Annotated in this window: 53 protein-coding genes and 2 riboswitches (1 of these 55 only partly in view); of the genes, 29 read left to right on the top strand and 24 right to left on the bottom strand. The window is 73.1% G+C overall.

The genetic code is table 11. From position 1 onward, the window contains the following. From QRT05_RS00265 to QRT05_RS00255, 3 genes are all read right to left on the bottom strand, one after another. A protein-coding gene (locus QRT05_RS00265) for a dolichyl-phosphate-mannose--protein mannosyltransferase (protein WP_289444132.1) crosses the window boundary here: on the bottom strand, window positions 1–315 show its 5' portion. Its footprint begins 831 nt before the window's first position; only the first 315 of its 1,146 coding nucleotides appear in the window; the start codon lies at window positions 313–315; the stop codon falls past the left edge of the window. A 143-nt stretch (window positions 316–458) separates the two neighbouring features. Continuing rightward, window positions 459–1,850 (bottom strand): DUF1996 domain-containing protein, encoded by a 1,392-nt coding sequence (locus tag QRT05_RS00260; protein WP_289444131.1) that lies wholly within the window; start codon window positions 1,848–1,850, stop codon window positions 459–461. Between the two features lie 348 nt (window positions 1,851–2,198). Further along, the gene (locus QRT05_RS00255; RefSeq protein ID WP_289444130.1) at window positions 2,199–4,874 is read right to left on the bottom strand and encodes a discoidin domain-containing protein; all 2,676 of its coding nucleotides are present in this window, start codon (window positions 4,872–4,874) and stop codon (window positions 2,199–2,201) included. A gap of 396 nt (window positions 4,875–5,270) precedes the next feature. Here QRT05_RS00255 and QRT05_RS00250 point away from each other — a divergent pair, with 396 nt between their 5' ends. The 3 genes from QRT05_RS00250 to QRT05_RS00240 all read left to right on the top strand — a co-directional run bounded on the left by QRT05_RS00250 (window position 5,271) and on the right by QRT05_RS00240 (window position 8,952). Continuing rightward, window positions 5,271–6,434 carry a LacI family DNA-binding transcriptional regulator gene (locus tag QRT05_RS00250; RefSeq protein ID WP_289444129.1) on the top strand — a complete coding sequence of 388 codons (1,164 nt, stop codon included), beginning with the start codon at window positions 5,271–5,273 and terminating at the stop codon, window positions 6,432–6,434. A gap of 85 nt (window positions 6,435–6,519) precedes the next feature. Next, the gene (locus QRT05_RS00245) at window positions 6,520–7,479 is read left to right on the top strand and encodes a GGDEF domain-containing protein (protein ID WP_289444128.1); all 960 of its coding nucleotides are present in this window, start codon (window positions 6,520–6,522) and stop codon (window positions 7,477–7,479) included. Between the two features lie 51 nt (window positions 7,480–7,530). Beyond that, window positions 7,531–8,952 carry a serine hydrolase domain-containing protein gene (locus QRT05_RS00240; RefSeq protein WP_289444127.1) on the top strand — a complete coding sequence of 474 codons (1,422 nt, stop codon included), beginning with the start codon at window positions 7,531–7,533 and terminating at the stop codon, window positions 8,950–8,952. 29 nt (window positions 8,953–8,981) lie between these two features. On the opposite strand, the gene QRT05_RS00235 is transcribed toward QRT05_RS00240, so the two are convergent. After that, window positions 8,982–9,446, bottom strand: coding sequence for a tRNA (cytidine(34)-2'-O)-methyltransferase (locus QRT05_RS00235; RefSeq protein ID WP_289444126.1), 465 nt, complete (start codon window positions 9,444–9,446; stop codon window positions 8,982–8,984). A 139-nt stretch (window positions 9,447–9,585) separates the two neighbouring features. On the opposite strand from QRT05_RS00235, the gene QRT05_RS00230 reads away from it, so the two are divergent. Then, window positions 9,586–10,620, top strand: coding sequence for an aldo/keto reductase (locus QRT05_RS00230; RefSeq protein WP_289444125.1), 1,035 nt, complete (start codon window positions 9,586–9,588; stop codon window positions 10,618–10,620). Between the two features lie 3 nt (window positions 10,621–10,623). Here the strand turns inward: QRT05_RS00230 and QRT05_RS00225 are convergent, their stop codons facing one another. Together QRT05_RS00225 and recQ are read right to left on the bottom strand one after the other, a co-directional pair. Next, a complete protein-coding gene (locus QRT05_RS00225; RefSeq protein WP_289444124.1) occupies window positions 10,624–13,836 on the bottom strand; it encodes a DEAD/DEAH box helicase in 3,213 nt (1,070 codons plus the stop codon). Window positions 13,837–13,844: 8 nt separating this feature from the next. Further along, the gene (gene recQ, locus QRT05_RS00220) at window positions 13,845–15,656 is read right to left on the bottom strand and encodes a DNA helicase RecQ (RefSeq protein WP_289446076.1); all 1,812 of its coding nucleotides are present in this window, start codon (window positions 15,654–15,656) and stop codon (window positions 13,845–13,847) included. Window positions 15,657–16,026: 370 nt separating this feature from the next. Here recQ and QRT05_RS00215 point away from each other — a divergent pair, with 370 nt between their 5' ends. The 4 genes from QRT05_RS00215 to QRT05_RS00200 are packed head-to-tail and all read left to right on the top strand — an operon-like array spanning window position 16,027 to window position 18,675. Then, window positions 16,027–16,800: an SDR family NAD(P)-dependent oxidoreductase gene (locus QRT05_RS00215; RefSeq protein WP_289444123.1), complete on the top strand. Its 774-nt coding sequence runs from the start codon at window positions 16,027–16,029 to the stop codon at window positions 16,798–16,800. A gap of 10 nt (window positions 16,801–16,810) precedes the next feature. Continuing rightward, complete coding sequence (pyrE, locus tag QRT05_RS00210) at window positions 16,811–17,374, top strand: orotate phosphoribosyltransferase (RefSeq protein ID WP_407650249.1); 564 nt, start codon at window positions 16,811–16,813, stop codon at window positions 17,372–17,374. 14 nt (window positions 17,375–17,388) lie between these two features. Next, window positions 17,389–18,072, top strand: a complete 684-nt coding sequence (locus tag QRT05_RS00205; protein WP_289444122.1) for a DUF3137 domain-containing protein — start codon at window positions 17,389–17,391, stop codon at window positions 18,070–18,072. Window positions 18,073–18,108: 36 nt separating this feature from the next. Beyond that, window positions 18,109–18,675, top strand: a complete 567-nt coding sequence (locus QRT05_RS00200) for a LemA family protein (RefSeq protein ID WP_289444121.1) — start codon at window positions 18,109–18,111, stop codon at window positions 18,673–18,675. Here the strand turns inward: QRT05_RS00200 and QRT05_RS00195 are convergent. The 6 genes from QRT05_RS00195 to QRT05_RS00170 are packed head-to-tail and all read right to left on the bottom strand — an operon-like array spanning window position 18,665 to window position 24,166. Beyond that, on the bottom strand, window positions 18,665–19,453 hold the full coding sequence (locus QRT05_RS00195; RefSeq protein WP_289444120.1) for an ABC transporter ATP-binding protein: 789 nt from the start codon (window positions 19,451–19,453) through the stop codon (window positions 18,665–18,667). The two genes, QRT05_RS00200 and QRT05_RS00195, sit on opposite strands and share 11 nt — an antisense overlap. Next, window positions 19,450–20,487 (bottom strand): FecCD family ABC transporter permease, encoded by a 1,038-nt coding sequence (locus QRT05_RS00190; RefSeq protein WP_289444119.1) that lies wholly within the window; start codon window positions 20,485–20,487, stop codon window positions 19,450–19,452. Before QRT05_RS00190 ends, QRT05_RS00195 begins: the two co-directional genes overlap by 4 nt. Beyond that, window positions 20,484–21,533 (bottom strand): FecCD family ABC transporter permease, encoded by a 1,050-nt coding sequence (locus tag QRT05_RS00185; protein WP_289444118.1) that lies wholly within the window; start codon window positions 21,531–21,533, stop codon window positions 20,484–20,486. Before QRT05_RS00185 ends, QRT05_RS00190 begins: the two co-directional genes overlap by 4 nt. A gap of 4 nt (window positions 21,534–21,537) precedes the next feature. Further along, entirely contained in the window at window positions 21,538–22,608 is a 1,071-nt protein-coding gene (locus tag QRT05_RS00180; protein WP_289444116.1) for an ABC transporter substrate-binding protein, read from the bottom strand. A gap of 41 nt (window positions 22,609–22,649) precedes the next feature. Next, complete coding sequence (locus QRT05_RS00175; RefSeq protein ID WP_289444115.1) at window positions 22,650–23,423, bottom strand: HAD-IIA family hydrolase; 774 nt, start codon at window positions 23,421–23,423, stop codon at window positions 22,650–22,652. Continuing rightward, entirely contained in the window at window positions 23,420–24,166 is a 747-nt protein-coding gene (locus QRT05_RS00170) for a VTT domain-containing protein (RefSeq protein WP_289444113.1), read from the bottom strand. The genes QRT05_RS00175 and QRT05_RS00170 overlap by 4 nt, the downstream gene beginning before the upstream one ends. Window positions 24,167–24,241: 75 nt before the next feature. Between QRT05_RS00170 and QRT05_RS00165 the strand changes: the two genes are divergently transcribed. Continuing rightward, window positions 24,242–24,874 (top strand): TrmH family RNA methyltransferase, encoded by a 633-nt coding sequence (locus QRT05_RS00165; RefSeq protein WP_289444112.1) that lies wholly within the window; start codon window positions 24,242–24,244, stop codon window positions 24,872–24,874. A 97-nt stretch (window positions 24,875–24,971) separates the two neighbouring features. Next, window positions 24,972–25,991: a class II fructose-bisphosphate aldolase gene (fbaA, locus tag QRT05_RS00160; protein ID WP_289444111.1), complete on the top strand. Its 1,020-nt coding sequence runs from the start codon at window positions 24,972–24,974 to the stop codon at window positions 25,989–25,991. Window positions 25,992–26,100: 109 nt separating this feature from the next. Here fbaA and QRT05_RS00155 read toward each other — a convergent pair whose 3' ends face one another. Then, entirely contained in the window at window positions 26,101–26,526 is a 426-nt protein-coding gene (locus QRT05_RS00155; protein ID WP_289444110.1) for an STAS domain-containing protein, read from the bottom strand. A gap of 148 nt (window positions 26,527–26,674) precedes the next feature. Between QRT05_RS00155 and QRT05_RS00150 the strand changes: the two genes are divergently transcribed. Further along, the gene (locus tag QRT05_RS00150; RefSeq protein ID WP_289444109.1) at window positions 26,675–28,795 is read left to right on the top strand and encodes an ATP-binding SpoIIE family protein phosphatase; all 2,121 of its coding nucleotides are present in this window, start codon (window positions 26,675–26,677) and stop codon (window positions 28,793–28,795) included. A gap of 22 nt (window positions 28,796–28,817) precedes the next feature. On the opposite strand, the gene QRT05_RS00145 is transcribed toward QRT05_RS00150, so the two are convergent. Beyond that, window positions 28,818–29,186 (bottom strand): STAS domain-containing protein, encoded by a 369-nt coding sequence (locus QRT05_RS00145; RefSeq protein WP_289444108.1) that lies wholly within the window; start codon window positions 29,184–29,186, stop codon window positions 28,818–28,820. A 120-nt stretch (window positions 29,187–29,306) separates the two neighbouring features. Between QRT05_RS00145 and QRT05_RS00140 the strand changes: the two genes are divergently transcribed. From QRT05_RS00140 to purD, 3 genes are all read left to right on the top strand, one after another. Then, window positions 29,307–29,735 (top strand): DUF3151 domain-containing protein, encoded by a 429-nt coding sequence (locus QRT05_RS00140; RefSeq protein ID WP_289444107.1) that lies wholly within the window; start codon window positions 29,307–29,309, stop codon window positions 29,733–29,735. A 170-nt stretch (window positions 29,736–29,905) separates the two neighbouring features. Continuing rightward, the gene (locus QRT05_RS00135) at window positions 29,906–31,192 is read left to right on the top strand and encodes an adenylosuccinate synthase (protein ID WP_289444106.1); all 1,287 of its coding nucleotides are present in this window, start codon (window positions 29,906–29,908) and stop codon (window positions 31,190–31,192) included. 425 nt (window positions 31,193–31,617) lie between these two features. Next, on the top strand, window positions 31,618–32,895 hold the full coding sequence (purD, locus tag QRT05_RS00130) for a phosphoribosylamine--glycine ligase (RefSeq protein WP_289444105.1): 1,278 nt from the start codon (window positions 31,618–31,620) through the stop codon (window positions 32,893–32,895). 12 nt (window positions 32,896–32,907) lie between these two features. Here purD and QRT05_RS00125 read toward each other — a convergent pair whose 3' ends face one another. Next, complete coding sequence (locus QRT05_RS00125) at window positions 32,908–33,246, bottom strand: YnfA family protein (protein ID WP_289444104.1); 339 nt, start codon at window positions 33,244–33,246, stop codon at window positions 32,908–32,910. Between the two features lie 61 nt (window positions 33,247–33,307). Further along, on the bottom strand, window positions 33,308–33,805 hold the full coding sequence (locus QRT05_RS00120) for an AAA family ATPase (protein WP_289444103.1): 498 nt from the start codon (window positions 33,803–33,805) through the stop codon (window positions 33,308–33,310). A gap of 61 nt (window positions 33,806–33,866) precedes the next feature. Between QRT05_RS00120 and QRT05_RS00115 the strand changes: the two genes are divergently transcribed. From QRT05_RS00115 to QRT05_RS00075, 9 genes are all read left to right on the top strand, one after another. Further along, window positions 33,867–34,274 carry a hypothetical protein gene (locus tag QRT05_RS00115; RefSeq protein WP_289444101.1) on the top strand — a complete coding sequence of 136 codons (408 nt, stop codon included), beginning with the start codon at window positions 33,867–33,869 and terminating at the stop codon, window positions 34,272–34,274. 27 nt (window positions 34,275–34,301) lie between these two features. Beyond that, window positions 34,302–35,225, top strand: a complete 924-nt coding sequence (locus tag QRT05_RS00110; protein ID WP_289444100.1) for a phosphoribosylaminoimidazolesuccinocarboxamide synthase — start codon at window positions 34,302–34,304, stop codon at window positions 35,223–35,225. Window positions 35,226–35,229: 4 nt separating this feature from the next. Next, complete coding sequence (locus QRT05_RS00105) at window positions 35,230–35,592, top strand: hypothetical protein (RefSeq protein WP_289444099.1); 363 nt, start codon at window positions 35,230–35,232, stop codon at window positions 35,590–35,592. A gap of 116 nt (window positions 35,593–35,708) precedes the next feature. Continuing rightward, complete coding sequence (gene purS / locus QRT05_RS00100) at window positions 35,709–35,975, top strand: phosphoribosylformylglycinamidine synthase subunit PurS (protein ID WP_289444097.1); 267 nt, start codon at window positions 35,709–35,711, stop codon at window positions 35,973–35,975. Then, window positions 35,972–36,667, top strand: a complete 696-nt coding sequence (purQ, locus tag QRT05_RS00095) for a phosphoribosylformylglycinamidine synthase subunit PurQ (RefSeq protein WP_289444096.1) — start codon at window positions 35,972–35,974, stop codon at window positions 36,665–36,667. Before purS ends, purQ begins: the two co-directional genes overlap by 4 nt. Next, on the top strand, window positions 36,667–37,656 hold the full coding sequence (locus QRT05_RS00090) for a GNAT family N-acetyltransferase (protein WP_289444095.1): 990 nt from the start codon (window positions 36,667–36,669) through the stop codon (window positions 37,654–37,656). The genes purQ and QRT05_RS00090 overlap by 1 nt, the downstream gene beginning before the upstream one ends. A gap of 76 nt (window positions 37,657–37,732) precedes the next feature. Beyond that, on the top strand, window positions 37,733–38,560 hold the full coding sequence (locus QRT05_RS00085; protein ID WP_289444093.1) for a PhzF family phenazine biosynthesis protein: 828 nt from the start codon (window positions 37,733–37,735) through the stop codon (window positions 38,558–38,560). A 45-nt stretch (window positions 38,561–38,605) separates the two neighbouring features. After that, window positions 38,606–39,331, top strand: coding sequence for a DUF72 domain-containing protein (locus QRT05_RS00080; RefSeq protein WP_289444092.1), 726 nt, complete (start codon window positions 38,606–38,608; stop codon window positions 39,329–39,331). A gap of 78 nt (window positions 39,332–39,409) precedes the next feature. Continuing rightward, window positions 39,410–39,889, top strand: coding sequence for a pyridoxamine 5'-phosphate oxidase family protein (locus QRT05_RS00075; protein WP_289444091.1), 480 nt, complete (start codon window positions 39,410–39,412; stop codon window positions 39,887–39,889). Window positions 39,890–39,938: 49 nt separating this feature from the next. On the opposite strand, the gene QRT05_RS00070 is transcribed toward QRT05_RS00075, so the two are convergent. Together QRT05_RS00070 and QRT05_RS00065 are read right to left on the bottom strand one after the other, a co-directional pair. Then, the gene (locus QRT05_RS00070) at window positions 39,939–41,189 is read right to left on the bottom strand and encodes an O-succinylhomoserine sulfhydrylase (RefSeq protein ID WP_289444090.1); all 1,251 of its coding nucleotides are present in this window, start codon (window positions 41,187–41,189) and stop codon (window positions 39,939–39,941) included. Beyond that, window positions 41,186–41,599 (bottom strand): rhodanese-like domain-containing protein, encoded by a 414-nt coding sequence (locus QRT05_RS00065; RefSeq protein WP_289444089.1) that lies wholly within the window; start codon window positions 41,597–41,599, stop codon window positions 41,186–41,188. The genes QRT05_RS00070 and QRT05_RS00065 overlap by 4 nt, the downstream gene beginning before the upstream one ends. Window positions 41,600–41,605: 6 nt before the next feature. After that, window positions 41,606–41,712: riboswitch (SAM riboswitch) on the bottom strand. Between the two features lie 119 nt (window positions 41,713–41,831). After that, window positions 41,832–41,945: riboswitch (SAM riboswitch) on the top strand. Window positions 41,946–41,982: 37 nt separating this feature from the next. Between QRT05_RS00065 and QRT05_RS00060 the strand changes: the two genes are divergently transcribed. Beyond that, window positions 41,983–43,380: an aminotransferase class V-fold PLP-dependent enzyme gene (locus QRT05_RS00060; protein WP_289444088.1), complete on the top strand. Its 1,398-nt coding sequence runs from the start codon at window positions 41,983–41,985 to the stop codon at window positions 43,378–43,380. Between the two features lie 134 nt (window positions 43,381–43,514). Then, on the top strand, window positions 43,515–44,174 hold the full coding sequence (locus QRT05_RS00055) for a fasciclin domain-containing protein (protein WP_289444087.1): 660 nt from the start codon (window positions 43,515–43,517) through the stop codon (window positions 44,172–44,174). A 24-nt stretch (window positions 44,175–44,198) separates the two neighbouring features. Here QRT05_RS00055 and QRT05_RS00050 read toward each other — a convergent pair whose 3' ends face one another. Then, complete coding sequence (locus tag QRT05_RS00050) at window positions 44,199–44,795, bottom strand: pentapeptide repeat-containing protein (protein WP_289444086.1); 597 nt, start codon at window positions 44,793–44,795, stop codon at window positions 44,199–44,201. Between the two features lie 38 nt (window positions 44,796–44,833). Here QRT05_RS00050 and QRT05_RS00045 point away from each other — a divergent pair, with 38 nt between their 5' ends. After that, complete coding sequence (locus QRT05_RS00045) at window positions 44,834–45,403, top strand: GNAT family N-acetyltransferase (protein WP_289444085.1); 570 nt, start codon at window positions 44,834–44,836, stop codon at window positions 45,401–45,403. 53 nt (window positions 45,404–45,456) lie between these two features. Here the strand turns inward: QRT05_RS00045 and QRT05_RS00040 are convergent, their stop codons facing one another. Genes QRT05_RS00040 through QRT05_RS00030 form a run of 3 tightly spaced genes read right to left on the bottom strand, consistent with a single transcriptional unit; the run spans window position 45,457 to window position 49,023 of the window. After that, window positions 45,457–46,356: a MaoC/PaaZ C-terminal domain-containing protein gene (locus QRT05_RS00040; protein ID WP_289444084.1), complete on the bottom strand. Its 900-nt coding sequence runs from the start codon at window positions 46,354–46,356 to the stop codon at window positions 45,457–45,459. Further along, a complete protein-coding gene (locus QRT05_RS00035; protein WP_289444083.1) occupies window positions 46,353–47,696 on the bottom strand; it encodes a 3-oxoacyl-ACP reductase in 1,344 nt (447 codons plus the stop codon). Before QRT05_RS00035 ends, QRT05_RS00040 begins: the two co-directional genes overlap by 4 nt. A 1-nt stretch (window position 47,697) precedes the next feature. After that, window positions 47,698–49,023, bottom strand: coding sequence for an acetyl-CoA C-acetyltransferase (locus QRT05_RS00030; protein ID WP_289444082.1), 1,326 nt, complete (start codon window positions 49,021–49,023; stop codon window positions 47,698–47,700). Between the two features lie 95 nt (window positions 49,024–49,118). Between QRT05_RS00030 and QRT05_RS00025 the strand changes: the two genes are divergently transcribed. Next, on the top strand, window positions 49,119–50,072 hold the full coding sequence (locus QRT05_RS00025) for a TetR/AcrR family transcriptional regulator (RefSeq protein WP_326522621.1): 954 nt from the start codon (window positions 49,119–49,121) through the stop codon (window positions 50,070–50,072). Then, complete coding sequence (locus QRT05_RS00020; protein ID WP_289444081.1) at window positions 50,069–52,138, top strand: acyl-CoA dehydrogenase family protein; 2,070 nt, start codon at window positions 50,069–50,071, stop codon at window positions 52,136–52,138. The genes QRT05_RS00025 and QRT05_RS00020 overlap by 4 nt, the downstream gene beginning before the upstream one ends. A gap of 103 nt (window positions 52,139–52,241) precedes the next feature. On the opposite strand, the gene QRT05_RS00015 is transcribed toward QRT05_RS00020, so the two are convergent. Both QRT05_RS00015 and QRT05_RS00010 read right to left on the bottom strand, forming a co-directional pair. After that, window positions 52,242–52,499 (bottom strand): LapA family protein, encoded by a 258-nt coding sequence (locus tag QRT05_RS00015; protein WP_289444080.1) that lies wholly within the window; start codon window positions 52,497–52,499, stop codon window positions 52,242–52,244. Between the two features lie 92 nt (window positions 52,500–52,591). Continuing rightward, complete coding sequence (locus QRT05_RS00010) at window positions 52,592–53,371, bottom strand: DUF2599 domain-containing protein (RefSeq protein ID WP_289444079.1); 780 nt, start codon at window positions 53,369–53,371, stop codon at window positions 52,592–52,594. Window positions 53,372–53,650: 279 nt separating this feature from the next. Here QRT05_RS00010 and purL point away from each other — a divergent pair, with 279 nt between their 5' ends. Further along, window positions 53,651–56,017: a phosphoribosylformylglycinamidine synthase subunit PurL gene (purL, locus tag QRT05_RS00005; RefSeq protein ID WP_289444078.1), complete on the top strand. Its 2,367-nt coding sequence runs from the start codon at window positions 53,651–53,653 to the stop codon at window positions 56,015–56,017. Window positions 56,018–56,184 lie beyond the last annotated feature (167 nt).

Here is a 56,184-nt window from a genome sequence, read left to right as displayed (position 1 = left end):
GTCCGGGTGGACCGACCACGTCACGAAGCTGGCCGCCGATCGCACCATGAACGAGTCGAAGAGCCGCGCCCGGATGGTGTCGGCGAGCCAGTTGTCGTCGGGCGGGACGCGCTGGGGCGCGAAGAGGCCGGCGCCCCACCGCGGAGCTGGAACGCCGGCGTGGAACAGGTCGAGCGAGGCGTAGGCCATGCCACCGCACCGCCCGGCCGTCGAGATCGCCTTGCCGCTGGGCAGGGTGAGCAGCACGTCGACGAAGGCGTTCGGGAAGCTGAACCCGTGCACCGCCGGGTCGAACGCCGTGCGCCTCTCGCCCATCGGTCCCTCCGTCGGCCGCCGTGCCCGCGCGCACGGGCTCCCGGTCGATCGTCAGGAGCCATGGTCCGCCGCCCGAGATACCCACCGCAACGACGGCCCCGGTCCACGAGGGACCGGGGCCGCCACGCGTCAGCTCGTCGGGGTCAGGGGATGAGGGCGAAGTTGCTGTCCAGCACGCCGCCGGCCCACGGCTTGTAGAGGTCGAAACCCCGCGGGTTGCACTGCAGGCCGCCGTTGATGCAGTGCTCGGTGAGCGCCTTGAGCGTCGGTGCGTCCCAGCCGTTGAAGAAGTCGTAGTGGAACGAGTACCCGCGGCCGCTCGCGAACGCGACGTTGGAGAGGTTGCCGTCCACGGGCCACGACAGCTTGAACTCGATCATCGGGACGGGCACCGGGTGGTCGGGCGGGCACTCGCCGTTGACCGGGTACGCCATGTGGCTCTTGTGGTTGGCCGAGTCGAGGTTGACGCCGTCCCAGCAGCTGGGCGCCTGGTAGCGGATGTTGAGCTTCGAGCCGGCGGGGCACGTCATCGTTGCGACGTCCCAGTTGCGCACGCTCTCGCCGCACTCGAAGCCCTCGACGGTGCCGGGGGCGTTCTTGAACTCGTCCAGCGTCGCGGTCATGCTGCCGACGACGAAGCGCAGGCCGGCCGGGAACGGGCGCACCTGCTTGTAGTCGATGATCCCGGCCTTGTAGTAGATCGTCTGCTCGTCGGAAGAGACCACCTGGCCGCCGTTGCGCAGCAGCGTCGGGAACCAGTACGCCGAGCGGTCCTGCGGCACGGTGCACGACGTGGTGCCCGTGTTCTGGATCGACGCCGCGGTCGAGGCCGCGTTGGTGGTGCTGTTGCCCATGAACGTGTGGCTGTGCGACGCGCCCGCCTGCCCGGGGAAGACGATCGGGTCGTCGGGGAGCACATGGTGAGGCGTGCAGTTCGCCTGGAACTCGTGGTGGGTGACGGTCGTGTCGGCGCCCGGGGGCGCCGGAGGGAGCGGCTTGGGCGAGTACGGCGGCAGGGAGGTGCCCCCCGTGCCGAAGACCTGGAACTCCCACAGCGAGTAGCCGTAGCCGGTTCCGCGTGCCGTGAGGTTGAGCCGCACGTAGCGGCCGCTGCCGGCTGCGCTCACGGTCTGGTTGCCGCCGGTCCCGTTCGTGACCGTGGCTGCCGTCGTCCAGGTGGTGCCGTTGTCGGACAGCTGGATGGTGAACGCCTTGCCGTAGGCCGCCTCCCAGCGCAGCTGCACGTTGTCGATCGTGGCCGTCGAGCCCAGGTCCACCTGGAGCCACTGCGCGTCGGAGAACGTGCTGCTCCAGCGCGTGGCGGTGTTGCCGTCGACGGCCTTGGCGCCGACCATGTCGGCGTTCTCGGCCGACGAGGCGCTCGCGGCCTTGCCCTGCGAGATGTTCACCGGCGCCGCGCTCGCGGTCGTCGCGACGGCCGCGACGACGCCCGAGGCCACGAGGGCCGCGGCCACGCCGGCCGCGAGCCACGCTCGGGTGCGGGCTGGTCGCCGCACGGAGGTTCGGGTGCTCATGGGGAGGACTCCTTCAGTAGCGCGATGGCGGCGAGGACGCCGCGGGTGCGTGTGCTGCTCGCCGGGGAGGAGCGAGCGGGTGCACGCAGGGGCGACATGCGCCGTCCGTGCGTGCTGGGCTGAGGAGCGACCGTCGTCGGGCCGGGACCGGGAAGACCGACGCCGTCGTCGGCCTTCGAGGTGTGGCGGAGCCCCGACCGATCCCCTGGTGGGCGGGGCAGTGCCGTCGTCGTCGTGCGTGGGCTGCCGGTGGTGCAGGACCCGCGCCGTGCGGCGGCGGGTCGGTCCGGGCGGGGCCGCAGCCCACAGCCCCGCCCGGACCGGTCAGTCACGCAGTGGGCCGAGGCCTCACGCGTAGATCCCGAGCTCGTACAGCGAGTAGCCGTACGCAGTGCCACGGGTCACGCCCTGGATGCGCACGTAGCGTGCGTTCCCGTTGACGCCCACCGTGTCGACGTTCCCGTCACCGTTGGTCACCGTGGAGATGGTCGACCACGTGGTGCCGTCGTCGGACTGCTGGATGGTGTAGCCCTTGGCGAACGCCGACTCCCAGACGAGCTGGACGTTCGAGAAGGCCCTCTTCGAGCCGAGGTCCACCTGGATCCACTCGTTGTCCGACCAGCTCGAGGCCCACCGGGTGGTGAAGTCGCCGTCCACGGCCTGGCCCGGCGTGAAGTTCCCGTTGTACGGGTCGAACGACGACGCGGTGGCCGGGCGGCCCTTCGCGATGTTCGTCCCTGCGACGGCCGGCGGAGTGACGCGGAACGAGACCGTCTGGACGCCGACGTTGCCCTTGCCGTCCTCGGCGAAGATGTACGCCTTCCACACGCCCAGCATCTGCGGCGCGGTGAAGGTGTACGTGGTGCCGTTCTTGGTGAACGGCACCTCGAGCAGGCCGCCCGCGTTGTTGATCGGCTGGCTGTTGAGGAACACGTGGTAGGTGATCGCGTCGCCCTGCGGGTCGCTGACCGCGGCGTTCATCGTCACGGTGGAGCCGGCGACGATGTTCGTGGAACCGGGGATCGACATCGACTGGAAGGTCGGGGGGGTGTTGACGCCCGCCTGCCCGGCCGATCCGCCGTACATCTTGGCGATCGAGTAGTACGAGAGCCGCTTGTTGCCGCCCGGCAGCACGTTGAACCAGATGCCGCCGAAGTCGCCCTCGGTGCCGTAGTGGAACATCGTGGCGCCCAGGGCGACACCGCGGTGGTCGGCCAAGCAGTTCCACGACTTCACGTAGCCGTTGGCGTTGTCCTGGTCCGTGCCCTGGTTGGCGATGCCGTTCACGTCGGGCTTGGCCTCCCACGAGCCCTCGGGGCCGCCCTCGGTGAGGATGTAAGGCTTGGTGTACCCGCCGGCCTGCCAGGTCGCCTTGGTGGCGCACACGGCGCCGTAGCTGTTGAGGCCGTAGAGGTCGAGCGCCGGGGCGTTGGCCTTGAGGTACGGCCAGGCGCCCGTCCACGCGTCCGTCGAGGTCACGGGGTGGTTCGCGTCGATCTTCTTGATCTCGACGGCGACGTCGTTGACGAACTTGGCGTACGCGTTGCGGTTCTGCTCGACGCCGCCGCCCGTGGTGCCGCACGAGCCGAGGCCCAGCAGGGACTCGTTGCCGACGTCCCACATCAGCACACCCGGGTTGTCCTTGTACGCGCGGACCTGCGTGAGGATGTCGTTCATCGAGTTCGACTTGTACGTCGCGTCGTTGACGTAGTCCGGGCAGCCGCCCGAGCCGGGGCCGCCACCGGGGGCGAGCCAGAAGCCGGCGATGACGCGCATGCCGTTGGCCGCGGCTCCGTCGAAGAGCGCCTTGGAGCCCGCGTCCGTGCCCCACGTGCGGATCGTGTTGACGCCCATCGCCTTGAGGTTGGCGACGTGGTTCGGGAAGTCGGCGACCGACGGGCCCCAGGTCATGCCCTTGGTGACCCACTGCTTGCCGTTGACCTGCAGCGCCCAGTTGCCCTGCGACCCCGCGACCTTGACCTTGCCGTCGGCCGGGCCGTCGGGCACGTTCGGGTTGTAGACGTCACCTGTCGGGGTGGTCGGGTCGGTGGGGGTCGTCGGGTCGGTCGGCGTGGTGCCCGAGGTCGAGACCTTCAGCTCCCACAGCGAGAAGCCGTAGCCCGTGCCGCGGGTCTGCAGGTTGAGGCGCAGGTAGCGGCCCTTGCCCGATGCCGCGACGACCTGGTTGGCGCCACCGGTGCCGTTGGTCACGGTGGCGATCGTCGCGAAGCCCGAGGTCGCGCTGTCGGAGACCTGCACCTGGAAGGCCTTGCCGTAGGCACCCTCCCAGTTCAGGGCGACGTTGCAGACCTGCGTGCTCGAGCCCAGGTCGACCTGGAGCCACTGGTTGTCGGCGAAGGTGCTGGCCCAGCGCGTGTCTGTCTTGCCGTCGACAGCGAACTTCGCGGCGAGCCCGTCGCCCTCCTGGGTGGAGGCGGTGGCCGGCTTGCCCAGCGCGACGTTGTCGCTGTTGCACGTGCCGGGCGTGGTGGGGTCGGTGGGCGTCGTCGTGCCGGGGGTGCCGAACACCTGCAGCTCCCACAGCGAGTAGCCGTAGCCGGTGCCGCGGGCGACGCCCTGCAGGCGAACGAAGCGCCCCGCGCCGCTGGCGGCCACCGACTCGTTGCCGCCCGTGCCGTTCGTCTTGGTGGCGATCGTCGTCCACGTGGTGCCGTCGTCGGACGTCTGGATCGTGTAGCTCTTGCCGTACGCCGACTCCCAGCGCAGGTCGACGCGCTCGATCGTCGCCTTCGCTCCGAGGTCGACCTGGATCCACTGGTTGTCGGTCGCGGCGCTGGCCCAGCGCGTGCCGTTGTCGCCGTCAACGGCGAGCTTCGCGCCCAGGTAGTCGGCGTTCTCGGTGGTCGACGCGGTGGCTGCCTTCCCCTGTGAGAGCAGCACGGGAGCCGCGCTGGCGCCTGCTGCAGGCAGGACGAGGCCCGCGATCGTGAGCGCGCCCATGGCGGCGAGCGCGGCGAGGCGCCTGCCGCGGGCGCTGCCCGGGCGGTGGTGGGTGGTCGTCATTGACACAGGTGTCTCCTCGGGGGCGATGCTCGTCCGCTGGTGCGTCTGCCGGCTCGGCCCGACGTCTGTGTCGGTCCGGCGGCGTGCGAGTGCTGTCGAGCGGGTGCCGGTCGGTGCGGGTGGTGCCTGACTGGTGCTGGTTCCTCGGTGCTGAGTCGTGCTGCCTGACCAAGCCATCTGGGAGAGCGCTCTACCGGCGATGCAGGGTGTGGCGCCGGTCCAGACGGGGGTGTGGGCGGGTTGGGTGCCCGCTCCGGGAAGTTATACCCGGATTTCACCCGCTCTGCGCGCCTACGTCAAGCGGCGCACCGCGTCCGGACGGGCCGTGACGCCCGAACTTCACTCTCCCGGGCGCAAAAGAGGGAGAGCGCTTTCCCCCGCTGGTAGCATCCATGCATGGGAGACGACCGGTCCGGCGCCGTGCCGCCCGCGGACGACCTGCCGCACGGTGGCGCCGCGACGCTCGAAGCGCCGCGACCCCACGGCGACGTCGCGGCGCGGCCCGTCGGCTCGGGCGAGACACCCGAGCGAACGGGCGGCGCCCCCACGCTGGAGGACGTCGCCCGCGTGGCAGGGGTCTCTCGAGCGACCGTCTCGCGCGTGGTCAACGGCAAGCGCCGCGTGGCGCAGGACATCCAGGACGTGGTGCGGCAGGCGATCGCGACCGTCGGCTACGTGCCCAACCTGGCAGCGCGCTCGCTCGTCACGCGTCGGACGGGCGCAGTGGTCGTCGTCGTCTCGGGCGCCGAGGAGGCAGCGGCCGACGGCTCCTCCAGCGTCGACTTCGCCGACCCGTTCTTCGGCCGCGTGGTGGGCGGCATGCTCCGTGCGCTGCGCCCGCGGGACGTCGATCCCATCCTCATGCTCGCGGAGACGGACGCGGACCGGAACCGCGTGATCTCCGCGCTCTCCAACGGCAACGCCGACGGCGCGCTCCTGGTCTCCACGCACGCGGAGGATCCGCTGCCCGCGCTGCTGGTCGAGGCCGGCATGCCCGCGGTCCAGTTCGCCCGGCCCGCGCACCCCCTGCCGATGAGCTATGTCGACGTCGCCAACCGGGACGGCGCCAGGCTCGCCGCGGCGCACCTCGTGGAGCGGGGCCGGCGCAGGATCGTGGCGATCTCGGGACCGTTGGACGTCCCGGCGGCACGCGACCGGCTGTCGGGGTTCGAGGACGAGCTCGCCCGGCACGGCCACGCATGGGTGCCGTCCGCGGCGGGAAACTTCACGTTCGCGAGCGGGGTCGTGGCCATGGACCGGCTGCTGGACCAGGAGCCCGCGGTCGACGGCGTGTTCGCCTCCAACGACCTCATGGCGCTCGGCGCGATCGAGGCCCTGCACGCGCGAGGCCGGCACGTCCCGCACGACGTCTCGGTGGTCGGATTCGACGACAGCTCGCTGGGGGCGCACTCCCGCCCCGGCCTGACCAGCGTCCGGCAACCCATCGAGGAGATGGCGGCAGAGATGGCCCGCATCCTGCTCGACACGCTGGCGGACCCCGAACGGCGCGTGACGTCGGTGATCTTCGAGCCCACCCTGGTGGTGCGCGGCACCAGCTGACGGCTCGGCGAACCTCGTCCGAACACTGGGTGAATCGCGGCAGGTCAGGGCCAGGAGGCCCGTGACCTGCGGCAATGATCGTGGGATGTCTGCCGAGATCACCCTGCTCGCCGACCGCCTCTCGCGGGCCGTCGGCGACTACCGCTCCACCGCCCGCGCCACCGTGGACGAGCTGGCGCACCCCGTCGACGTCGTGGACGCGGACCTTCCCGTGGCGCGGCTGGAGCTCGTGTTCCGGTCGGCGCACGTCGCCTCGGTGGCCGTCCGGGACCCCGGTGACCCGGCTCGGGTGGGGCTGGTGACCCGGGCGCGGTTCACCGCCGCGATGACCGGGCGGCTGGGCTTCGGCCGGGCGGTCCTCGCGCGACGCGCGACCACCGAGCTGACCGACTTCTCCCCGATGGTGGTGCCCCCCACGGCTCAGGTCTCGGAGGTGGCCGTCCGCGCGATGGAGCGGTACGACGAGCGTCGGTACGACGACGTCCTCGTCGCCGGTGAGGTCTGGAAGGTCGCGTCGACGGCGGACCTCGTCCGCTCGCTCTCGACGCAGCTCGCGGTGCGGTCGCTGCACGACCCGCTCACCGGGCTCGCGCACCGGGCGATGTTCGTCCACCAGCTCGCGCGGCGGTGCGCCGAGGCGGTGGGCAGCGCCCGGCGCGTCGTCGTCGTGCAGGTCGACCTGCGGCAGCTGGCGCAGGTCAACGTCGCGTACGGGCACGCGGTCGGCGACGTCGTGCTCGCGTCGGTGGGCACCCGGCTGCGGGCTGCGGCCCCGGCCGGGAGCGACGTCGCGCGGCTCGACGGCGACGAGTTCGCCGTGGCGGTCACGCTCCCGGGTGCGGTCGACGAGCGGCACGCGGAGGCGTTGGCCGAGTCGCTGCGGGAGCACGTGGTGGCTGCGCTGGCCGAACCGGCAGGGGGCATCGACGGTCGCGCCTGGCCGCAGCTGCACGCCGTGGCGGTGTGCTCGGGCGCCGGGGGCGGGGACGCGGAGCGTCTCCTCGCGCTGGCCGACGGGCGGATGCGGACCCTCAAGGCCCGCTGACCGGACGTCGCAGACGCGCCGGGTGTGGGTGGCTCGTGCCAGCATGACGCCGTGCCCGGAACTCGCCGCCTGCCCCGCTCCCGACCCGAGACGCAGGGCGTCGCACCGTCCGCGCTGCTCGCGCTGCTCGACGCGCTGGTCGAGCCCGGCGAGCTGCACTCGCTCATGGTGGTCCGGAACGGCCACGTGGTGGCCGAGGGCTGGGCCGCGCCGTACTCCGCCGACCGGCCGCACCTGCTCTACTCGCTGAGCAAGAGCTTCACGTCGACGGCGGTCGGGTTCGCGCAGGCGGAGGGCCTGCTGGACGTGGACGACCTGGTGCTCGACCACTTCGCCGACGTCGCACCCGCCGACCCCGGTCCCCATCTGCGGAGCATGCGGCTGCGCCACCTGCTCACCATGACCACGGGCCATCACGAGGACACCAGCGACGCGACGTTCACGTCCCGGCACTGGTCGCAGACGTTCCTCGGCCTGCCCGTGCAGCACGAGCCCGGCACGCACTTCGTCTACAACACGGCCGCGACGTACATGCTCGCCGAGGCGGTGCAGCGCGCGGCCGGCATGCGCGTCCTGGACTACCTCACTCCTCGGTTGCTCGAGCCCCTGGGCATCGAGGGCGCGACCTGGGAGCAGTCCCCCGACGGCGTGGACGTCGGCGGATTCGGCATGTCGGTGACCACCGAGGACATCGCGGTGTTCGGGCAGCTGTACCTGCAGGACGGGCGCTGGGGCGGTGTGCAGCTGCTGCCCGAGGGCTGGGCCGCCGAGGCGACGCGCCGCCAGGTGCCCAACGGCGACGACCCCGACGGCGACTGGGCTCAGGGGTACGGCTACCAGTTCTGGCGCGGGCGGCACGACTCCTACCGCGGCGACGGCGCCTTCGGGCAGTACTGCGTGGTCCTGCCGGCCCTCGACGTCGTCGTGGCGATCACCAGCGCGTCGGCCGAGATGCACGTCGAGCTCGCGCGGGTGTGGGAGCACCTGCTCCCCGGGGTCGCCGACGGCGCGCTCGAGGAGGACGACGCCTCCCTGCGCGCGCTGACGGAGCGGCTCGCGGCCCTGCGGCTGCCGGTGCCGGTGGGTGCCGAGCGGGGTGCGCCGATCCTGGGCCGGCAGCTCGTGTTCGAGCCGAACGACCTCGGGATCAGGACGGCCACGCTGGACGGCGGGGCCGACGGCGACGAGCTGGTCGTCGAGCACGAGCGCGGTCGGTGGCGCATCGCTGTGGGGCACGGCGACCTGCGCTCCAGCTGGGTGCAGCTCGGCAAGCACGTCGACGAGGAGGTGCTGGCCGCCGGCGCGTGGGTCTCGCCCTCGGTGTACGAGCTCACCGCGCGGCTGATCGGTGGTCCCCACGCGGTCACGCTCCGCGCGGAGGTCGACGGTGCCTCCGTGACGGTCACGGGCGAGGTGAACGTGCGCTTCGGCGACACGGCGGTGGGGCCGCTCGTGGCGTCCGTGACTGCCTGACCGTCAGACGCCGCCGTCTGGCGCCACCGTCAGACGCCGCCCGGGAAGCCGAGCTGCCGCCATGCCTCGTGCGTCGCGATCGCGGCGGCGTTCGACAGGTTCATCGAGCGGCGACCGGGCAGCATCGGGATGCGGAGCTGGTCGGTGAGCCACGGGTCGGACAGCACCTCGGGCGGCAGGCCGGTCGGCTCGGGGCCGAACAGCAGCACGTCACCGTCCCGGTAGTCGACGTCGGTGTACCGCGTGGTCGCCTGGGTGGTGAACGCGAACACGCGCGCCGGTCCGAGCGCGACCTTGGCGGCCGCCAGGTCGGCGTGCACCTGCACGTGCGCCAGGTCGTGGTAGTCGAGCCCGGCCCGCCGCAGCTTGGCCTCCGACAGGTCGAACCCCAGGGGTTCGACCAGGTGCAGCGCCGAACCCGTCGTGGCCGACATGCGGATCGCGCTGCCGGTGTTGCCGGGGATGCGGGGCTCGAAGAACACGACGTGCAGCACGGTGCCATCATGCCCGAGCACGAGCGGTACGCCGGTCCCGAGGGGTGGCCCGTGCGCGCCGGGGCGGCGGGGCGTGGCTAGCGTGGTCGCCGCACCGACGCGCGTGCCGCCTGCGCCGCCCCATCGAACTGGAGGACCCATGTCGCTCTACCGTGCCGCGGACGACCGTTACGAGCGGATGCCCTACCGGCCGGTCGGGCGCAGCGGGCTGCGCCTGCCAGGGCTCTCGCTCGGCCTCTGGCACAACTTCGGCGGCACGACGCCGCTCGAGAACCAGCGAGCGGTCGTGCGTCGGGCGTTCGACCTCGGCATCACGCACTTCGATCTCGCGAACAACTACGGGCCGCCCGCCGGGTCCGCCGAGGAGAACTTCGGACGGCTGCTCGCCGGCGACCTCAAGCCGTACCGCCACGAGCTCGTGATCTCCTCGAAGGCCGGCTACGACATGTGGCCCGGACCGTACGGCGACGGCGGCTCGCGCAAGTACCTGCTCGCGTCGCTGGACCAGTCGCTCGGGCGCCTGGGGCTCGACTACGTCGACGTCTTCTACTCCCACCGGTTCGACCCGTCGACGCCGCTCGAGGAGACCATGGGTGCGCTGCACACCGCCGTCGCCAGCGGTCGCGCGCTGTACGCGGGGGTCTCGAACTACAGCCCGTCGCAGACCCGCGAGGCCGCCTCGATCCTGAGGTCGATGGGCACGCCGCTGACGATCCACCAGCCCAACTACTCGATGTTCAGCCGGCACATCGAGCACGTCCGCGACGGCGAGAGCGAGTCGCTGCTCGACGCGGTGGGCGACCTCGGGATCGGCACCATCGTGTTCTCCCCGCTCCAGCAGGGTCTGCTCTCCGACCGGTACCTGTCCGGCGACGTCCCCGCCGACTCGCGCGCGGCCGTGGGTCATTTCCTCAAGCCGTCCGCGCTCACCTCGGACTACCTGACGCGGGCCCGGGCCCTGGACGACATCGCGCGCGGCCGGGGTCAGTCGCTCGCGCAGCTGGCACTGTCCTGGGTGCTGCGCGACGAGCGGGTGACGTCGGCACTCATCGGCGCGTCGTCCGTGGCGCAGCTCGAGGCCAACGTGGGCGCACTGTCCGCCCCGGCGCTCACCGACGAGGAGATCGCCGCGATCGAGCCGTTCGCCGTCGACGGGACGCACCAGCGCTCGTGACGGTCAGGCCGGGACGTCCAGCAGCTGTCGGACGTCGTCGGCCGTCAGCCGCGTCCGGGACAGCTCGCCGCCGCCCATGATCGCGTCGAACAGGCGCGACTTGCTCGCCTTGAGCGCCATCACCTTCTCCTCGATGGTTCCCGACGCGACCAGCCGGTAGACCATGACGGAGCGCTTCTGCCCGATCCGGTGCGCGCGGTCCACGGCCTGCGCCTCGACGGCGGGGTTCCACCACGGGTCGAGGACGATGACGTAGTCGGCCTCCGTGAGCGTGAGCCCGACGCCGCCCGCCTTGAGGCTGATGAGGAAAACGGGCGCCGTCCCGGTGCGGAAGCCGTCGATGACGGCGGCGCGGCGCGTGGTGGTGCCGTCGAGGTAGGCGTACGGCACGGACCTGCCGTCGAGCCGGGTGCGCACCCGGTCGAGCACGCCGGTGAACTGGCTGAACACGAGCACCCGGTGGCCGTCCGCGACGATCTCGTCGAGCATCGACTCGAGCACGTCGAGCTTGCTGGCCGGAACCCTCGTGTGGTCGGGGTCGACCAGCGAAGGGTCCAGCGCGAGGCGGCGCAGCAGTGTCAACGAGCGGAAGATCTCGAACCGGTTGCCCTCCATCTCGGCGAGCAGCCCCAGCACCTTCTGCCGCTCGCGCTGCAGGTGCCGGTCGTAGACCACACGGTGCGCGGGAGCCAGGTCCACGTGCACCACCTGCTCGATGCGTGGCGGCAGGTCGTCGGCGACCGCCTCCTTGGTGCGGCGCAGCACCAGGGGCCGGATGCGGCGACGCAGCTGGTCCAGGCGTGCGGCGTCGTGGTTGCGCTCGATGGGGTAGCGGTACTGCTCGACGAACCGCTGGAGCGGCGGCAGCAGCCCGGGTGCCACGATGCCGAGGATCGCCCACAGCTCCATCACGGTGTTCTCGAGCGGGGTGCCCGTGATCGCGAGCTTCATGGGCACCTCCAGCGTGCGCGCGCAGGCGTAGGCGCGCGACTGATGGTTCTTGACGGTCTGCGCCTCGTCGAGCACCAGGACGGACCAGTCGAGTGCGGCGTAGTCGTCGTACTCGATCCGGAACAGCGCGTAGGACGTGACCACGACGTCCACGTCCCGGGCCAGGTCCGCGAGCGCGACACCCCGCTTGCCCGCGGTCCGCTCCACCGTGGCCACCCGCAGGTCCGGCACGAACTTGGCGGCCTCCGACGCCCACGCACCGACCACGGACGTCGGTGCGACCACCAGCAGGGGCGGGCTCTCGCGATCGCCGCCCCGTGAGTCCAGGCGGTGCACGTGCGCCGCGAACGCGAGCACCTGCAGCGTCTTGCCGAGCCCCATGTCATCGGCGAGGATGCCGCCCAGGCCGGAGTCGTGCAGGTGCACGAGCCACGCGTACCCGGCGCGCTGGTAGGGCCGCAGGAGGGCATGCACCGCCGCGGGAGGCTCGACGTCCTGGGCCGGGGACTCGAGCAGGCGCACCTCCGAGACGGCGCGTCGCCACTCGTCGGCCTGCTGCACGACCACGCCGAGCGCCTCGAGCTCGTCCCAGGCGTTGGCCCGCAGCCGCCCGACGCCCAGGCCTCGGCGGTCGTCCAGCTCCCGCGCCTCCTCGATGAGCGCCCGGAGGGCCTCGAGGGCGGGGGTGTCGATGCGCAGCCACAACCCGTCGGGCAGGAGCAGCCGCGCCTTCCCCGCGGCGAGAGCGGTGACGAGCGTCGCGAGCATGACCTCGCGCCCCTCGACCTCCACCGTCACGGCGAGGTCGAACCAGTCGGTGCGACCGTTGGACGGGCCGGGCGTGACGGTCACCTGCGGATCCGCCTGCGCCTCGCGATAGTCCGGCAGGTCGCCGTCGACGCGGACCTCGACGCCGTCGAGCGCGCGCAACGCGGGCAGCACGTCGGTCACCAGGTCCACCGTCTGCCAGCCCGCGAGCGTGCGGTCGAGCAGCTGGCCGGCGTTGTCGACCAGCAGACCGGCGACTGCCCCGGCGCTCGCCGCGAGCCGGCTCTCGTCGGCGGTCGACCGGTAGGCGTCGGTCGCCACGCGCGCCTCACGCACGGCGCGCTGCTCGACGACCTCGCCCTCGTGGCTCCGGTACTCCCAGGTCCAGCGGGACGTGACGGCGTGCTCCGGGCCAGGGGTGAGCGTCAGCACGAGCGCCGCGGTGGGCGGCGGGGGCGGCACCACGGAGCCGTCGCGCGACGTGATGTCGAGGTGGGCGGTCAGCCGCGGGTAGTAGCGACGCAGGAACCGTGGAGCGTCGTCGGGCGGCACCCGCAGCGCGTGCCCCGGCCCGACGAGCCCGGCCGCGCCGGAGGACAGCGGCGCGTCGAAGCGGGCGACGTGGAGCGGTGCGCCGCGCGGCGTCTCGCCCTCCCACCAGAACAGGGCGACGGCCTCGGGCGCGCCGAGCAGGGTCCAGGTGGTCAGCGGCTCGTCGCCGACCAGCACGAGCGGGTGGACGTCGATGCCGCCGTCCGTGCGTGCGCGCAGGTCGAGCGCCGCGCGGGCCGACTCGTCGTGCAGGGCCACCTCGAGGTCGGTGCCCGCCACGAGCACGGGCACCCCGGCGCGTCCCAGGTCGGCGAGGGCCGCGAACGTCCCGGGTCCGGACGCGTCGTCGAGCCACACCCACGCCGACGCGGGCGCGTAGTAGCCGCTCGTGCTCCCGGTCAGGCGGTGCACCGCGCTGAGTGCCGCGAGCTGGCGGCGGTCGTACTGGGCCGAGTAGCCCCGCGTCACGGTGTCCCACGACACCGACCGGGTCCACCGCCCGGCGGCGGTGCGGGCCGCGGGCCGGGCGCGCAGGCGGACCGGCTTCTCGCCGAAGTCGTCGAGGACCACCTCGAGCTGGAGCCCGAGGTCCGGGCGGGCCGTCTCGGGCGCGGCGGCGCTGAGCGCCCCCTCGATCTGCAGCTCCCACGCGGGCCGACGGGGCTGCGCGGGGTCGGCCGGTTCCGCGTCGGCAAGCAGCAGGGCGGCGACGTGCTTGCAGTACTCGCCCACGGGACACGTGCAGGACGTGTCGATGACGCTGCCCGAGGCCGCGAGCTCGACGAACGTGCGGTACGGGGCGCGGCCGGACCCGCTCACGACTCCCGTCAGCATCCGGCGGTCGGGGCTCCACGTCGAGGACAGCACCTTGCCGCGGCGGGCGTACTCGAGGCCGCGCGCGTACGCGCCGCCGCCGACCACCTGGCGGATCTGGGCGTCGTCCATCGGTCGCATCACCCCGCGAGCGCGGCGAGGACGCCCGGGCCGTACTTCTCCAGCTTGGCGGCGCCGATGCCGCTGATGGTGCCGAGCTCGGCCAGCGAGGTGGGCTGCTGCAGCGCGATCTCGCGCAGCGTCGCGTCGTGGAACACCACGTAGGCCGGCACGCCCTGCTCTCGTGCGGCACCGGCACGCCACGCGCGCAGCCCCTCGAACACCGACGCGGTGGGGGCGTCGAGGTCCGCCGCGGCGGCCCGCGGCGCCCCGGAGCGCGTGCGCGCGCGCTTCTCGGGCTTCTCGGGCTCGCGGCGCAGCGGCACCGTCCGCTCCCCGCGCAGCACGGCGGCCGACTCGGGCGTGAGCCGCAACGTCCCGTACCCGTCCGAGTCCACGCCGAGCAGCTCGGCCGCCAGCAGCTGACGCACGACCCCGCGCCAGTCGGCGTCGGAGAGGTCCGCCCCGATGCCGAACGTGGACACGTCCGCGTGGCCCAGCTGGATGATGCGCGGCGTGACCTTGCCGCGAAGGATGTCGACCAGGTGGCCCGCGCCGTACCGCTGGCCTCGCTGCTCGAGGCGCACCACGGTGGAGAGCAGCTTCTGCGCCGCGAGCGTCCCGTCCCACGAGTCCGGCGGCGACAGGCACGTGTCGCAGTTGCCGCACGGCTCGCTGGCCTGACCGAAGTAGCTGAGCAGCTGCACGCGGCGGCACGTGACGGTCTCGCAGAGCGCCAGCATCGCGTCCAGGTGCTGGGTGAGCCTGCGCTTGTGCGCCGCGTCGCCCTCGGAGGTGTCGATCATGCGGCGCTGCTGCACCACGTCGGGCAGCCCGTAGGCGAGCCACGCCGTGGAGGGCAGCCCGTCGCGCCCGGCGCGGCCCGTCTCCTGGTAGTACCCCTCGACGGACTTGGGCAGGTCCAGGTGCGCGACGAACCGCACGTCCGGCTTGTCGATCCCCATGCCGAACGCGATGGTCGCCACCATCACCACGCCGTCCTCGCGCAGGAACCGCGACTGGTTGCGCGCGCGCACCGCCCTGTCGAGTCCCGCGTGGTACGGCAGTGCCGTGATGCCCTGAGCCGCGAGGTGCTCCGCGGTCTGCTCGACGGAGCTGCGGGACAGGCAGTACACGATGCCGGCGTCGCCCGGGTGCTCCTCGCGGATCAGCGCGAGCAGCTGCGCGCGCGGGTTGTCCTTGGGCGCGATGCGGTACTGGATGTTGGGCCGGTCGAAGCTCGCGACGAAGTGCCGCGCCTGCTCCAGCTGCAGCCGCGAGGCGATCTCGGCGTGGGTCGCGTCGGTGGCGGTCGCCGTCAGCGCGATGCGCGGCACGTCGGGCCAGCGCTCGTGCAGCATCGAGAGCTGGAGGTAGTCGGGCCGGAAGTCGTGCCCCCACTGCGACACGCAGTGAGCCTCGTCGATGGCGAACAGCGCGACCCGGCCGCGGTCGAGCAGCTCGACGGTCTCACGCACGCGCAGGCGCTCGGGGGCCAGGTAGAGGAGGTCCAGCTCGCCCGCCAGGTACGCGTCCTCGACCGCGCGTCGCTGCGCCGGGTCCTGCGTCGAGTTGAGGAAGCCGGCACGCACGCCGAGCGCCGACAGGGCGTCCACCTGGTCCTGCATGAGGGCGATGAGGGGCGAGACGACCACGCCCGTGCCCGGCCGCACGAGCGCGGGCACCTGGTAGCACAGCGACTTGCCTCCGCCGGTGGGCATGAGCACGAGCGCGTCGCCGCCGCCGACGACGGTCGCGATGATGTCGGCCTGCTCGCCGCGGAACGCGTCGTAGCCCCAGACGCGCTGCAGCACCTCCAGCGGGTCCGGCATCAACCCGTCGGCGGGGCCCTGGGTGGCGCCGCCGACGCGCACGGAGGCCGGTGCCGAGGAGGGCGGTTGCCCGGCCGTGGGTGCGGGCGTCGCAGGGCTGCGGCGGCCCGGGGCCTCGGAGGTGGGTCGCGAGGACGGCGTCGACTCCGGCGGGACCTCGTCGTAGCCGGGGTCGAAGGGCGGCTCCTCGAGATGCCACGCGAAGCCCTCGTCGGGCGGAAGGTCGTCGGGGAGCTGCACGTGCCCAACCCTACGAGCCGGTGCCCACACCCGCGGACGCCCTGTGGACCACAGGGATCGGGTGGCCGAGCGCGAGAGCACGCGGCGTCGGCGTGGGCCGGAGTCGGGGGTCCCGCATAGGGTGGCCAGCATGGGTATCGCACTCGTCACCGGTGCCAGCGCGGGGCTCGGCCTCGAGTTCGCCTGGCAGCTCGCCACCGCCAAGCACGACCTGGTGCTCGTCGCCCGCGACGAGGAGCGCCTGACGCGCCTCGCCGCCCAGCTCGAGGCCGCCGCGGGCGTCCGCGCCGAGGTGCTGGTCGCGGACCTCGCCGACCGCGTCGACGTGGAGCGCGTCGCGATCCGGCTCGCGGACGAGGAGCGCCCCGTCGGCCTGCTGGTCAACAACGCCGGCCTGGGCCTGAACCAGCACTTCGTCGGAGGGGACCTCAGCCGGGAGGAGGCCGCGCTGGACGTCATGGTCCGCGCTGTGCTGGTGCTCTCGCACGCCGCGGCCGACGCGATGACGGCCCGCGGCCGCGGTGCCATCCTCAACGTCGCCTCGGTGGCCGCGCTGCTGGCCTCCGGCACGTACTCGGCCCACAAGGCGTGGGTGCGCAGCTTCACGGAGGGCCTCGCGGTCGAGCTCAAGGGCACGGGCGTCACGGCCACCGCGCTGTGCCCGGGCTTCGTGCGCACCGAGTTCCACGAGCGTGGTGCCATCGACGTGAGCAGCTACCCCGAGCTCGCGTGGCTCAACGCGGAGAGCGTGGTCGCGACGGCGCTGGCCGACGTGCGGCGCGGCGCCGTCATCTCCACGCCGAGCGCGCGCTACCGCGCCGTCTCGGCCGTGGCGCGCATCGCCCCCAGGTCGGCCGTCCGAGCCGTGGGCCGGTACCGGAAGGCGATCGAGTCTCCCGAGTAGCCTGGCCCCCGTGACCGAGACTCCCCGCCAGCAGCTGCTCGCCCTCATCCAGGAACTCGCCGTCGTGCACGGCAAGGTGACGCTCTCGTCGGGCCGGGAGGCCGACTACTACGTCGACCTGCGCCGCGCCACGCTGCACCACCGCGCGGCCCCGCTCATCGGGCACCTGCTGCTCGACCGGCTGGAGGAGGTCGGGCTCGGCACCGCGGAGATCGACGCCGTGGGCGGGCTCACGCTCGGTGCGGACCCCGTGGCCACCTCGCTGCTGCACGCGGCCGCGAGCCGCGGGCAGGACCTCGACGCGTTCGTCGTCCGCAAGGAGGCGAAGGCGCACGGCATGCAGCGGCGGATCGAGGGCCCGGACATCGCGGGCCGCAAGGTCGTCATCCTCGAGGACACCTCGACCACGGGCGGCTCGCCGATCGCCGCGCTCGAGGCGGCCCGCGAGGCGGGCGCCGAGGTGCTCGGCGTCGCCGTGATCGTCGACCGGAACACGGGCGCGCAGGAGAAGATCGAGGCCTACGGCGTCCCGTACCACTACCTGTTCAGCCTGTCCGACCTCGGCCTGGCCTGAGCGGGGCAGGGCCCGTGGTCTGGCTCGTCCTCGCGCTCGCGCTGCTCGTCGCTGCCGGCGCCTGGTACACCCAGCGCAAGCGCCTGGAGGCCATCGCCGCCTGGGCACGCGCCAGCGGGTGGTCGTTCGTGGGTCGTGACGACTCGCTCGCCTACCGCTGGGCCGGCGAGCCGTTCGGCACCGGGGACGAGCGCGAGGCCGTCGAGGTCATGACCGGCACCTACGCGGGCGCGGACGCCGTGTCGTTCACCTACCGCTCCACCCGGATCAGGCGCGGCAGCGACGGCAAGACCGAGCGCTCGACCACGACCCACCACGTGGTGGCCCTGACGCTGCCGGCGGCGCTGTCGACGGTCGAGGTCACGCCCGAGGGGATCGGCGCGCGCCTCGCGAAGATGGTGGGCGCGCAGGACGTGCAGTTCGAGTCCGAGGAGTTCAACCGCGCCTACCGGGTGGAGGGCACCGACCCGCAGGTGGTGCACGCCGTGATCCACCCCCGCCTCATGGAGCGTCTGCTCGAGCCCGGCACGCGGGGGACCGCCTGGCGGATCGAGGGCAGCACCATCGTGTCGTGGCACCCCGGCGCGACGGCGGTGGACCGCATCGCGGGGACGCTGGCCCTGCTCGCCGCCGTCCGCGACGCCGTCCCGCGCCACGTCTGGCTCGACCACGGGTACGATCCGGCCGCGGCACACTGACGTCCGCGCTGCCACCGTGCACACCTAGGAGCCCCCATGACCCCCGGGACCACCGCCCTGATCGTCCTCGTCGTCCTCGTCGTCCTCGCGATCCTCGTGGTCGTGCAGTACAACGGCCTGGTCCGCGTGCGGAACCTCGTGCAGGAGTCGTGGCGCCAGGTCGACGTCGAGCTCACGCGCCGCCACGAGCTGATCCCGAACCTCGTGGAGACCGTCAAGGGCTACGCGGGCCACGAGAAGGCCGTGTTCGAGGAGGTCGCGCGCGCACGCTCCGCGGCCGTCGGCGCGGGGGCGTCGCCCGAGCAGCAGGCCGCGCAGGAGAACGAGCTCACGCACGCGCTGGGGCGGCTGTTCGCCGTCGCCGAGGGCTACCCCGTGCTCCGTGCGAGCGAGAACTTCCAGCAGCTGCAGCTCGAGCTGTCGACGACCGAGGACCGCATCGCGGCGGCTCGCCGGTTCTACAACGCCAACGTGCGCGACCTGAACACCCGGGTGGAGTCGTTCCCCAGCAACCTGCTCGCAGGCGCGTTCGGGTTCGCGCGTGCGGAGTACTTCGAGGTGGAGGACCCGGCCGTCCGCCAGGCGCCGACCGTCACCTTCTGACGAGGGGGATCACCAGGGGAGTGTGCGCCTCCGGGTCTTCGATCACCCGGCACGGCACCGAGAACACGTCCTGGACGACCTCGGGCGTGATCACGTCCGTGGGTGCTCCCGCGGCGACCACGCGGCCGTCCTTCATCGCGATGATGTGCGACGCGTACCGCGCCGCCTGGTTGAGGTCGTGCAGCACCGCGACCAGCGTCCGGCCGTCCTCGAGGTTGATGCGACGGAACAGCTCGAGCACCTCGATCTGGTGCGCGATGTCGAGGAACGTCGTGGGCTCGTCGAGCAGCAGCGTGGCGGTCTCCTGCGCGAGGGCCATGGCCACCCACACCCGCTGGCGCTGCCCGCCGGACAGCTCGTCGACGAGGCGGCCCGACAGGTCCAGCACGTCGGTCGCGGACATCGCCCGCAGCACCGCGGCCTCGTCGTCGGGCGACCACCGGTCGAAGACGCGCTGGTGCGGGAACCTGCCGCGCGCCACGAGGTCGGCCACGCGGATGCCGTCGGGGGCCAAGGACGTCTGCGGGAGCAGCCCCAGCTCGCGGGCGAGCTCCTTGGCCCCGCGCTCGGCGATGTCGCGCCCGTCCAGGAGCACCGTGCCGGCTCGGGGGGCGAGCAACCGGGACAGCGCGCGCAGCAGCGTCGACTTGCCGCACGCGTTGGGACCGATGATCGCGGTGAACGACCCCGCCGGGACGTGCACCGACAGGTCCGTGCTGATGACGCGCTTGTCGTACGCGAGCGTCAGGCCGGCGGCCTCGAGGGCGTGTGCAGTCATGAGCGTCGGTACTCCCGGATCAGCAGCCAGATGAAGTAGAGGCCACCGAGCGTCACGGTGACCAGGCCCGTCGCGACGGCCAGGTGCTGCGCGACGACGTCCGCGCTCACGAGCAGGGCGGCGCCGGTCAGGGCGGAGACCACGGGCGAGGGGCCCGCGGTTCGCGCGAGCCGGTGCGCGATCTGCGGCGCGACGAGCGCGACGAAGGCGATGGGTCCGGCGGCCGCGCTGACGAGCGACGCGAACGCCACGCCCAGGATGGTGGCCCCGAGGCGCACCCGCTCGGCGTGGACGCCCTGCGAGCGGGCGGCGTCGTCACCGAGCTCGAGCTGCGCCAGGGGACGGGCCAGGAGCGCGGCGAGGGGGAGCAGGGCGACGAGCGCGATCGAGAACGGCACCAGCTGCGAGTACCCGAGCGACGCCAGGGACCCCGCCCCCCAGGCGGCCACGATCATGGCGGTCTGCGGGTCCTCGCGCATCATGACGTAGGCGTTGAACGAGGACAGCATGGCGGCCACCGCGATGCCCACGATGATCAGACGGAATCCCTGGGCGCCGCGTCGGTAGGCGAGCACGTAGACGAGCGCCGCGGTGAGCAGGCCGCCCACGAGCGACCCGAGCGCGATGTCCGTGTACGCGGTGCTGCCGATGACCAGCGTGACGATGACGGCACCGGCGTACGAGCCGGCATCGAGCCCGATCACGTCCGGGCTGCCGAGAGGGTTGCGCGTGAGCGACTGGAAGATCGAGCCCGCGAGCGCCAGCGCGATGCCGCACCCGATCGCGAACAGCAGGCGCGGCAGCCTCCACTCCACCACGAGCGTGTGCGCGCGCCGGTCACCGTTCCCCGTCAGGGCGCCCACCACCTCGCCGAGGCTGAGCTGGTACGTGCCGTACGCCAGGCTGACGACCGCGAGCACGCACACGATGGCCAGGAGCACCAGGCCGACGGCCACGGCGCGGCGGTCCACGCGCAGCGAGGTGCGGGGTCGCGGGCGCCAGACCGCGACGGGGCGGCCGAGGTCGACGCTCACAGCCCGCTCGCCGTCCGTCGTCGCGCGAGCGCGATGAGCACGGGCCCGCCCACGAACGCCGTCACGAGGCCCACGCGCAGCTCGCCGCTCGGCAGGATGACGCGGCCGATGATGTCGGAGACGAGCAGCAGGATGGCGGCGCCGACCGCCGAGTAGGGGATGATCCAGCGCTGGTCCGGTCCCGTGAACCAGCGGGCGGCGTGCGGGACCATGAGGCCGACGAACGCGATCGGGCCGGCGAGCGCGGTGGCGCCGCCCGCGAGCAGCGTCACCGCGACGATCGTCAGGGTGCGCGTGGGGCCCGTCCGCGCACCGAGCGAGCGGCCCAGGTCGTCGCCGAGGGCGAGCGCGTTGAGCGGCCTCGCGACGAGCAGGGCGATGAGCAGCCCGACGCCGATGAACGGCGCGATCGACCCGAGGAGCGACAGCGACCGCCCGCCGATGCTGCCCACGCTCCACGAGAGCATCCCGGCGAACAGGTTGGGGTCCCGCAGCGTGATCATCTGGCTGATCCCACCGAGCACGGCGGCGAGGGCCACGCCCGCCAGGGTGAGCTTCTCGGGCGTCGCCTGCCCGGGCCCGGCTGACCCGACCAGGTACACGAGCACGGTGACCACGGCGGCGCCCACGAACGCGAACCAGACGTATCCCGCCGGCGAGGTCAGGCCGAAGAACGCCACCGCCGTCGTGATGGCGATGCCCGCGCCGGCGTTGACGCCGAGGATCCCGGGGTCGGCGAGCGGGTTGCGGGTGTACGCCTGGATGAGTGCGCCGCACACGCCGAGGGCGGCACCCGCCACGACTCCCACGAGCGTGCGGGGGATGCGCAGGTCCCAGATCACGCTGTGGTCGTGCGTGCCCTCGCCCCCGAGCAGCGCGCGCAGCACGTCGCCCGCGGGGATCGACTTCGCGCCGATCATCACGCTGAGCACGCAGACCGCCGCCAGCACCGCGACGGCCGCGACCAGGCCCAGCGAACGCACGAACGCGCCGCGGGCCACCCCGCGGGTGGCCGCGGCGCGATCGGTGCCGGCGTTGGTGGTCACCTGCTCACGGGTGCAGGTGCGAGCTGAGCTCGGGCAGCAACGAGTCCAGCTGCCACGGGATGCTCAGCACCGACGGCTGCGAGCTCGCCCAGGCCTGCGCCTGGTCCTCCATGAAGTAGTAGGAGCCCTTGGCGATGGGCGCCCACTGCTTGACCAGCGGGTTGTCCACGGTCTTGGCGACGTCGGCCGGCGTGTTGGCCCACGCGAGGTGGAACTGCGACTCGACCGTGTCGAGCTTCTCGAGGCTGACGCTGCCGTAGAACGCCGAGCCCTCCTTGCTGAGCGCGACCACCTGCGGGGAGGAGACGAAGCCGAGCTGCTCCATGAGCTGCACGCGGGGGTCCTGCGGGAAGTACAGGTCCAGCGCGGTGGCGCCGTCGGCCAGGGTCCAGCCGTACGTGAACGTCACGCCCTTGAACTCGGGGTGCGCGGCGGCGGCCGTGGCGATCTGCTTCTCGGTGTCGGCGACCAGCTTCGCCGCCTCGGCCGACTGGCCCATGGCCGCGCCGATCGTGGTGGTCAGCTCCTTCCAGTCCGACGTCCACGGTGCGTCCTTGTAGGCGATCGTGGGCGCGATCTCGGAGAGCTTCGCGTACTCGTTCTCGGTGATCCCGGAGTGCACGGCGAGGATCAGGTCGGGGTCGAGGGCCAGGACCTGCTCGGCGTCGACCTCGTCGTTCTCGGCATACGTGACGATCTCGGGCAGTTCGCCGCCGATCTCCTTCACCCGGTCGGCGAACCACGGCAGGTACTTGTCGACGGTGCCCCACGTGAAGTCGGTCGACCCGACCGGCGCGGTGCCCAGCGCGGCGACGACGTCCTGCGACGCCCACCCGATCGTGACGATGCGCTCGGGCTTCTTGGTGATGGTCGCCGAGCCGAGCTTGTCGGTCAGCGTCACGGGGAACGCGGAGTCGGCGCTGGCCGAGGGCGTGCTCGCGGGGGTGTCGTCGTCGGCGGACGAGGAGCAGCCGGCCAGTGCCAGCGCGGTGACCGCGAGGACGGTGGCCAGCAGGGTGCGCAGCTTGCGGGGGTGTGACACGGGGGTCCTCACGTCGAGCTTCGGGAACTCCATGAGGTTAGGGCAGGGTTACCTAACAGTCCAAATGGCTTCGGTCACACACGCTCGACGAGATCAGCCACCGAGTCGAGCACCTCGCTGGGCCGGAACGGATACCGCTCGACGTCCTGTGCGCGGGTGGACCCGGACAGCACCAGGAAGGTGCGCAGCCCCGCCTCGATGCCGGCGACGACGTCGGTGTCCATCCGGTCGCCCACCATGGCGGTGGTCTCCGAGTGCGCGTCGATCCGGTTGAGTGCCGAGCGGATCATCATCGGGTTGGGCTTGCCGACGAAGTAGGGGTCCCGCCCGGTGGCGGCGCGGATCATCGCCGCGACGGCACCCGTCGCGGGCAGGTCGCCGTCGGCGGAGGGACCGGTGACGTCGGGGTTGGTCGCGATGAACCGCGCGCCGCCCTGGATGAGGCGTACGGCCTGCGTGATCGCCTCGAAGGAGTAGGTGCGCGTCTCGCCGAGGACGACGAAGTCGGGCTGGGCGGCCGTGAGCGTGTAGCCGGCCTCGTAGAGCGCAGTCGTCAGGCCGGCCTCGCCGATCACGTACGCCGAGCCGTTGGGCATCTGGTCGGTGAGGAACTGCGCGGTCGCCAGCGCGGACGTCCAGATCGCGTCCTCGGGCAGGTCGATGCCCGACGCGGCCAGCCGGGCCCGCAGGTCCCGCGGCGTGAAGATCGAGTTGTTGGTCAGCACCAGGAACGGGCGCTCGGCGTCGCGCAGCGCCCGCACGAAGTCGGCCGCGCCGGGCAGCGCCACGCCCTCGTGCACCAGGACGCCGTCCATGTCGGACAGCCAGGAGCGGATCTCGCGGGTCATGCGTCGAACGCCTTCCTCTCGACCTCGGCCCGCTCGGCGGGCTCGTCGTAGCGCGTGTCCCGGCCGTTCTCGTCGAGCAGGCCGCGCCGGCCCTTGCGGCGCTCGCGCAGCACCTCGAAGGCGATCGGGATGACCGACAGCAGCACCACGACCACGAGCAGCATCTCGATGTTGTCGGCGATGAAGGTGATGGTGCCCAGCGCGTAGCCGAGCAGCGTGACGCCACCCGCCCAGAGCACGACGCCGACCGCGTTGAACTTCACGAACTGCCGGTAGGGCATCTTGCCCACGCCCGCCGCGACCGACGCGTACGTGCGCACGAAGGGCACGAACTGCGCGACGACGAGCGTGCGGCCGCCGTAGCGGTCGAAGTAGGCGTAGGTGTCGTCGATGTACTTCTGCTTGAAGAACCGGGAGTCGGGCCGGCTGAACACCTTGGGGCCGGCCTTGCGACCGATGAGGTAGCCGCACTGCGTCCCGGCGAAGGCGGTGAGGATCATGAGCACGCACAGCTCGGCGATGTTCACCGGGATGTCGAGCGACTTCTGCGCGAGCAGGGCCCCCGCGGTGAACAGCAGCGAGTCGCCGGGCAGGATCGGGAACAGCAGGCCGACCTCGATGAAGATCACGGCCATGATGCCGACCAGCGCCCACGCGCCGAAGCTGTCGATGAGGTGCTGAGGGTCCAGGAAGTCAGGGCCCAGGGCGGGCATCGCACCCGCAAGGGCACTCGTCGTCAGCATGCGACCACCCTACGGGGCGGGGTGGGCGCCACCTCGGCTCCCGTGTGAGGAGCCGGGGAAGATAGCGTGCGGGCCGTGGACGAGGACGAGCGTGTGGGCGTCGGCCCGTGGCCGGGCGGTCCGGCCGCCTGGCCGCGTCACCAGGACGGCACGCTCGACGAGCGCTACGACCCGGAGCTGCTCGAGCACGGCGACCGCCGCAACGTGGTGGACCGCTACCGCTACTGGACGCTCGAGGCCGTCGTCGCGGACCTCGACACGCGCCGCCACCCGTTCCACGTGGCCATCGAGAACTGGCAGCACGACCTGAACATCGGCTCCGTGGTGCGCACGGCCAACGCCTTCCTGGCGGCCGAGGTGCACATCGTCGGCAACCGTCGCTGGAACCGGCGCGGCGCGATGGTCACCGACCGCTACCAGCACGTGCGCCACCACCCCACGGTCGCCGACCTCGTGGCCTGGGCGCAGGCGGAGGGGTTGCCGGTGCTCGGCGTCGACAACCTGCCCGGCTCGGTCGCCCTGGAGGGGTACGCCCTCCCGCGCGCCTGCGTTCTCGTGTTCGGGCAGGAGTCCGTGGGACTCTCGGAGCAGGCGCGTGCCGCGGCGGTCGACGTGCTGCACATCGCGCAGTTCGGATCGACCCGCTCGATCAACGCCGGCGCGGCGGCGGCCATCGCCATGCACGCGTGGGTCGCACAGCACGCCTGAGCCCCGTCCATGGGAAGGACGTCCCGGACGCGCCACCCCCGGGAGGTGGCAAACTCGGGGGCGATACCTCCCCACTAGCCGCAGGAGATGTGAGCAGATGGCCATCGCCACCCCCGAGGTGTACGCAGAGATGATCGATCGGGCGAAGGCGGGCAAGTTCGCCTACCCGGCCGTGAACGTCACCTCGTCCCAGACGCTGACCGCAGCGCTGCAGGGCTTCGCCGAGGCCGAGTCCGACGGCATCATCCAGGTCTCCGTCGGTGGCGCCGAGTACGCCTCCGGCTCCACGATCAAGGACCGCGTCGCGGGTTCGCTCGCGCTCGCGGCCTACGCCGCCGAGGTCGCCAAGGGCTACCCGATCACGGTCGCGCTGCACACCGACCACTGCGCCAAGCAGAACCTCGACTCCTGGGTGCGCCCGCTGCTCGCCCTCGAGATCGAGCAGGTCAAGGCCGGCAAGCTCCCCACGTTCCAGTCGCACATGTGGGACGGCTCGTCCGTGCCGCTCGACGAGAACCTCGTCATCGCCGAGGAGCTGCTCGAGCTCTCGGTGGCCGCACGCACCATCCTCGAGATCGAGGTGGGCGTCGTCGGCGGCGAGGAGGACGGCCACACGGCCGAGATCAACGACAAGCTGTACACGACCGTCGAGGACGGCCTCGCCACGGTCAGGGCCCTCGGTGCGGGCGAGCGTGGCCGCTACCTGACGGCCCTGACGTTCGGCAACGTGCACGGCGTCTACAAGCCGGGTGCCGTCAAGCTGCGCCCGTCGATCCTCGCGGACATCCAGAAGGCCGTCGGCGACGCGATCGGCAAGGAGAACCCGTTCGACCTGGTGTTCCACGGTGGCTCGGGCTCGACCGAGGCCGAGATCGCCGAGGCGGTCGACAACGGCGTCATCAAGATGAACATCGACACGGACACGCAGTACGCGTTCAGCCGCCCGGTCGCGGACCACTTCTTCCGCAACTACGACGGCGTGCTGAAGGTGGACGGCGAGGTCGGCAACAAGAAGGCCTACGACCCGCGCGCCTGGGGCAAGCTGGCCGAGGCCGGGCTGGCCCAGCGTCTGGTCGAGGCGTCGCAGCAGCTGCGTTCGGCCGGGCAGAAGATCTGATCTGAGCCCCGCACGACGAAGCCCCCGCCGGCCCTCTGGGCAGGCGGGGGCTTCGTCGTCGTCGTGGTCGGTCCGTCCGCGTCGGGCGGCCCGGACCGCGCCGTCGCCGTCAGTCCGTGGTGGTCTGGTCGCCGACGGGCTGGAACGTCCGCGCGTCGTCGTCCTCCACGACGTCGAGCAGCTCGCCGATGCGCGTGACCTCGAGCAGGAACCGGACCGTGGGCGGCACGCGGAGCAGCTTGACGCGATGCTGCGACCGGATGGACAGGCGGGCGAGGAACGCCACGCCCGAGGAGTCCATGAACGTCACGTGGTGCGCGTCGACCTCGATGGGAAGGCCCAGGTGCTCGGCCTCGGCGGTCGCCTCCTGCAGCTCCGAGGCCAGGTCGGCGTCGACCTCGCCCGAGAGCACGATGCGGGTGCTGTCCTCACCGACGATGACCTGGACGGCCCCCGGTTCCCCGGGTCCGCTAGCCTGCGCGGGTTGTGCGCCGTCGGCGGGCTCCTGGGGGGTCGTGCTGTTACCGTCGCGCACGGTGCTCCTTCCGGGTGGGGCGGCGGCACCCGCATGCTCGAGGTGCTCGCCCGTTCGGAACGCTAGACGATCGGAGGTGGTGGTGGTCAACTCCCCGGAGAGTGGACGTGTCACCGACGTCTCGTCTGACGTACCGGAACGGTCTGTCGTGGGTCCTGCTGTACTCGAACGCGCACTGCTGGACATCGCGGTGCCGATCGCCGTGCTGGATGGAGCCGACCCTCATCTGCCGGTGGTCTGGGTCAACCGAGCGTTCGAGGTGACCACAGGGTACGACGCGGCAGGCGCCCGGCAGCACCAGCGCGACCCGATCCCACCCGGTGCGCGTAACCCCGATGCGTTGCTGGCCGTCCGCGAGGCGGTCCGGGCCCGCCGCGACGTGGCCTCGACGCTGTCGCTGCGCCGCGCCGACGGCTCCGTCTACACGTGCCGCATCCAGCTCTCCCCCCTCCTGGCCGCCGACGGCACGGTCGAGCACTGGGTCGCCGCGCTGCAGGACCTCACCGACCAGCTGTCGCACGACGCGGAGCAGGCGGCCCTGGTCGAGGCGGAGCGGCGCGAGCGACGCAGCCTGGGGCTCGTCGCGCAGGTGTCGGACCTGCTCATGGACGTCGACGACCGGACCACCCCGCTGCACGAGATCGCGTCGCTGCTGCGGCACGCCCTGGTGGGCTGGGCCGCGTTCTACGTGAACGACGGGGGACTGCGCCAGGCGGACGGCGTCGACGCCAACCGCCCTCCCTCGGGCAAGGGCCGCAAGCACGGCGTCGCCGCGCGCCAGGTCGACGAGGGCGGCGACCGCACACCAGGACCCGATGCGGTGCAGCTGCTGCTCGACGGGGCGAAGGAGCGGCCGGTCGACCTGCCGCTCGACGGGTGGTTCCCGCGCGGGAGCGCCTCGTCCTGGCTGGCCGACCACGTGACCGCGCACGCGGTGCCGAACCTCACGGCGGCGTCCGCGCGGGCGGCCGTGTTCCCCGTGTCGGGCCGGCGGCGCGTGCTGGGGCTGCTCGTCGTCCTGCCGCGCACCGGCAGCGGCCTCGACGGCCTGGACCAGTCGGCGCGCACGGTGCTGGAGCTGACCGCCCGGCGCGTGGGCCTCGTGATCGACAACGCCCGCCTCTACGACCGCGAGCACCGGCTGGCCGAGACGCTGCAGCGGGCCATGCTGCCGCAGCAGGCGGACGTCGAGGGTCTCGACGTCTGGACCTACTACGCGCCCAACTCCGAGAACGTCCAGGTGGGCGGCGACTGGTACGACGTGCTGCAGATCTCGCCCGACGTGGTGGGCGTGGTGATCGGCGACGTGGTGGGGCACGACGTGGAGGCGGCCGCGGCGATGGGGCAGCTGCGCTCCGTGGTGCGGTCCTACGCCTACGACATCACCACGCCAGGACCGGTGCTCGAGCGCGTCGACCAGCTGGTGGCCGGCATGCGCATCCCGCGTTCCGCCGGCCTCGTGCTCTCGACGCTGACCCGAGCCGAGGGCGCGTGGCGCCTCGAGTACTCGCGCGCCGGGCACCTGCCGCTGCTGCACGTGCGCGACCGCGAGGTGACCGAGCTGATGCGAGGCGGCGGACCCCTCATCGGGTTCGGCGGCGGCGGGCGGAGCACGGAGTCGCTGGCCCTCGAGCCCGGTGACGTGCTCGTCTACTACACCGACGGGCTCATCGAGCGTCGTGACCGGGGCCTGCGCGACGGCATCGACGCGCTCACCGAGGTCGTCGGCGGCGTCACGGCCCGGGACTCGGCCGGCATCGGCGAGGAGATCCTGTCCCGGCTGGCCGACCACCCCGAGGACGACGTCGCCGTCGTCGTGGTGCGCGTGCCCGACCCGCGCGACCACCTGGAGCGTGGCCGGAGCCCGCGCCGCCGCCGCTGGTCGCTGCCCAGCGAGCCCACGTCCATCGGCCGTGCGCGGCACGCCGTCGTGCGCACGTGCCACGCGTGGGACATGCCGAACGCCGCGAACGCCGAGCTGGTGGTCTCCGAGCTCGTGGCGAACGCGGTGCTGCACGGCTTCGGGCACGTGTCCCTGCAGCTGTACGACACGGGCGACGGGCTGCGGATCGAGGTCGAGGACGGCAACCCCGCGCCTCCCATCGCCACGGACGGCCACCCGGGCCGCGTGGGCGGGTTCGGCATCAAGATCGTCGAGCGGCTGGCCGACTGGGGCTGGCGGCCCTCGGCGCGCGGCAAGCTGGTGTGGGCCAAGGTGCGCCCAGGCGACCTGCCACCTGCGGCGGTCCGCCGCCCGCCGGGGAGCTGAGCGTTCGCTCGCGGAACCCCGCCTAGGGCTCCTGCGTCGGCGTGGGGTTGGTGGTGACCGAGGCCTCGTCGAGATCCTCGCACCGGTGGTCCGGGTCGATGCGGAACAGGTCCATCGCTCCGCACACCTCGATCACGAACAGGTCCCGCGGGTCCGCACCGCGCAGGACGGTGGCCCCTCCACGCTTGCGGCCCGCGTCGGCGAGCGAGATGAGGAACGCCGCGCCCGTCGAGTCCATGAACGTCACACGACACATGTCGATCACGACGAGCTGCCGTCGCAGACCGACCACCCGCGCGGCGATCTCAGGGAACTGGTCGCGCTCGGCCAGGTCGAGATCGCCGGCGATGACGAGCGTCGTGGTCGTCGGCGAGGTGGAGATCTCGATCATCGGTACCCGCTGTGTCGAGTGATGGGGCGGAACGACCATAGGTTGCCGGACGCACGAGTGCATCCTGGCGCCCGTCTCACGCAGGACCGCGCCGCGGCGAGGATGCGCCAGACTGGCGGCATGAGCCACGAGAACCTGCTCGACGGACCCGCGCCCACCCTGCTCCCCGCCGAGGGGCCGGACGCGGAAGCGCGCGCCGCCCTGGCGCAGGGGCTGACGCTGCAAGAGGTGGCCGCGGTCGCGCCCGCCGCCTCGCTGCCGTGGGCGCTGCTGGCCGAGCACGCGCTCGGCGACACGGGCGACCCGGTCGCCGCCTACGCCTACGCCCGCACGGGCTACCACCGCGGGCTCGACGCGCTGCGCCGGGCCGGCTGGCGCGGCCGCGGTCCCGTCCCCGCCGCGCACCAGCCCAACCAGGGCTTCCTGCGCGCGTTGCTCGCGCTCGCCGAGGCGGCCGACGCGATCGGCGAGCAGGACGAGGCCGACCGGTGCCAGACGTTCCTCGTCGACTCGGCGACGTCGGCGGACGAGGTCGCCGGGCTCCGGTGAGCTGCCGCTGAGCCGTCCGCTGCCGTGCGCTGCGCGCAGGTGGCTGCGGACGGCGCCATGACCGTTCCTTGACCATCGGGTAGCCTCTGCGGGTACAGGGTCACTGCCGCCCGTGCCGGGTTCCCGACTCCGGGAACTGAACCGCAGGCAGCCGTGGGAGTGGTGATCAGATGCCCGCCGTCGTGGTGCTCGGCGTCCAGTGGGGCGACGAGGGCAAGGGCAAGGCGACCGACCAGCTCGGGTCGCGCATCGAGTACGTCGTGAAGTTCAACGGCGGCAACAACGCGGGCCACACCGTGGTCGTGGGCGGCGAGAAGTACGCGCTGCACCTGCTGCCCTCGGGGATCCTGTCGCCCGGCGTCGTCCCGGTGATCGGCAACGGCGTGGTCATCGACATCGAGGTGCTGTTCGAGGAGATCGACGCGCTCGAGGCCCGCGGCGTGGACACGTCTCGCCTGCTCGTCTCGTCGGCCGCGCACGTCATCGCGCCCTACAACCGCACGCTGGACAAGGTGACCGAGCGCTTCCTCGGCAAGCGCCGCATCGGCACCACGGGCCGCGGCATCGGCCCCGCGTACTCGGACAAGATCAACCGCGTCGGCATCCGCATCCAGGACCTGTTCGACGAGAAGATCCTGCTCGAGAAGGTCGAGGGCGCCCTCGACCAGAAGAACCACCTGCTGGTCAAGGTGTACAACCGCCGCGCCATCACCGTCGAGGAGACGGTGGAGGACCTGCTGCGGCACGCCGACCGGCTCAAGCCGTTCGTGGCGGACACGCCGCTGGTCCTCAACCGCGCGCTCGACGAGGGCAAGACGCTCGTGTTCGAGGCCGGTCAGGCCACCATGCTGGACGTCGACCACGGCACCTACCCGTTCGTCACCTCGTCGTCCGCAACCGCCGGTGGCGCGTGCACGGGCTCGGGCGTCGGGCCGACGCGGATCGACCGCGTCGTCGGTGTCGCCAAGGCCTACACCACCCGCGTGGGCGAGGGCCCGTTCCCGACCGAGCTGCTCGACGACGACGGCGAGTGGCTGCGCCAGACGGGCGGCGAGTTCGGCACCACCACCGGGCGCCCCCGCCGCACGGGCTGGTACGACTCGGTGGTCTCGCGGTACGCCTCGCGCGTCAACGGCATGACGGACATCGTGCTGACCAAGCTCGACGTGCTCACGGGCCGCGACCGCATCCCCGTCTGCGTCGCGTACGAGGTGGACGGCAAGCGGTTCGACGAGATGCCGTTCGACCAGACCGACTTCCACCACGCCACGCCGGTCTACGAGTACCTCGACGGCTGGTCGGAGGACATCAGCGGCGCGCGCGAGTTCGACGACCTGCCCGCGAACGCCCAGCGCTACCTGCTGCACCTCGAGGAGATCAGCGGCACGCGGATCAGCGCCATCGGCGTGGGCCCGGGCCGCGAGGCGACCATCGTCCGCCACGACCTCCTGGGCTGAGCCGCCGCGCCCGCCTTGTTCCGCCTGGCCGGCCACGTGCTGGGCGACGGCAGCCGCCCGCGCGCGCCACGCTGCTGCGCCGTTGGGGGTGGGTGCCGGCTGCGCTCGTCGCGCCGCGCTGCTGCTCGCGCCGCGCTGCTGGTCGCGCCGCGCTGCTGGTCGCGCCGCGCTGCTGGTCGCGCCACGCTCGTCGCTTCGCCGATTGCGCATCGCTTCGCCGATCCGAATCGGCGTATCGGTGCGGAGTCGGCGAAGTGATGCGGACCGGCAGGTCGGTGGCGCCGGCGTCGGTGGCGCCGGCGCAGGTGGCAGCCCCGCGCGGGGGGCAGGCCCGGCGCGGGCAGGCACGCACGGGTGGCAGCGCGCGGCGGGTGGTGTGAGACGCGGCCGCGGGCGCGGTCCGCACGTCGGTAGGCTCGGCGACCGTGAAGATCCTCGTCGTCGGAACCGGTGCCCGCGAGCACGCGATCGTCCGTGCGCTGTCCCTGGACCCGGCCGTCACCGAGCTGCACGCGGCGCCGGGCAACCCGGGGATCGGGACGCTGGCGACGCTGCACACCGTGAACCCGCTGGACGGTTTCGCAGTCGCCGAGCTCGCCACGCGGCTCGGCGTCGATCTGGTGGTCGTCGGCCCCGAGGCGCCGCTGGTGGCCGGCGTGGCGGACCACGTGCGCGAGGCGGGGATCCCCGTGTTCGGCCCGTCGGCCGAGGGTGCTCGGCTCGAGGGGTCGAAGGCCTTCGCCAAGGAGGTCATGGCGGCAGCGGGCGTGCCGACGGCGGCGCCGCGCGTGGCGGAGGACCTCGAGCAGGCCGCCGCCGCGTTCGACGAGCTGGGCGCTCCCTACGTCGTCAAGGACGACGGGCTGGCCGCCGGCAAGGGCGTGGTGGTCACCGACGACCGCGCGGAGGCGCTCGCCCACGCACACGCGTGCCTGCAGAAGCCGGGCGGACGCATCGTGATCGAGGAGTACCTGGACGGGCCCGAGGTCTCGCTCTTCGTGCTGTCCGACGGCACCGACGTCGTCCCGCTCGTGCCCGCGCAGGACTTCAAGCGCGCGCACGACGGCGACGAGGGACCCAACACGGGGGGCATGGGGGCGTACTCGCCGCTGCCGTGGGCACCCGAGGGGCTGGTCGACGAGGTGGTCGAGCGCGTGGCCCGGCCGACGATCGCCGAGATGGCCCGCCGCGGGACACCGTTCGCGGGCGTGCTGTACGTCGGGCTCGCGCTGACGTCGAAGGGGCCGAAGGTCGTCGAGTTCAACGCGCGCTTCGGCGACCCGGAGACGCAGGTGGTCCTCGCGCGGCTCGCGACGCCGCTGGCCGGCGTGCTGCTCGCGTCGGCGACGGGGGGTCTGGGTGACCTGCCGCCCCTGGAGTGGCGCGACGACGCGGCGGTCACGGTGGTCGTGGCGGCAGAGGGCTATCCCGCCGCGCCGCGCTCGGGCGACGCGATCACGGGCGTCACGCAGGCGGACGCGCTCGACGACGTGCACGTGCTGCACGCCGGCACGTCCGCCTCGGACGGCATCCTGCACTCCGCGGGCGGCCGCGTGCTGTCCGTCGTCGGGGTCGGTGCGGACCTGACCGCGGCGCGCACCGCGGCCTACGCGGGCGTGGACCTCATCCGTCTCAAGGGCGCGCACCACCGCTCGGACATCGCGCTCGCGGCCTCCCAGGGCTCACGAGCGGACCGGGACTGACGCGGCCCGCCGCTACTCGGCACCGCGCGGTGCGTACATGATCACCGCGACGCCGGCCAGGCAGATCAGCGCACCGGCGATGTCCCAGCGGTCGGGCTTGAATCCGTCCACCGCCATGCCCCACGCGAGCGAGCCGGCGACGAACACCCCGCCGTACGCGGCCAGGATCCGGCCGAAGCTCGCGTCCGGCTGCAGCGTGGCCATGAACCCGTAGAGCCCGAGCGCGACGACCCCGGCGCCGATCCACGCCCAGCCGCGGTGCTCGCGCACGCCCTGCCAGACGAACCACGCCCCGCCGATCTCGAGGATCGCGGCGGCGACGAACAGCAGGATCGAGCGGGTCACGGTCATGGGTGCTGGCTCCGTCGGCGACGAGTGCGGGCGCTGGGTGCCTGAGCGTAGGACGGCGTGGTCATCGGCAGAGGGCCAGGACCAGGTCGAGCACCGCGGACGCGGGCCGACCCGCGGTCTCCACGACGGTCGCACCCGGCCATGGGTCGACCGCGGTCGCGACGACCTCGTCCCACGTGGGCTGCCGGTGCCCCGGGATGTCGGCGACGCGGTGCTCGACCCGCCGGCGGTGCTCGACCGCGTCCGAGCACGTCAGCCAGGCCTCGACGGTGCGGCCCCCGAGCGCTCGCCAGCCCGCGCGCGCCTCGTCGACCGCGTTCACGGCGTCCGCGACGACCGACCGACCGACCCGCAGGTCGTCGGCGGCCACCGCCATGCCGACGGCGTACCCCGCCTCGGCGACACGGTCGATCCCGAGGGACGAGCGCAGCAGCGCCTGCTCGATCGTGTCGATGCGCACGTGCGAGGCGCCCAGCCGGGTGGCGAGGGCGCGCGCGAGGGTCGTCTTGCCCGTGCCGGGCAGGCCGCCCAGCACGACGAGCAGGGGTGTGGTGGTCACGCCGGTGACTCTGGCAGGCCGGCCGAGGACGTGCACGCTGCCGGTGCGGCAGGATCAGGGCATGAGCAACGGGACCTTCGTGTACGGCGGCGGCGTGTGGGGTGGCGACGCCGCCGACGAGCCCAGCCTGCGGATTGACGTGCAGGACGGTGACATCGCGACCGTCGACTACCGGCCCACCCCGGAGGGTCGGGGCCGGTTCTACCTCGGCTTCCAGCCGCGCGACTTCTTCGACGACCCGGCAGAGAGCGAGCCCGTGGACCTGGCCGCGGAGGCCGAGGCCTTCGCGGAATGGGCACTGCTCGTGGGCGCGATCGACGTCGAGGCGAAGCACGTGCGCCGGCTGCTGGCCGAGGACCACGTCGACGAGCCGGTGGACACGTTCGTCGAGGAGACCGTGGAGCGTCTGGTCCGGCTCGTCGGCCTGCCGATCCCGGACGGGCTCGAGGGGGGAGACGACCTCGTCTGAGGTCGTGCGGGACGGCACACTAGGCGCGTGACTTCCACGACCACCTCCGCGGTGCTGCCCGGTTGGACCCACACCTACTCGGGCAAGGTTCGCGACCTGTACGTGCCCGACGAGTCCCCGGCGGGCCGTGCCGTGACCGACGAGCACGGCGACGTCGTCCTCGTCGTCGCGAGCGACCGCGTCTCCGCCTACGACCACGTGCTCAGCCCCGGCATCCCCGACAAGGGCGTCGTCCTGACGCAGCTGAGCCTGTGGTGGTTCGAGCAGCTGGCCGACCTCGTGCCCAACCACGTGGTCTCGACGGACGTCCCTGAGGCCGTCGCGGGCCGCGCGATGGTGTGCCGGCGGCTGGACATGTTCCCCGTCGAGTGCGTCGTGCGCGGCTACCTCACCGGCTCCGGCCTCGCGGAGTACCGCGTCTCCGGCTCGGTGACCGGCATCGAGCTGCCCGACGGGCTCGTCGACGGGTCCCGGCTGCCGGAGGCGATCTTCACGCCGGCGACGAAGGCCGAGCTGGGGGAGCACGACGAGAACGTGCCCTTCTCGGCGGTGGTCGACAGCGTCGGGGCCGAGTCGGCCGAGACGCTGCGGTCGCTTACGCTGGCCGTCTACGCGCGCGCCGAGGCGATCGCGCGCGAGCGCGGCGTGATCCTGGCGGACACCAAGCTCGAGTTCGGCACCGACCCGGTCACCGGCGCGGTGACCCTCGGCGACGAGGTGCTCACCCCGGACTCGTCGCGGTTCTGGCCCGCCGACGGCTGGCAGCCGGGCCGCGCGCAGCCCAGCTTCGACAAGCAGTTCGTGCGCGACTGGCTGACCTCGCCCGCTTCCGGCTGGGACCGGGCGTCGGACAGCACCCCGCCGCAGCTGCCCGACGACGTCGTCGACCGCACGCGTGCCCGCTACCTCGAGGCGTACGAGCGGCTGACCGGCACGGCGCTGGTGATCTGACGTCATGGCTCAGGACCTGCGCACCGAGCGGCCTCCCCTCGGGGTCGTCGCCGCCTATCGAGTGTTCGGCCGCCGTCCCGCTGCGCGCTACGACGGTTGGCTCCGCGACGACCTGGACAGCCGCGCCTATCCGTGGGCCGAGGCGGCGTGGAGCCTGGTGATCGCGGCTCCGCTCGGCGTGGCCATGGCGGTCGTCCTCTCGTTGCCAGTGCGGCTCGTGGTCGTGGCCATCGCCCTCACGTACCCCGTCGCCGTGCTCCAGGCCTTCGGAGGGCGAGCCAGCAGTCGCGTCCGCTACTTCGGCGCGGACGCCGAGGCCGATCACGTCGGCCACTTCCGCCCGTACCGCGGCATGTCGGAGGACTGAGCCTCGACGACGGCGACCGCGCCGGTCCACGGGTCGGGCCGTGGTCCGGTGCCGGGAGCGCCGTCGGTAGACTCCCGGTCGAACCCCCATCGCCGCGTGAAGCCAGGAGCACCCCCGTGGGACGAGTTGTCGTCGACGTGATGCCGAAGCCCGAGATCCTCGACCCGCAGGGCAAGGCCGTGGCCGGCGCCCTCCCGCGACTCGGCTTCGGTCAGTTCGCGTCGGTCCGGCAGGGCAAGCGGTTCGAGCTCGAGGTGGACGGACCGGTGACCGACGAGATCCTCGCCGCGGCGCGCGCCGCCGGTGAGCAGGTGCTCTCGAACCCCGTCATCGAGGACGTGGTCGCGGTCTACGAGGACGTCGAGCAGGGCGCCGCGCTGTGACCCGCGTCGGAGTCGTCACCTTCCCGGGAACGCTCGACGACCGGGACGCCGCGCGCGCGGTGCGTCTCGCGGGCGCCGAGCCGGTCTCGCTGTGGCACGCCGACGCCGACCTGCACGGCGTCGATGCCGTCGTGCTGCCCGGCGGCTTCTCCTACGGGGACTACCTGCGAGCGGGCGCGATCAGCCGGTTCGCGCCCGTCATGGGCGAGATCGTCGAGGCCGCCGGCAAGGGGCTGCCCGTGCTGGGCATCTGCAACGGCTTCCAGGTGCTGACCGAGGCGCACCTGCTGCCCGGCTCCATGATCAAGAACGACCACCTGCACTTCGTGTGCCGCGAGCAGGTGCTGTCCGTGGAGAACGCCGACACCGCGTGGACGCGTGACTACAGCGCCGGCCAGCACATCACCGTGCCCCTGAAGAACCAGGACGGCCAGTACGTCGCCGACGAGGCCACGCTCGACGAGCTCGAGGGCGAGGGCCGGGTCGTGTTCCGCTACGTGGGCTGGAACCCGAACGGTTCGCGCCGCAACATCGCGGGCATCTCCAACGCCGCGGGCAACGTGGTGGGGCTCATGCCGCACCCCGAGCACGCGGTCGAGGCCGGCTTCGGCCCGGACGGTGCCGACGGCCCTCGCACCGGGACGGACGGGCTCGGCTTCTTCACGTCGGTGCTGCACTCGCTCGTCGGCTGATGCCGGTGCTCGACCTCGTCGCGTGGGACGACCCCGCCGCCGCGCGCCTGCGCGTCGCCCAGCAGGCCGAGCTGCGCGAGCGCTACGGCGACGACGACATCGGTCACGCGATGACCGGCGAGCAGATCGTCGCGATGGTGCTGCTGCGTTCGTCGTCGGGTGAGGCCGTGGCGTGCGGCGCGCTGCGGGACGCGCCGGATCTCGGGGCGGCCACCGCCGAGCTCAAGCGCATGTTCGTGCTCCCCGACCATCGCGGCCGGGGTCACTCGCGCGCGGTCCTGGTGGAGCTCGAGCGGATCGCCGCCGAGCGCGGGTACGACCGCCTGGTGCTCGAGACCGGGCCGCGCCAGCCGGAGGCGATCGGGCTGTACCTCTCGGCGGGGTACGTGCCCACGGAGAACTACGGCGAGTACGTGGGTGTTCTCGACTCCCGCTGCTTCGCCAAGGACCTGCGCGCGGTGCCCGGAGTCCGTGGCCCCGCGCGGCCCGGGGTGGTCGTGACGCTCGACCGGGTCCCGTGGACCGATCCCGACGCCTCGTACCTGCGGCACCGGATGTACACCCAGTTCAACGCGCCCACCTACCCCGAGCTGGCCGCGATGATCGCGGACGTCGGGGGCTTCTGGGCGGACGACGAGGCGCAGGGGGTCGGTGACCTCGGCACCTGGGTGGCGCGCGTCGACGGGCGGCCCGTCGGCTGCGTGAGCCTGCGCGCGCCGCGTGACGGGTACCCCGCTGGATCGGCCGAGCTGAAGAAGCTCTACATCGAGGCCGACGCGCGCGGCGCCGGCGTGGCGCGCGCGCTGCTGGCCGCGGTCGACGAGAAGGCCCGGTCGCTCGGTTTCACCGACCTGGTGCTGCAGACCGGCATCCGCCAGCCCGAAGCCATCAGGCTGTACCTCGCGACCGGGTGGCGGCCGATCGCTCCCTTCGGGCCCTACGAGTCGGACCTGCACTCCCTCTGCTTCGGCAAGCCGCTCGCGCGCTGACGACCCCCGGTCGCCCGAGGCCACTGCCGCGCGGGTGGCCATCGCCAGGCGGCCAGGCGGCCGGGACGATGGGCGCATGGAGATCCTGCGCTACCGAGCGTTCACCACGGCCCACCCCGACCCCGCGTCCGGCAACCCCGCGGGGGTCGTGCTGGACGCCGAGGGCCTCGACGAGGCGGAGATGGTCGCCATCGCGGCCGAGCTCGGGTTCAGCGAGACGGCGTTCCTCACCGAGATCCAGCACGACGCCGCGCGGGTGCGGTACTTCACCCCTCGTGCGGAGATCGCCTTCTGCGGGCACGCGACGATCGCGTCGGGCGTGGCGCTCGCACGACGACGGGCCGCCGGGCCGACCGTCCGCCTGACGACCAACGCCGGCCTCGTGCCCGTCGACGTGACGCCGGACCGAGCGACCCTGACGGCCGTCGAGACCGAGGTGGAGCCGCTCGACGATGCCCTCCTTGATGCCCTCCTGCGGGCCGTGCGCCTCGAGAAGGCCGACCTCGATCCCGCGTTGCCCCCGGCTCTCGTGCACGGCGGCAACCTGCACCCGCTGCTCGTGGTGCGGCCGGGCGTCCTGCCGCGGCTCGACCACGACGACGACGCGGTGCTACGGCTGCAGGACTCGCAGGGCTGGGACGGCACGGTGCCGGTCGTCGAGCGGTTGTCGCCGACGCGGTTCGCCTCGCGCAACCCGTTCCCTCGGGGCGGGATCCGCGAGGACCCGGCGACGGGCTCCGCGGCCGCCGGGCTCGGTGCCTACCTCCGCGCCGGCGGCCACGTGGAGGCGCCTGTGGTGATCAGCGTCGACCAGGGCTCCGAGGTGGGCCGCCCGTCGGCCATCGTCGTGGACGTGCCCGACCAGGGGCGCATCCGCGTCACGGGAGCCGCCGAGGAGATGTAGGACCTCCCGCGTGCCGGACGGAGGTCTGGCGGTGACCATGGCCGCATGACGATCCGCATCGGGACGTCCGGCTGGTCGTACGACCACTGGGACGGCGTCCTCTACCCGCACGGCACGCCGCCGCGTGACCGGCTCGAGCACTACGTGCGCGAGTTCGACACCGTCGAGCTCAACGCGAGCTTCTACCGGTGGCCGCGCGACACGACCTTCGCGGGATGGCGGCAGCGGCTGCCGGAGGGCTTCACCATGTCCGTGAAGGCGGCGCGCGGCCTCACGCACGCGAAGCGGCTGCTGGAGCCGGAGGTGTGGTCGGCACGGATGGCGGCCGCGTGGCACGAGCTGGGACCGCGGCGCGAGGTGCTGCTGGTCCAGCTGCGACCCGACCACGAGCGCGACGACGCGCGGCTCGACTGGTTCCTCGGGTCGCTGCCGGACTGGGTGCGCGTGGCCGTCGAGCTGAGGCACCCCTCGTGGAACGACGACGCGGTGTTCCACCTGCTGGAGCGTCGCGGAGCGGCCTACGTGGTGATGAGCGGCGCCGGCCTCCCGTGCGTGCTGCGCGCCACCGCAGGGTTCGTGTACGTCCGCCTGCACGGCCCCGACCACGAGCACCTGTACGGCGGCTCGTACTCCGACGACGACCTGCACTGGTGGGCGGACCGGATCCGCGAGTGGGCCGGCGACGGCCGGGACGTGCTGGCCTACTTCAACAACGACGGCGAGGGGAACGCGGTCCGCAACGCCCGGACGCTGCGCGCGTTCCTGGGCTGACCCGAGATGCGGCGACCACCGCCTCGACCTAGCGTGGCCGTCCTGGTCCTGCGCGGGACCGCCGGACGAGGAGGTCGCATGCCCCAGCCCGAGATCACCAAGGTCGCCGAGCTCATCAAGGGCTCCAAGATCGCGATGCTCACCACCATCGACGCGGCGGGCGCGCTGGTCAGCCGGCCCATGGGCGTCCAGGACGTCGACTTCGACGGCGACCTGTGGTTCTTCGCCGACGCCGACTCGCACAAGGTCGCCGAGATCGAGCACGGCAGCCCCGCCAACGCGGCGTTCGTCAGCTCGTCGTCGTGGCTCTCGGTGTCCGGCCCCGCGGAGGTGGTCCGCGACGTCGCCAAGCAGCGCGAGCTGTGGGGACCGGTCGCCGAGGCCTGGTACCCGGACGGGCCGGAGACGCCCGGTCTGGTGCTCGTCGTGCTGCACGGCGAGACCGCCGAGTACTGGGACTCGGCGGGCGGCCGGGTCGCGACCGTCCTGAGCCTGATCAAGGCGAAGGTCACGGGCGAGCGCTACGACGGCGGGGAGAACGAGACCGTCTCGCTCTGAGCGCACGCTCCGCGTCGAGCGCCCCTGCCGGGAGCGCTCGACGCGGAGGCTACGCCAGCGTGGTGAAGGCCTGCGTGAGGTCGTCGATCAGGTCGTCGACGTCCTCGAGGCCCACCGAGAACCGCACGGTGGACTCGGCGATCCCGACCGCGGCGCGGCCCTCAGGACCGAGCTTGCGGTGCGTGGTCGTGGCCGGGTGCGTCACGATCGACTTCGCGTCGCCCAGGTTGTTCGAGATGTCGATGACCCGCAGCGCGTCCAGGAACGCGAACGTGGTCTTCTTCGCCACCTCGGGCGTCGCGTCGGCGGGCACCCGCAGGTCGAACGTCACGACCGTGCCGCCGCCCGACTGCTGGCGCAGCGCCAGCTCGTGCTGCGGGTGCGACGGCAGGTAGGAGTACCGCACGCGCGCGACCTCGTCGCGCGCCTCGAGCCACTGGGCCAGCCGCAGCGCGGAGGATGCCTGGTGGCGGACCCGCAGGGACAGGGTCTCGAGCCCCTTGAGCAGCACCCACGCGTTGAAGGGCGCGAGCGACGGGCCGGTGTTGCGCACGAAGGTCTGCACCGGACCGTGGATGTAGTCCGCCGGGCCGAGGATGGCGCCGCCCAGCACGCGTCCCTGCCCGTCGATGTGCTTGGTCGCCGAGTAGACGACGATGTCCGCGCCCAGCTCGAGGGGGCGCGACAGCACCGGGGTCGCGAAGACGTTGTCGACGATCACGAGCGCCCCCGCCGCGCGGGCGAGCGCCGAGACGGCGGCGATGTCGACCAGGTCCTGCATCGGGTTGGACGGCGTCTCGAAGAACACCACGTCGGCCGGGGTGGAGAGCGCGGCCTCCCACTGCCCGAGCTCATGGCCGTCGACGTACTCCGTGGTCACGCCCCAGCCGGCCAGGAGCTCGTCGAAGATGACCACGCTCGAGCCGAACAGCGCGCGCGCCGCGACGATGCGGGAGCCCTGCTTGACCACGGCGGCCAGCGACGTGAAGACGGCGGACATCCCCGTCGAGGTCGAGACGGCCGCCTCGGCCCCGTCGAGCAGGCGGAGCCGCTCCTCGAAGGTCTGCACGGTGGGGTTGTTGTAGCGCGAGTACAGGAAGCGGTCGACGTCGCCGGCGAACGCCGCCTCGGCCTGGCCCGCGGACCCGTAGACGTAGCCCTGCGTGAGGAAGAGCGCCTCGGACATCTCGTCGAACTCGGTGCGCACCAGGCCACCGCGCACGGCGAGCGTGTCGGGCCGCAGCCCGGATCGCTCGACGCGGCGTGCGTCCCAGTCGGCCGGTCCGGGGACCCGGCTCACAGCTCGCGCCAGGGCAGGCCGTCGGCGCGCCAGCCGGAGTGCCCGCGCTGGCCGTCGAGACCGACGTCGCCCTCGAAGCCCTGCAGCACGTTGTACGACGGTCCGAACCCGGCGGCCGTGGCGGCCTGCGCGGCTGCCACGGACCGGACGCCGGACCGGCAGAGGAACACGACCGGTCGCTCCTCGCCCGGCGTGAGGCCCGCCCGCGCGAGGTCGGCCAGGAAGTCGGGGTTGGGCCCGGCCGGCGTCACCCACTCGACGAACGCGGCGCGGCCGCCGAGCTCGGAGGCGTCGGGAACGCCGATGGTGCGCCACTCGCCGTCGGTGCGGACGTCGACGAGCAGCGCGCTCTCGTCGGTCGTCAGCAGGTCCCAGGCCTGCTGCGGGGTCAGGTCGCCTGCGTAGGGCATTGCTCTCCTCCATCGGTCCTGGCGGTAGCACCCTGCTCCGGGCGTGAGCACTGATCCCGTAGGGGTTGCTGCGGCGTCGTCGAGCCAGATCTCTCGGCCGCTCTGGATGGTTCGGCGATGCTAGCGCGTCGAAGCCGATGCCTTCCACGTTGTGAACACCGCGTCCCGTCATGCGAGATGCGCCCGTCGTGCCGTTGACAGCGAGGGCGCTTCTTCGGAACCCTCATGGTCAGGTCATGAGCGCCAGCGTCAAGCCCCGGCTCGCTGGCCGGCAACCCTCCTCCGCGGCGGGGTGCCCCGGGTGACGACCAGGCCGGCACCAGTTGGTGCCCGGCAAGCGCGGGACACCCATGGGCGGTGCTCCCTCGATCCGGAGGTGCACCATGACTGCGATCGCTGAGCGGACGTCCTGTGCGGGCGTCGAGGACCTGATCAGCCCGCTGATCCCCGTCGTCGGCGGGAGCACCACCGTGCCCCTGGTGGACGGCTCGCAGGTGGTCTACGCGAACCTGGACTACGCGGCCAGCGCGCCGGCTCTCGAGGCCGTGGCGGCCCGCGTCTCCGAGGTGCTGCCGCTGTACGCGTCCGTCCACCGCGGTGCCGGCTACCTCTCCCAGGTGTCCACCGCTCTGTACGAGTCGTCGCGGCAGAGCATCGCGCGCTTCGTCGGCGCCCGGGCCGACGACGTCGCGATCATCACGCGGAACACCACCGACTCCCTCAACCTGCTCGCGGGCGTGGTGCCGGCCGGCGGTCGCGTGCTGGTGCTGGACGTCGAGCACCACGCGAACCTGCTGCCCTGGGTGCATTCCCGCCCGGGGCAGGAGCGCTCCACGACCATCCTGCCCATCGCGCGCACGGTCGCCGAGACGCTCCGGTCGCTGGCCGACGAGCTCGCACGCCAGCACTACGCGCTGGTCACCGTGACGGGCGCCTCCAACGTGACGGGCGAGTCGCTGCCGCTCGACCGCGTCATCGAGATCGCGCACGCCGAGGGGGCGCGCGTCGTGGTCGACGGTGCGCAGCTGGTGCCGCACCGCGGCTTCTCGCTCGCCGAGACCGGGGCGGACTACGTCGTGTTCTCGGGGCACAAGACGTACGCGCCGTTCGGTGCCGGCGCGCTCGTCGGCCGCCGCGACTGGCTCGACGTCGGCACGCCGTACCTCGCAGGGGGAGGTGCGGTGCGCGACGTGCGGACCGACCGGACCATCTGGCAGCCCGCGCCGGCCCGCCACGAGGCCGGCTCGCCCAACGTGATCGGCGCGATCGCCCTCGCGGAGGCCTGCGAGCAGCTCGCGGCGCTCCCGGCGGGAGCCCTGCACGCGCACGAGAAGGCGCTGCGCGACCGCCTGGTCGCCGGCCTGTCGTCGATCGAGGGCGTCCAGGTGGCCCGCATCTGGCCCGACTCGGACGAGCCGGTCGGCGTGATCACGTTCACCGTGCCCGACCACGACCCGGGCCTCGTCGCGGCGTACCTCGCCGCGGAGCACGGCATCGGTGTACGTGACGGCCGCTTCTGCGCCCACCCGCTCCTCGCGCACCTCGGGGCGACCGGGGGTGCGATCCGCGCGTCCGTGGGCGTCGGGACCACGAGCGAGGCCGTGGACCGGCTGGTGGGCGCCCTGCGCGACTACCTCGGGACGGGCGCGCGCTCGTCGTACGAGATCGTGGACGGCTGCTGGGCCGTGGTGGACGACACGCGGCCCCTGCTCGCGGTGCACGGCCTGGACCACCTCGCGGCCACCGCCGCCGCGGCGTGCGGACCCGCGCTCGACGACTGACGCGCCCGAAAAGATCCGCTTCGGGTGCATCCGGACCGGGTGCGGGGACGGAAGTGGGGGATGAGGGCGCCGACCGGCGCCCGCGCGGTGCGGCGCCAGGCGTCGCCCGCGTCCGACGTCCCTGGGAGCTCGCCATGTCGATCCGTCGCTTCGTCTCCGCCCTCGCAGCCGCCTCACTCGCCACGGGCGCGGTGGTCGCGTTCGCGCCCGGCGCGTCCGCCACCGCCCGCACCGCCTCCGCCCCGACCGGCACGACGAGCCTCGCCGCCGTGCTGGCCTCGGACGGCAACACGTTCGACCGCAACTGGTACGACTTCGACATCCTGGACCAGGCCGTGGGCGCGGTGCTCGCCGCCAAGCCGGACAGCCCGGTCGCGGTGCTGGCGGACGGGACCGTGCCGCTCACGGCCTTCATCCCGACCGACCGCGCCTTCCAGCTGCTGGCGCACGACCTCACGCACCGCTGGTACTCCTCGGAGCAGCGCGTGCTGACCGCGCTGGCCGGCGCGGTGGGCGTCGACGCGATCGAGCAGGTGCTGCTCTACCACGTGGTGCCGGGCGCGACGATCGACTCCAAGACGGCCCTGGCCTCCGACAACGCGGTCCTCACCACGGCCCAGGGCGGCACCATCAAGGTCGACGTGCTCTCGAAGCGGTTCGGCCTGGTGCGGCTGATCGACAAGGACCGCAACGACGTCAACCCGTTCCTGATCCCGTGCAAGCTCGACATCAACAAGGGCAACAAGCAGATCGCGCACGCGATCACGTTCGTGCTGCGGCCCGTGGACCTCTGAGCCTCCTCCCGACTCAGCGCGGCCTCATCGCACCCGCAGGCCCGCGTGGTTGGCCAGAGCGGGCGCCAGGTCGACGAGCTGGCCGGGGCTGATCGTGGCCCCGGCCAGCCCGTCGATGCCCTCGATCTCGCGCAGGGCGTCGATGCCGCGCAGGTCGGCGTCCTTCAGGGTGGCCCCGCCGAGCACCAGCCGCCGCACCTGGCAGTCCTCGAAGCGCAGCCGCGAGGCCCGCACGCGCGCGAGGTCGAGCTCGTCGATCACCACGCCGGCGAACGTGACGTCGTCCAGGCGTGAGTCGCGCAGGTTGAGGTAGTCGATCTTCCCGCCCGTCACGCGCACGCGGGTCCAGGTGGACGCAAACGCCTGGACGGCGCCGAACCGCACGTCGGACCATGCGCAGTCCTGCCAGGTCGCGGAGGCCGCGTGGAGCGCGCCTGCGCGTGAGTCGGCGATCGTGGTGTCGATGATGCGTGCGTGCTCGAGCCGGACGCCGTCCAGCGAGCAGCCGGTGAACATGCACTCCAGCACGCGCGCGGAGGAGCCGTCCTGGCCGTCGAGCACGGCGCCCGCCACATCCAGCCCGTCGAGGTCCGCTCCCGGCTCGAGGCTGATGCTGGTCACGGGGCACACCCTGCCAGAGTCCGTGCCACGATCGCTCGATGCAGCACGACCTGGTCCTGGAGGGCAACGGCGTCCGGTTGGTTCCGCTCGGCGTGGAGCACGCGCCCGCCCTCGTCGCGCTGGTGGACGACGCCCTGTGGCGCGGCATGACGTCGCCGACGCCCACGACCACCGACGAGATGGCCGCCACCATCATCGCGGCGCAGCAGACGCCGGCCAGGCTGGCGTTCGCCGTGCTGGGTGCCGCCACCGGTGAGGTGCGGGGGAGCACCTCCTTCTACGACTGGGCGCCGGAGCTCGCGCGGGTCGAGATCGGTCACACGTACTACGGGCGCGACTGGTGGGGCGGCACGACGAACCCGGCCACGAAGCTGCTGCTGCTCTCGCACGCGTTCGACGCCTGGGGCTGCGCGCGCGTGGCCCTGCGCGCCGACACGGAGAACACCCGCTCGCTGGCGGCGATCCAGCGGATGGGCGGCGTGCCCGAAGGCGTGCTGCGCAGCCACCGCGTCCGCCCCGACGGATCGCGCGGGGACACGGCGTACTTCTCGATCCTCGCCCCGGAGTGGCCCGCGGTCCGGGCGGGCCTCGAGGCTCGGCTCGGCTGAGCGGCGCTCGGGGGTGAGCCATGCGCCCGAGCCGTCACGAGGTGAAGCGCGCGTCACCGCAGCGGGTCGACCCGGCCCGTCAGGTGCGGGCCGCTCGAGCCCGGCCGCCAGGCGGTGTACGCGAACCCGTCGCCGTCCGGGGCGACCCGGACGGACGGGCTGCTGGGCAGCAGCACGGGCTTGGCGAACTCGACGGTCCACACGTACGCCTCTCCGCGGGCCGCGCCGACGTCGGCGAGCGCGCGCGCCGCGGTGTACATGCCGTGCGCGATCGCGCGAGGGAAGCCGAAGGCCTTGGCGGCGAGCGCGGAGAGGTGGATCGGGTTGCGGTCGCCCGAGACGGCGGCGTAGCGGCGGCCGGTGTTCGCAGCGAGCTGCCAGCGCCCGGTGGGCACGGGCGCGACGAACGGCTCGCGCTCGTCGTCGGTGGCGCCGCCCGGCTGCTCTCGCGCGGTCACACCCTTGGCCAGGTAGGTCGAGACCCCGGTCCACACGACGTCGCCGTCGACGCGCACCTGCGCGACGAGATCCACCTGGGTGCCCGAGCGGTGCGGCCGGACGTCGCGGGCCCACGCGCGCACGTCGAGCTCGTCGCCGACGCGGACGCCGCGCGACTGGGTCACGTGGTTGGACAGGTGGACCATGCCGAGCGGCGGGAGCGGGAAGTCGGCCGACGACATGAGCGCCATCGCGACGGGGAACGTGATCGCGTGCACGAACCCGGCCGGCAGCACGTCGCTCGCGGGCTCGCCGACGAGGTGCTGGTAGTCGGTCAGGCGCGTGGCATCGACCCGCACCCCACCGACGTGGAGCACCGCGCCCCCGCCTGCTGCCGGTGCCGGTGCACGCCCCAGGCGGCGCTGCACCCCCAGCCTGCCGGAGGACAGGACGGTGCGCGCGTACACGGAGCCGAGGGCCGGGACGCCGCCCAGCTCGACGAGCCGGTCGGTCACTGGCCCACCATGTTCTGCCCGCACACCCGCAGCACCCTCCCGACGACGCCGCCGGCGGCGGGCGACGCGAGGAACGCGACCGTCTCGGCGACGTCCACCGGCTGGCCGCCCTGCTGCAGCGAGTTGAGGCGCCGTGCCACCTGCCGCGTCACGGCGGGGATGCGTGCGGTCATGTCGGTCTCGATGAAGCCGGGCGCGACGGCGTTGGCAGTCCCCCCGAACGCCTCGAGCAGCGGAGCCGTGGCGCGCACCATGCCGATCACGCCGCCCTTGGAGGCCGCGTAGTTGGTCTGCCCACGGTTGCCCGCGATGCCCGACGTAGACGCGAGCGAGACGATGCGCGGGGCGTCGGTGAAGTCGCCCGAGGTCAGCAGCGCTTCGTTGATGCGCAGCTGCGCGGTGATGTTCACCGCGAGCACCGGGTCCCACTTCTCGGGCGTCATGTTGGCGAGCAGCTTGTCCCGCGTGATGCCCGCGTTGTGGATCACGATGTCCAGGCGACCGTGCCGCGCGAGCGCGTGCTCGAGGATGCGCTCGCCCGCGTCGGGCGCCGTGACGTCGAGCTGCAGGGCCGTCCCGCGCACGCGGTTGGCGACGGCGGTCATGTGCTCGCCCGCGGCGGGCATGTCGACCGCGACGACCGTGGCGCCGTCGCGGGCCAGGGTGTCCGCGATCGACGCGCCGATGCCACGCGCGGCGCCGGTCACGACCGCGACCCGACCCTCGAGCGGGCGCTCCCAGGAGCCGGGCAGCGAGCCGGCCTCGCTCGACACCGTCAGGAGCTGGCCGTCGACGAATGCCGAGCGCGTGGACAGGAAGAACCGCAGTGCCCCGACCACGGACGGCGCCTCGACGCCGACGCCGGCCTCGAGCACGATGCCGTTGCCCGTCGAGCCTCCGCGCAGCTCCTTGGCCAGCGACCGCAGCAGGCCGTCCACGCCCTGACGAGCGGCGGCGACGGCCGGCGCGTCGTCGGGCACCGACGAGCGCGACAGCGTGACCACGCGCGCGCCCTTGGTGAGCGACTTGAGGACCCCGGCGGCGGCGAGCACGGGAGCGGTGAGGTCGGTGGGGTGCTCGACCTGCGTCAGCGCCAGCACGACCGCCGCGTAGCGCACGTCGGGCTCGGGATTGCGGTGCACCTCGAGGTCCCACGGGCCGGAGAGCAGGGCCGCGACGGCGTCCGCGTCCGTGCCGCGGCCGACGACGAGCACCGCGCCCTCGAGCAACGGCTGCCCGGGCCGGTACCGGCGCAGGGGTGCGGGCTGCGGCAGCCCCAGCTGCTTGGCGACCTTCTTGGTGAAGCCGCTGTTGACCAGGTTCAGGTAGGTGTCGCTCACGTCAGACCGCCTCGAGGATCGCCGTCAGGCCCAGCCCGCCGGCCGCGCACACGGACACGAGCGCCCGCACGGGCCGGCCCTCGGCCGCGCGTCGTCGGTGCAGCTCCTTGCTGATGGTCGCCACGATGCGACCCCCCGTCGCGGCGAACGGGTGGCCCGCGGCCAGCGACGAGCCGTGCACGTTGAGCCGCGCGCGGTCCACCGTGCCGAACGCGCCGTCGAGGCCGAGCCGCTCGCGGCCGAACTCCTCGGACTCCCACGCGGCCAGCGTGGTCAGCACGGTGGAGGCGAACGCCTCGTGGATCTCCACGTAGTCGAGGTCGGCGAGCGTCAGCCCGTTGCGGGCCAGCAGGCGGGGTACGGCGAACGCGGGCGCCATGAGCAGCCCGTCCACGCCGTGCACGAAGTCGACCGCCGCCGCCTCCGCGTCGACCACCACGGCCAGGGGGGTGAGCCCGTGGGCGGCCGCCCACTCCTCGTTGCCGAGCAGCACGGTGGAGGCGCCGTCGGTCAGGGGCGTGGAGTTCCCGGCCGTCATCGTCGCGGGGGTGTCCAGCCCGAGCCCGAAGGTGGGCTTGAGGGCCGCCAGCTTCTCGAGCGAGGTGTCGGCCCGCAGGTTGCCGTCGCGCGACTGGCCGCGGTACGGCGTGACCAGGTCGTCGAAGAAGCCCTGCTCCCACGCGGCGGCCAGCCGCTGGTGGGAGGCGAGGGCGATCTCGTCCTGGGCCTCGCGCGTGATGCCCCACTGGGCCGTGGTCAGGGCCTGGTGCTCGCCCATCGACAGGCCCGTGCGCGGCTCGGACGTGCGGGGCGTGGACGGCGCGAGGTCCTTGGGCCGGATCTTCGCCGCGGCCGCCACCTTCTGACCCACCGAGCGCGCGCGCGACAGGTCCAGCAGTGCGCGGCGCAACCGGTCGCTCACCGCGATGGGTGCGTCGGAGGTGGTGTCGACGCCGCCCGCGACCGCGGAGTCGATCTGGCCCAGCCGGATCTTGTTGGACAGCGACACCACCGTCTCGAGGCCCGTCGCGCAGGCCTGCTGCAGGTCGTACGCCGGCGTCTCGGCGGACAGCGCGGAGCCGAGCACGGTCTCGCGCGTGAGGTTGAAGTCGCGGCTGTGCTTGAGCACGGCGCCCGCCGCGACCTCGCCGATCCGCTCGCCCTGCAGGCCGTACCGCGCGACGAGCCCGTCCAGCGCGGCGGTCAGCATGTCCTGGTTGCTCGCGTGGGCGTACGCGCCGCCGGCACGGGCGAACGGGATCCGGTTGCCGCCCAGCACCAGCGCGCGCGGTGACGTGGCGGGTCCTGCGGTCTTCGAGGCTGCCATGGGGCGTCCCTCTCGCATCGTCGGTGATGGCGTTCGTCGTGGGACTTCCGTCCCTGGTGTTTCCGCAACCAACAGTACCTGATACCTTCGGTCTCGTGAGTCCGATCACACCGAGCTCGAAGGCGAGCACCCCCAACCCGAGCGGCCTGACGCTGCTGAGCGGCGACGCCCCTCCCGCCGCTGGTCGCGCTCCGCGCCGCGTGCCGGCGGGGGCGACCGGTGCGCCGGCTGGCGCGCCAGCCCCCGCTTCCCGGCGTCCGGCCGACGACGTGTTCGCGTCCGACGGCCGCTCGACGCGATGGGCGGACCACCGCGAGGCGCGTCGCGCCGAGCTGGTCCGGATCGCCCGGCGCACGGTCCACCACCGCGGTCCGGACGTCTCCATGGAGGAGATCGCGACCGCGGCCGGGACCTCGAAGTCGATCGTCTACCGGTACTTCGCCGACAAGACGGGGCTCCAGATCGCCGTCGCCGAGGCCGTGGTGCTGCAGATCCAGGGTGCCCTGGAGGGCGTGCTGCGTGTGGCGCCGACGCCGCGCGACGGCCTGCGCGCGATGGTGGCCGTCTACCTCGAGATGATCGAGTCGTCGCCGCACGTGTACGCGTTCGTGACGCGCAACGGGTCCGTGGAGTCGGGCGGGCCGCTCGGCCACTTCCTCGACTCGGTGACCGCGCTCGTCGCCGCGCCCTTCGCCCGCGGGCTCACCGAGGAGGCCGGCGACGGCCGCCGCTACGCGCGCCGCCCGGAGGCGTCGCCCGACGACACCACGTCCGCCCGCATCGCGCTGGCCGAGTCCTGGGCCGCGGGCGCCGTCGGGTTCGTCCGCGGGGCCGGCGAGTGGTGGCTGGCCCACCGCGACGAGCCCGGCAGCCCGGACCGGGAGGACATCACGGCGCAGGTGGCCGCGTGGCTGTGGGCGGGCCCCGTCGGCCTGCTCGCCCGCGAGCGCACCCGTGCCGACCAGCAGCAGCCCGGCAACCAGTCCGACCATCACGGCACCCACCCGTTCGACGACGAGCACACCAGCACCACCAGGGAGATCCGATGACCGCCATCACCGACCGGCCCACCACGCTGGAGGCGCCGGTCGACGACGCCCGCGACGTCCGCATCGACGTCGCCGCGCTCGCCGACCAGCTGCTCGGTCCGTACGCGGACCTGCGTCGCCAAGCGCGCGAGGTGGCGGGCCGCCCCGAGTTCCAGAAGATCGAGGGCCAGCCGGTGCCCGAGCACCGCGAGCGCGTGCTGCACCAGCTGCGCGAGCTGGCCGCGCACCACGACGTGCTGCGCGCGTTCCCGTCGCGCCTGGGCGGGGCCGACGACCACGGCGGCTCGCTGTCGCGGTTCGAGGAGCTGGTCGTCGCCGACCCGTCGCTGCAGATCAAGGCCGGCGTCCAGTGGGGGCTGTTCGCGTCCGCGATCCTGCACCTGGGCACGGCCGACCACCACGACCGGTTCCTCCCGGCCGCGATGTCGGTCGACGTGCCCGGCGCGTTCGCGATGACCGAGACGGGGCACGGCTCGGACGTCGCGTCGATCGGCACCACGGCGACGTACGACCCGGCGACGCAGGAGTTCGTCATCCACACGCCGTTCCGCGCCGCGTGGAAGGACTACCTCGGCAACGCCGCCCAGCACGCGACCGCGGCGGTCGTCTTCGCGCAGCTCGTCACGGCCGGCCCGGAGGAGCCCGCGGTCAACCACGGCGTGCACGCCTTCTACGTGCCGGTCCGTGACGCGTCGGGCGCCTGGATGCCGGGCGTCGGGGGCGAGGACGACGGCCTCAAGGGAGGCCTGAACGGCGTCGACAACGGCCGCCTGCACTTCGACCAGGTGCGGGTGCCGCGCTCCAGCCTGCTGAACCGGTACGGCGACGTGGCCGAGGACGGCACCTACAGCTCGCCGATCGCGAGCCCGGGCCGCCGCTTCTTCACGATGCTGGGCACCCTGGTGCAGGGCCGCGTGTCGCTCGACGGCGCGGCCGCCAACGCGAGCAAGCTCGCGCTGTCGATCGCCGTCACCTACGCGAACCAGCGCCGCCAGTTCGCAGGTGCGGGCTCCGACGAGGTGGTCCTCATGGACTACGGCCAGCACCAGCGCCGCCTGCTGCCGCTGATCGCCGAGACCTACGCGTCGACGTTCGCGCACGAGGAGCTGCTCGCCGCGTTCGACGCCGTCTTCTCGGGCCGGGGCGACACCCCCGAGGGCCGCGAGGACCTCGAGACGCTGGCCGCGACCCTGAAGCCGACCTCGACCTGGCACGCGATGAACACCATTCAGGCTGCCCGCGAGGCGTGCGGCGGCGCGGGCTACCTGGCGGAGAACCGTCTCGTCGGCCTGCACCAGGACATGGACGTCTACGTGACGTTCGAGGGCGACAACACCGTGCTCTACCAGCTGGTGGCCAAGCGGCTGCTCACCGAGTACGCGCGCTCGCTCAAGGGCGCCGGCGCGGGCGACGTGGCGCGCCTCGTGGCCGGCCGTGCCGCGGGTGCGGCGCTGCACCGCACCCCGCTCATCCGCGCGGTCCAGACGCTGTCCGACGCGGGGGACGCGCGGCGCTCGGTGGGGCAGCTGCGCGACGAGGCCGCCCAGCGCGAGCTGCTCACCGACCGGGTCGAGTCGATGGTGGCGGACCTGGCCAACTCGCTGCGTCCCGCGCAGAAGATGGCGCCCGCCGAGGCCGCCGCGCTGTTCAACGCGCACCAGCACGAGCTCATCGAGGCGGCCCGCGCGCACGCCGAGCGCGTGCAGTGGGAGGCGTTCACGCGGGGGCTGGCCCAGGTCAGCGACCCGGCCACCAAGCAGGTGCTCACCTGGGTGCGTGATCTGTTCGGCCTGCAGCTCATCGAGCGGCACCTGGCCTGGTACCTCATCAACGGCCGGCTGTCGGCCGGCCGCGCGCGCACGGTCACGTCCTACATCGACCGGTTGCTCGCCCGGCTGCGCCCGCACGCGCAGGACCTGGTCGACGCGTTCGGCTACGGACCCGAGCACCTGCGTGCGCCCATCGCGTCCGGGGCCGAGCAGGAGCGGCAGGACGAGGCACGCGCGCACTACCGCGCGCAGCGCGCTTCCGGACAGGCGCCGTTGCCCGAGAAGCACATCCGCTGACGCGCAGCGCAGGGCCGGCACCCACCCGGCCGTGCGGACGGACGCCCCCGCCACGACCCCGGGACCCTGCTCGACGAGCGCGGTCCCGGGGTCGTCGCGCGCGCTACCTCCGCCTCGCCCGGCGCCGGTAGTGCAGCAGCCAGCCCATGACGAAGCCGAGCGCGAGCGCGATGCTGAGCATCACCCACGTCGGGGTGACGAACTCCCAGGCGAACACCTTGAAGGTCGCCGGCTTGGTGTTCTGCAGGACGATCACGACCGCGAGCACCACCACGACGATGCCGACGTACAGCCGCCAGGGAACGGGCTTCTTCTCGGGCGGCGTGCCGCCGGGACGCGGGGCGGGGCTCTGGCTGGACATGCGGACCTCCCGGTCGCCGGTCGCCGTCGGCGTCCCCGCCCGGCCGTCCCGTCGTGCCCATCCTGGCCCGGTCCTGTCCCGGGCGCATCGGGTCAGGTGGGGTTGCAGCGCGCCGCGATCATTGCGAGGCCGTCCACCTGCGGCCGCCAGGGCTCGAGGTTCCAGGTCGCCTTGTCGGGCGCGCCCAGCTCGTGGCAGGTGAGCTGGTCGTGCATGGTCTGCGAGTCGGCGTCCGGCTCGGCCGCGACCAGCTGGTCCCAGGTCAGCCGCTGGGCGGCAAGCCCGCCGTTGCGTGCCCAGGCGGTCGGCGTCACGGCCAGCGACTCGCCACCCTCGCGGTTCCCCCACGAGGTGTGGGCGACCGTGCTGCCGGCGAACCAGAGGGTCGTCGTGCCCTCGCCGCCTCGCGCCGTGAGGGCGAGCACGTCGGCGCCGTCGTCGGACAGCCGGCCGTGGGACGGCGTCAGCCCGCCGCGACCCACCAGGGCGGTGCCGTCCCCGAACGTCTCCGGGTCCGCACCGGTGACGTAGGCGAGTGGGGCGTCAGCGGCGGTGCGGCTGTCGCGGAAGGTGAGCCGGATGGAGCCGTCGTCGGCCCGGTGCTTGGTGACCTGCACGCCGTCAGCCGCGAGGACCCATGCGCGGGCCCCGTCCGCGCGCAGCGCCAGGCCCCCGCGGACGGCCGCCGCGGAGGGCGGTGCGTCCGGGGCGGGGGTTGCCGTGGGCGGCTTCGACGTGGTCGTGGTTGTCGTCGTGGCGCTGCTGGGCGCCATCGGCGTCGGGTCGGCCGAGGACGAGGTGCACGCCGCGAGGAGCGCGGCGCACGTGACCGCGCCCAGGAGGGCGACCGCCCGGGGAGGCCGGGCGATCATGTGCGCGGGGGAGCGGTCGATCCCGGCGGGCCGCTCATCGGCAGGACGGGCAGCACGGCGTCCGTCCCGAGCATGCGCATGACCGCGACGGTATCGGACCTCGTCGGGGCGTGGTGGCCCGATGCGCGTGATCGGTGGGGGCAGCTGCGTCGAGTCGCGGTCGTCGGGCGGCTGTCCGCGGTGACGAGGCCGAGATCGGAGGCGCACCCCGCGCCGGTATCCTTGCCTCGTTCGCCGCGCGGCACCGACCGCGACCCGTGGCCACCACCGAGGGAATCGATGACCACCGCACCTGCGCGTCCTGCCCACACGAGTGACACCGTCGAGAACGCGGCGGCCACGCCCGAGCTCGCGCAGCCGTTCGCCGAGCTGGGCCTCAAGCCCGACGAGTACCAGCGGATCCGGGACATCCTCGGTCGCCGCCCTACCGCCGCCGAGCTCGCCATGTACTCGGTGATGTGGTCGGAGCACTGCTCGTACAAGTCGAGCAAGAACCACCTGCGCCAGTTCGGCGACAAGACCACCGACGCCATGAAGGAGCACCTGCTCGTCGGCATCGGGGAGAACGCCGGCGTGGTCGACATCGGCGACGGCTGGGCGGTCACGTTCAAGGTCGAGTCGCACAACCACCCGTCGTACGTGGAGCCCTACCAGGGCGCCGCGACGGGCGTCGGCGGCATCGTGCGCGACATCATCTCGATGGGCGCGCGCCCGGTCGCCGTCATGGACCAGCTGCGCTTCGGTGCGGTCGACCACCCCGACACGGCTCGCGTGGTGCACGGCGTGGTGGCGGGGGTCGGTGGCTACGGCAACTCGCTCGGCCTGCCCAACATCGGCGGCGAGCTCGTCTTCGACGCCTCGTACCAGGGCAACCCGCTGGTCAACGCCCTGTGCCTCGGGGTGCTGCGGCACGAGGACATCCACCTGGCCAACGCGTCGGGCGCGGGCAACAAGGTCGTGCTGTTCGGCGCCCGCACGGGTGGCGACGGCATCGGCGGTGCCTCGATCCTCGCGTCGGAGACCTTTGACGACACCAAGCCCTCCAAGCGCCCGTCGGTGCAGGTGGGGGACCCGTTCATGGAGAAGGTGCTCATCGAGTGCTGCCTCGAGCTCTACGCCGCCCGCGTGGTCGAGGGCATCCAGGACCTGGGCGCCGCGGGCATCAGCTGCGCGACGAGCGAGCTGGCCTCCAACGGTGACGGCGGCATGCACGTCGACCTCGAGCACGTGCTGCTGCGCGACCCCACGCTGACCGCCGGCGAGATCCTCATGTCGGAGTCGCAGGAGCGGATGATGGCCGTCGTCCGCCCGGACCAGCTCGACGCGTTCCTGGCCATCACGGGCAAGTGGGACGTCGAGACGGCCGTCATCGGCGAGGTCACCGGCACCGGTCGCCTCACCATCGACCACCACGGCGAGCGCATCGTCGACGTGGACCCCAAGACGGTCGCGCACGAAGGCCCGGTCTACGACCGCCCGTACGCGCGGCCGGCGTGGCAGGACGGGCTCAACGCCGACACCGCCGCGCAGCTGGCCCGGCCCTCGTCGCCTGCGGAGATCCGCGGCACGGTGCTCGAGCTGCTCGCCTCGCCCAACCTCGCCTCGAAGGCATGGGTCACCAGCCAGTACGACCGGTTCGTCCAAGGCAACACCGCGCTCGCGCAGCCCGACGACTCGGGAGTCATCCGGGTCGACGAGAGCACCGGGCTCGGCGTCGCGCTCGCCACCGACGCGAGCGGGCGCTACGCGAAGCTCGACCCCTACACGGGCGCGCAGCTGGCGCTCGCCGAGGCCTACCGCAACGTCGCGACCACCGGCGCCCGCCCGCTGGCCGTGACGGACTGCCTCAACTTCGGCAGCCCCGAGCACCCGGACTCGATGTGGCAGCTCGTCGAGGCGATCCGCGGCCTGGCCGACGCGTGCCAGGAGCTCGAGGTCCCCGTCACGGGCGGCAACGTCTCGCTCTACAACGGGACGGGCGAGCCGGGCCTCATCGACTCGGCCATCCACCCGACTCCGGTCGTCGGCGTGCTGGGCGTCCTGGACGACGTCGCCGACGCGACCTCGTCGGGCTGGACCACGCCGGGCCAGGCCGTCTACCTGCTCGGAACCACGCGCCCGGAGCTCGACGGCTCCGTGTGGGCCGACGTGGTGCACGACCACCTGGGCGGCGTGCCGCCCGTCGTCGACCTGGCCGCCGAGCGACGGTTGGCGCTCGTGCTCCAGAACGCGAGCCGCGACCACCTGGTCGACGCGGCGCACGACCTCTCGGAAGGCGGCCTGGTGCAGGCGCTCATCGAGTCGTCGCTGCGCTACGGCGTCGGTGTGCAGGTCTCGCTCGACGAGCTGTGCGCGCGCGACGGGCTCACGCCCTTCGAGGCGCTGTTCTCGGAGTCGACCGCTCGCGTGCTGGTCGCCGTGCCGCGCTCCGAGGAGGTGCGCCTGCTGGACCTGTGCACCGCCCGCGGCGTCCCCGCGCTGCGGATCGGCGAGACGGCCGAGTCCTGCACCCCGGGCGCTGGCGCCCCCGTCGACGACCCCGACCACGACCACGGCCCCGCCGTCGAGGTGGCCGGCCTGTTCACGCTGCCGCTCTCCGAGGCGCGCGAGGTGCACGAGGCGACGCTCCCGCACTACTTCGGCTGATCCGGCGCGGCCTGCGCGCGCCCGGCACGCGCGGCCGCCCTTTTCGCCCGACCGCGGGTCGTGCGCCGCGACGGCGGGTTGCGCGCCGCCCGCAGTCGGTGCGTGCGACCCGCGGTCGGCGCGCGCAGCCGACCCGCCTCGCGGCGGCCGGGCGGCCGGCTCCGCCC

The sequence above is a fragment of the Cellulomonas edaphi genome (assembly GCF_030362815.1).
GTDB lineage: Bacteria > Actinomycetota > Actinomycetes > Actinomycetales > Cellulomonadaceae > Cellulomonas > Cellulomonas edaphi.
The sequence above is the reverse complement of the archived record's forward strand: the minus strand, read 5'-3'. Positions and strand labels throughout refer to the sequence as shown.

Bases quoted from the DNA above. Each gene is read 5' to 3' on its own strand.
- QRT05_RS00245 (WP_289444128.1), top strand. From the start codon at position 6,520: ATGTCTGCCGAGATCACCCTGCTCGCCGACCGCCTCTCGCGGGCCGTC.
- QRT05_RS00135 (WP_289444106.1), top strand. From the start codon at position 29,906: ATGCCCGCCGTCGTGGTGCTCGGCGTCCAGTGGGGCGACGAGGGCAAG.
- QRT05_RS00170 (WP_289444113.1), bottom strand. From the start codon at position 24,166: ATGCTGACGACGAGTGCCCTTGCGGGTGCGATGCCCGCCCTGGGCCCT.
- purL (WP_289444078.1), top strand. From the start codon at position 53,651: ATGACCACCGCACCTGCGCGTCCTGCCCACACGAGTGACACCGTCGAG.
- QRT05_RS00200 (WP_289444121.1), top strand. From the start codon at position 18,109: ATGACCCCCGGGACCACCGCCCTGATCGTCCTCGTCGTCCTCGTCGTC.
- QRT05_RS00230 (WP_289444125.1), top strand. From the start codon at position 9,586: ATGTCGCTCTACCGTGCCGCGGACGACCGTTACGAGCGGATGCCCTAC.
- QRT05_RS00020 (WP_289444081.1), top strand. From the start codon at position 50,069: ATGACCGCCATCACCGACCGGCCCACCACGCTGGAGGCGCCGGTCGAC.
- QRT05_RS00115 (WP_289444101.1), top strand. From the start codon at position 33,867: ATGAGCAACGGGACCTTCGTGTACGGCGGCGGCGTGTGGGGTGGCGAC.
- QRT05_RS00215 (WP_289444123.1), top strand. From the start codon at position 16,027: ATGGGTATCGCACTCGTCACCGGTGCCAGCGCGGGGCTCGGCCTCGAG.
- QRT05_RS00125 (WP_289444104.1), bottom strand. From the start codon at position 33,246: ATGACCGTGACCCGCTCGATCCTGCTGTTCGTCGCCGCCGCGATCCTC.
- QRT05_RS00080 (WP_289444092.1), top strand. From the start codon at position 38,606: ATGACGATCCGCATCGGGACGTCCGGCTGGTCGTACGACCACTGGGAC.
- QRT05_RS00030 (WP_289444082.1), bottom strand. From the start codon at position 49,023: ATGGCAGCCTCGAAGACCGCAGGACCCGCCACGTCACCGCGCGCGCTG.
- QRT05_RS00075 (WP_289444091.1), top strand. From the start codon at position 39,410: ATGCCCCAGCCCGAGATCACCAAGGTCGCCGAGCTCATCAAGGGCTCC.
- QRT05_RS00090 (WP_289444095.1), top strand. From the start codon at position 36,667: ATGCCGGTGCTCGACCTCGTCGCGTGGGACGACCCCGCCGCCGCGCGC.
- QRT05_RS00085 (WP_289444093.1), top strand. From the start codon at position 37,733: ATGGAGATCCTGCGCTACCGAGCGTTCACCACGGCCCACCCCGACCCC.
- QRT05_RS00175 (WP_289444115.1), bottom strand. From the start codon at position 23,423: ATGACCCGCGAGATCCGCTCCTGGCTGTCCGACATGGACGGCGTCCTG.
- QRT05_RS00015 (WP_289444080.1), bottom strand. From the start codon at position 52,499: ATGTCCAGCCAGAGCCCCGCCCCGCGTCCCGGCGGCACGCCGCCCGAG.
- QRT05_RS00180 (WP_289444116.1), bottom strand. From the start codon at position 22,608: ATGGAGTTCCCGAAGCTCGACGTGAGGACCCCCGTGTCACACCCCCGC.
- fbaA (WP_289444111.1), top strand. From the start codon at position 24,972: ATGGCCATCGCCACCCCCGAGGTGTACGCAGAGATGATCGATCGGGCG.
- QRT05_RS00140 (WP_289444107.1), top strand. From the start codon at position 29,307: ATGAGCCACGAGAACCTGCTCGACGGACCCGCGCCCACCCTGCTCCCC.
- QRT05_RS00060 (WP_289444088.1), top strand. From the start codon at position 41,983: ATGACTGCGATCGCTGAGCGGACGTCCTGTGCGGGCGTCGAGGACCTG.
- QRT05_RS00045 (WP_289444085.1), top strand. From the start codon at position 44,834: ATGCAGCACGACCTGGTCCTGGAGGGCAACGGCGTCCGGTTGGTTCCG.
- QRT05_RS00195 (WP_289444120.1), bottom strand. From the start codon at position 19,453: ATGACTGCACACGCCCTCGAGGCCGCCGGCCTGACGCTCGCGTACGAC.
- QRT05_RS00225 (WP_289444124.1), bottom strand. From the start codon at position 13,836: ATGGACGACGCCCAGATCCGCCAGGTGGTCGGCGGCGGCGCGTACGCG.
- recQ (WP_289446076.1), bottom strand. From the start codon at position 15,656: ATGCCGGACCCGCTGGAGGTGCTGCAGCGCGTCTGGGGCTACGACGCG.
- QRT05_RS00055 (WP_289444087.1), top strand. From the start codon at position 43,515: ATGTCGATCCGTCGCTTCGTCTCCGCCCTCGCAGCCGCCTCACTCGCC.
- QRT05_RS00065 (WP_289444089.1), bottom strand. From the start codon at position 41,599: ATGCCCTACGCAGGCGACCTGACCCCGCAGCAGGCCTGGGACCTGCTG.
- QRT05_RS00260 (WP_289444131.1), bottom strand. From the start codon at position 1,850: ATGAGCACCCGAACCTCCGTGCGGCGACCAGCCCGCACCCGAGCGTGG.
- QRT05_RS00145 (WP_289444108.1), bottom strand. From the start codon at position 29,186: ATGATCGAGATCTCCACCTCGCCGACGACCACGACGCTCGTCATCGCC.
- QRT05_RS00105 (WP_289444099.1), top strand. From the start codon at position 35,230: ATGGCTCAGGACCTGCGCACCGAGCGGCCTCCCCTCGGGGTCGTCGCC.
- QRT05_RS00010 (WP_289444079.1), bottom strand. From the start codon at position 53,371: ATGATCGCCCGGCCTCCCCGGGCGGTCGCCCTCCTGGGCGCGGTCACG.
- QRT05_RS00255 (WP_289444130.1), bottom strand. From the start codon at position 4,874: ATGACGACCACCCACCACCGCCCGGGCAGCGCCCGCGGCAGGCGCCTC.
- QRT05_RS00250 (WP_289444129.1), top strand. From the start codon at position 5,271: ATGGGAGACGACCGGTCCGGCGCCGTGCCGCCCGCGGACGACCTGCCG.